Source organism: Desulfovibrio sp. TomC (assembly GCF_000801335.2).
Taxonomy (GTDB): Bacteria; Desulfobacterota; Desulfovibrionia; order Desulfovibrionales; family Desulfovibrionaceae; genus Solidesulfovibrio.
Genome location: NZ_JSEH01000030.1, coordinates 1 through 54,681, shown reverse-complemented (window position 1 = coordinate 54,681; position 54,681 = coordinate 1). Strand labels below are relative to the sequence as shown.

The window sequence follows — 54,681 nt, the reverse complement described above, 5'->3', positions numbered from 1 at the left end:
CGGCCTGGGCAGTTTCCAGGCAACCGGGCAATCCGGCAGCCAGGGAGAGGGCCAAGGCAATGAGGCAGACTGTGGCCAGGGCAGGACGAAAAAGCGGGCCTCCCGACCGAGGGAAACCCGCTTGGCTGGCCATGTGGCGCGGCGCGCACGAAGCGACGCTAGAAGACCCGGCGGCCTCCGGCATAATGCGTTCTCCAGTAATCTTCTTCGAGGTGCGAGATGGTCACGTTCTTGCCGTAGGTCGCGCTGTGGATGAACTTGCCGTTTTCCAGATAAATACCGACGTGATTAACGCCCCGTTTGGAGCGGAAAAAGACGAGGTCACCTTTGCGCAGGCTGTTTTTCGCCACTTCCTTGCCCACCTGGTACTGTTCGCGGGAGGAGCGGGGCAGATTGACGCCGTAACGGTTAAACACCCAGGTGGTAAATCCCGAGCAGTCAAACCCGGAGTTGGGATCGCAGCCGCCCGAGCGGTAGCGGGTGCCGAGCTGGGTGGAGGCGGTGCGCAACAGGCGGTCGTAAACGCCACCCTTGCGCTGCACCGCAGCCAGCTCGAAAAGATTGTCGCTGATGAGCTTGTCAGGCGAAGCAGCCGTCTGCTTGGGGGCCGATGGGTGGCCCTGGTCGAAAAGATTGCCTGAAATGAGATTGTTTTCAGCGGAGGCGATGAGTTTCGCCTCAGGAACATTGCCGCTGATGAAGTCGTTGCGGGCGTTAAAGCCTTGATAATCTTCGAATTGGTAGGAGTAGGTCTTGGGTTTTGAAGTACATCCGGCCAGGGCCAAGGCCAGGATTGTCACAAAGGCGAACGGTTTGAGCTTGCGTAGGGTGCTGGCGTGTGCGCGCGCGTCGGTCAAAACTATTCCTCCTTGCTGGAGTTGCCGGCCGGGGCCGCATCCACGTATCCGTCCAATCCTTTTCGATACCGTGGGGGCATTCATCGCCTGCGGACGCGATGAACCGTGCTGTGCATGCCGGATACATTTCTTCAAAAGTTAGGATTTCGTTTAAAAGCTTCAAAAATTCCCGTCAAGGTTATTTTGAGAATTTAATAATCTGAAATGTTCTCCGGGGCAGGCCGCGACCCTTGTCCAGGGAGCGAAAATGGGGAACAATCAGTGGAAATGGCGATCATTTTTTCCGTTACAACCCCTGAGAGGGAAGGCCTCGTGCCGGCTGTTTCCGGCGACACCCTGGCCCGGGCGCTTTTCCGGGCCGGATTTTTCGTCGGCGTGCCGCTGTGCGCCGGTCTTGGTCGTTGCGGCCGGTGCCGGGTCCGTTTTTTGCGGGACGCCCCCCTGCCTTTGCCGGCTGAATACCGCCGCTTATCCGATGAAGCCGTGACGGCCGGCTGGCGGCTGGCCTGCCTGCATCCGGCCCGGGGCGGCGAAGCCCTCGCCCTGGCCGACATCGGCCCGGCCCCGGCTTACGACCGGCAGGTCGTCAGCCGGGCTGTCGCCGTGGCCGGGCCGGTGGGATTGGCGGTTGATTGCGGCACCACCGGGCTGGCGTGGCGGGTGGTGTCCCTGACCGACGGCATGGTTGCGGCCGAGGGGCGCGGAGTCAACCCCCAACTCGGGGCCGGGACAGAGGTGATCTCCCGTCTGGCCTTTGCCCTGGAGCCGGGCGGCGGGGCCTATCTGCGCCGGCTTATCATTGACGAACTGTTCCGTCTTGCCGCCCTGGCCGGACCGCAGCTGGCCGCTTTGTGTGTGGCCGGCAACCCGGCCATGGTGTCGATTTTATGTGACAAGCCCCTGACCGGTCTGGCCCGCGCGCCCTATGGCCTGGCCTGGCGGGCCGGGGAGACCGTCGATCTGGGCGGCGGTCTGCCACCGGCCTATGTGCCGCCGCTTTTCGGCCCGTTTGTCGGGGCCGACATTGCCGCCGGACTGGCCGTACTGACCCGCCAGGACCCGGCCTATCCGTTCATGCTCGTTGATCTCGGCACCAACGCCGAAATGGTCCTGGCCCTGGGGCCGGACCGTTTCCTGGCCGCCAGCGCCCCGCTTGGCCCGGCCCTGGAGGGCGTGGGGCTGTCCCAGGGGGCCATGGCCGGACCGGGGGTGGTGGTGGCCTTTGACCTCACTCCCGGGGGGCTCGTCCCGGTTTTCTTCGACGATGGACCGGTCCCGGCCGCACCCAGAGGTATTGCCGGGCCGGGCTATCTGTCCCTGGCCGCCCGGTTGCGGGAGCAGGGAGTCCTTGACGTGGACGGCCGATTCGCTACAACCCCGGCCGCGACCCCGCTTGGCCGGCGGCTGGCGGCCGGGATCGGCAGTCAGTACGGTGAACCGGTTTTCGAGACCGCCGGGTGCCTGCTGCCAGCTTCGGATGTCGAGGAACTGCTCAAGGTCAAGGCCGCCTGTAATCTGGCCTTTTCGACCCTGCTTGCCGCCGGCGGACTGACAACGGCCCACCTCGCCGCAGTCCATCTGGCCGGGGCGTTCGGCACGGCCGTCTCCCCGGGCGATCTGGAAACCCTTGGTTTTTTCCCGCCGGGTCTGGCCGGCAGAACCCATGTTGCCGGCAATCTTGCCCTGGAAGGGGCCGCACTTTTTCTCACCGATCCGGCCAGCCGCGAGCAGGTCGCAGCCCTGGCCGCCAAGACCGACGTGGTCCCCCTGGCCGCTGCCGACGATGCCGGCTACGCCTTCATCCAAAGGATGGTTTTTTCCTATGTCCCGTGATGCCGACGATTTATTGCCCCGCTCCGGCCCGATTGGAGCCGCGCGCCACCTGTTTGCGGCCATCCCCCCGGAGGTCTCAGCCCGGCTTTCGGCTTACCCGGAGATGCTGCGCCGGGTGCTGCCGCTGCGTCCGGCCATGATTCGGGAGTTGCCGCGTCTGGTGCGCGAGCTGTCCATGTCACTGACGGCCGAGCGCGAGGGCGGCCCGCGGCCCGGCTATTTAAGCGAACCCCGCACTCTCTCGGCCTATGCCTGGTATTATCTGCCCTGGAACCTCATGCGCCTGTCGCGCCTGCTGCCGGGCCTTGACCTCAATCTCCCGGACGGCGGGCTGGTGTGCGATCTGGGCAGCGGCCCCTTGACCTTTGTCCAGGCCTTGTGGCTGTCGCGGCCGGATCTGCGCCGCAAAAAGCTGCGCATTTCCTGCCTGGACCGCTCCAAACGAGCCCTGGACCTGGGGCTTGGGCTTTTTACCGAACTGGCCGGCTTCGATCCGACCGCCCCGGACGCGCCATGGAGCATCCGGGTGACCAGGGGCGAATACTGGCAGGGCCTGACCGGGGGGGCGGACCTGATCGCCATGGTCAATGTGGCCAACGAACTGGCCGGCACCAGTCGCGACCCCCTGGATTCACGCATGGAGCGGGTGGCGGCCCAGCTGACCGACGCCCTGGCCCCGGGCGGCCGGGCCTTGATCGTTGAACCCGGGACCCGGCTTGGCTGGCGCTGCCTGCTCGGGATGCGCGAGGCCTTTATCGAACTGGATATGGACATCTCCGCGCCGTGTCCCCACCGGGAGGAGTGTGTGCTGGTCGGGGGCCGCACCCGGGCTTGGTGCCATTTCAACATGTCGTCCAAGGGCGCGCCCAAATGGCTGACAACGTTCTCCGATCGGGCCAACCTGGGCAAAGAGCGGCTCAGCCTGTCCTTTCTGCTGGCCCGGAAGACCCGGCCGACCGTGGATCCCAAGGCGGTCCGGATCGTGTCCGGGGCCTTTGCCCTGGCCGATGTCCCAGGCAGCGCCGTTTACGGCTGCAGCGAGAGTGGTTTGACCGTGCTGGTGGCTCCGGACCGCCGACCGCCGTTTCCCGGCGACCTCCTGGCCGTGGCCATCCCGCCCAATGCCCCGCTTGACGCCAAAAGCGGCGCGCCCCGGGTTACGCTGCCGGTCGATCCGGATGCGCCGGCTCCGGCCAGACCCCAGTCGGAGCGTTCAGAGCAAGCAGGCGCGCCGGCCAAACCGCGCCCGTCGGCCCGGCCCCGGGGAGCAGGAAAGCCCGGGCGGGTGGGAGGGGACGCTGCCGGCCGCGACCGGAACGAAGGAAAATCCCGACCAGGCGGGACTGGGACAAAACCGACCTTTCGGGCTCGCAACAAATCCAAAATCAAAGCCAAACGGCAGCCTCGTCGGACGGGATAACAGGGCGGGCAAAGACCGGGGGACGCCGAGGCAACGCCATTTGCCTGGATTGTGTCACGACAAGCCGTCCGGCAACGACACACAGCTGTAGTGTTGCGGCGGCACAGAGTCTGCCGGCCAGGAGAGTTGTTGTCCAAAGGCGTGAAATATGTTAATGAGTGCGGCATCCGGCTGCACGGACGAATCAGTCAGCAATGAAGCAAAAGGAGGTCCCGCGTGGAGGTGTCGCAAACCGACATCCCGGGGCTTGTCGTCGTCAAACCCAAGGTTTTCGGCGATCATCGGGGTTTTTTTCTGGAGACGTACAGTCGTGAGGCCTATGCCCGGGCTGGGTTGGGCTATGATTTTGTCCAGGACAACCACGCCCGTTCCGGCCCCAAAGGGGTGTTGCGCGGGCTGCATTTCCAGTTGCCGCCGGCCACCCAGGCCAAACTTGTCTGGGTGACGCGGGGCGCTGTTTTCGATGCGGTGGTCGACTTGCGGGTGGGATCGCCAACATACAAAAAATGGTACGGCATTGAGTTGTCGGCGGACAATTTCTTGCGGCTCATGGTTCCCCGGGGCTTCGCCCATGGGTACGTCACCCTGACGGAAGATGCGGAATTCATGTACAAGGTGGATGCTCCCTACACCCCGGCCCAGGATGCCGGCATTGCCTGGAACGATCCAGAAATCGGCATATCCTGGCCGGTGACGACCCCCATCTTGTCTGAAAAAGATGCCGTCCAACCCCGACTGGCCGACGTCGGTTCTCCCTTCACCTATGCTCCCTGACCGCAGTCTGGACAAGGAGGCGGCATGACCTGCAACGATTCCGTAGCTACGGACACGACCCGCCATGCTTTGATTCTGGCCGGCGGTTCCGGCACCCGACTTTGGCCCTTGTCCCGGACTTTGCTGCCCAAACAGCTCCTGGCCCTTGGCGGCGACGAGACCTTGCTGCAGACCACGGTCCATCGGGTGGCCCAGGCCTTTTCCCCGGTCCAGATTGCCGTGGTGACCAACGAGGAGCATGTGTTCGAGGTCCGCGCCCAGTTGCGCGGCCTGCTCCCCGACGTGGCCGGGGCAGTTCTGGCCGAACCGGTGGGCAGAAATACGCTGCCCGCCATACTGCTTGGCCTTGAACGCATTGTCGCTGCCGATTCCCAGGCCGTGGTCGGGGTGTTTCCGGCGGACCACCGCATCGATGATGCCGCGTCATGGGTCCGGGCTATGGATCAGGCAACCGAACTGGCCCGCCAGGGCTGGTTTGTCACCTTTGGCATCCCCCCCCAGGCCCCGGAGACCGGCTACGGTTATATCCACCGTGGCAATGTCCTGGGAACAGGCAGCTACGCCGTGCTCGGCTTTACCGAAAAGCCTGACCGGGAAACGGCCGAGCAGTTGCTGTCCAGTGGGCACTATTTCTGGAACAGCGGCATGTTCGTGTTTCGGGCCGACATGTTTCTCGAGGCCGTGGCCGCCCATGCCCCGGCCCTGTACGACTGGTGGCAGTCGCGGGCCGAGCGTCCTCTGGCTGCAGGCTATGCCGGTATTCCGGACGTATCCGTGGACTACGGCGTGGTGGAAAAGCTCGACCGCATTGCCATGGTCGAGGCGGGCTTTGACTGGGACGACCTGGGCAGCTGGGAGGCTCTTTATCGCTTGGGCAAGCGGGACGCCAACGGCTGCGTGATCAAGGGCGACGTGCTGGCCCTGGATTGCTCGAACTCGCTCTTTTTTTCACAAGGAAGCACCCTGGCCGCAGCCGGGGTCAAAGACCTTATTGTCATCCAGACCCGCGACGCCACCCTGGTGTGCCCGGTGTCCGAAGCCCAGCGGGTCAAGGACGTGGTTGGGGCGCTCAAATCCCAGGGCAGCAAGCTGGTGGAAGCCCACGTGACGGTGCGTCGCCCCTGGGGCAGTTATACCGTCCTTGAGGACGGGCCGGGGTTTAAAATCAAGCGTATTGTCGTGCTGCCCGGAGCGCGGCTGTCGCTGCAGATGCACCACCATCGGGCCGAGCACTGGGTTGTGGTGTCCGGCACGGCCCTGGTGCAGGTTGGGGAAAAAGAAATTCTTCTTTCCGACAACCAGTCCGTGGACATTCCGAAGACCAGTCTGCACCGGTTGTCCAACCCTGGAAAAGTGCCGGTGGAAATCATAGAAATCCAGTCTGGGCCGTATCTTGAAGAAGATGATATCGTGCGGTTCGATGACATCTACGGCCGCGAGGGCAAGGCGCCGGGCCAGAGTCAGCCAGAGGCTGGGGATTCGTGAAAATTTTCATAAGGCCTTGACACGACAGTTGTCGCTTCGATAAAAAGTGCGGTGCGATAATCTGCGCCGGGGTGAGGGGACAAACCCCCGGAGGGATTTGCGACGTGGAGACACGTCATTACCTTATCCGTCTTTTCCACGGGGAGAAGCGGCCGCCGTGTGCCATCGCGCGCGGTGGAAAACCAGCAACGGCATGGGCAGGGGAAGTATGGAGGAGAAGAGATCGACTTCGGCCGGCGGCGTGGGCGGCATGGTGCTTTGCACCTTGATCGGCTTCGTCGGCGCCCTCGTGGTGGGATGGGTCATCTTTCCGAAGATCCTATTTAGTGAAAAAACACAACCCATTCGTTTCAGTCACACTGTCCACGCACAGCTTGGCATTGACTGTGAGCAATGCCACCATCTGGGTCCGGACGGCCGATTTGCCGGCCTGCCCACGACCGAGTCCTGTGCCGAATGTCATGGCGAAGAAACCGGCGATACCTCGGCCAATGGCAAGGAAATCGACAAGTTCGTCAAAGATTACGTCAAGACTGGCGTTCAGGTCCCCTGGCTCGTGTACCAGTACCAGCCCGACAACGTGTTCTTCTCGCACGCCGCCCACCGTGGCTTCGAGTGCACCAAGTGCCATCTCGACGTCGCCAAGATGGAGAATCCGCCGGCGTACTACCAGAATCGTCTGAGCGGCTACAGCAAAGACACGATGAAGATGTGGGAATGCGAACGCTGCCATGCCTCTATGGGCACCAGCAACGCCTGCTACGTCTGTCATAAATAAGGGGGGAGAAATGGGACTTGATCGCAGAGCTTTCCTCGGCCTCGTGGCGGGTGGCGCCGTGGGCACCATGTTCACCCCCATTCCGTGGAAATTAATTGATGACGCTGCCATCTGGACACAGAACTGGTCTTGGATTCCCAAGGTTCCCAAGGGCCAGATCGATTACGTGGCCACGACCAGCAAGTTGTGTCCGGCCAGTGAAGGCCTTAAAATCATGCGCGTGGCTGGCAATCCTGTCAGTGCAGCCGGCAATCCGGACCATCCGTTGTCCCGTGGCGGCGTGTCCGCCCTGGCCCGGTCCGAAGTGTACATGCTCTACAGTCCGGCCCGCATCAAATCGCCGATGAAGCGCAACGGCAAAACCTTTGCCCCCATCACCTGGGAGCAGGCGCTTATCGAGATGTCTGAAAAGCTTGGTGCGGCCAAAGGCTCGGTGGCCAGCATCTCCGGCGACGCCACCGGCACTGTCAACGAGGTGCTCACCGCCCTCGTCGGCAAGCTCGGCAGCGCCGGCGCCTTCATGATGCCCGGCGAAGCCACCTCGGCCGCCAAGGCGCTCAAACTCATGGGCGCGCAGGGCCAGGCCGGCTACGACTTCGAAAATGCCGATACCGTGCTCGTGCTTGGCGCCGACATCTTCGAAACCTGGGGCACGTCCACCAGAAACCGCAAGGCCTTTGGCGCGACCCGTCCCGCCGGGGCCAAACCCGCTTCCAATTACATCTACGTCGGACCGACCCGCAACAATACTGCGGCCGTGTGCGACCAGTGGATTCCCGCTGCCGCCGCCGAACTTGGCGTGGTGGCCATGGGCATTGCCTGGCACCTGCTCAAGGCTGGCGCGACCAGCAACGCCCCCGGCTTTGACACCTTCAAGGCCGTGGTCAACGGCGGCTTCGGTCCCGAAGACGTCAAGCGCGCCACCGGCATCGGCGGCGACGTCCTGGCCGGCATTGCCAAGTCCCTGATGGCTTCCAAGGCCGCCCTGGTGGTCACCGGTTCCCCGTTTGGCCAGGGCATGGGCGCTGCGCCGGTTATCGCCGGCATGTCGCTTAATATGCTCCTTGGCCGCATCAACAAACCCGGCGGCGTGTACATGTTGCCGGAACTGGCTTCGGTGGTCCCGGGCGCGTTGTCCCGGGCGGCCATGCTCGACGGCGATCTGCCGGCCTTCCTCAAGGGCGTTGCGTCCGACAAGACTCCGGCTCCCAAGGCCCTGCTTGTGTACGATGCCAACCCGGCCTACGGCCTGCCCGAAGCGGCGACTATGGCCAAGGCTCTGGAAAAGATCCCGTTTAAGGTCAGCTTCTCCTCCTTCATGGACGAGACTGCGGCCCTGTGTGATCTGGTTCTGCCCAACTCGTTGCCTCTTGAGCGCTACGACGACGTGGCCACGCCTTACGGTTCCGGCTTTTGCGTTTACAGTCTGGTGCGGCCCATCCAGAAGCCCATCTACGACACCAAAACCTCGGCCGATGTCCTGTTGGCCCTGGCCCGCAAGCTGAGTATCGATCTCAAGTTCGATAATTTCCAGCAGGTGCTCAAGGAAAAAGTCGCCAGCCTGTCCAAGGCCAGCGGCGGATTTGTGGCCAAGGACGTCATGCCCTGGCAGGTGGCGGCCGGAAAGCCCGCCCCCGCCCTGGTCGGCGGCGATCTCTGGAAGGCCCTGGAAGCAGGCTATGCCTGGACCATGGTCGGACAGGTGGCCCAGACCGGCATGGGCTTTGCCGCTGAAGTGGTGGCCAAGGCCGCCAAGGCCGGCAAGCCTGCGGCCGGCGCCACGCTGGCTCCCTACGCCCAGCTGCGCACCGGCACCCCGGCCACGGGCATTCCCTGTCAGGATCTGACCACCGTGCCTGATACCGAGCTGCTCGGCGAGAACACCCTGGTGCGCCTCAACAGCGAAACCGCCAAAACCCTCGGCCTCAAAAAAGGGCAGATGGTCAAGCTCTCCGCTGCCGGCGTCGACTGCCAGGCCAAGGTCCACATCTTCGAAAGCGTCATGACCGGCATGGTCTCGGCCCCGCTGGGCTTTGGCCATACAGCCTTCGACTACTTCAGCCAGGGCAAGGGAGCCAACTACCTCTCCCTCATGGCCGTGGCCGAGGAGCCGGGCTCCGGCATGTCCATGTGGATCGCTTCGGAAGTCAAAATCGCCTAACGCAAGGTAAAGGGAAGCCGTCATGTCCGGACAGAAAAAGGAATTCCCGATCACCTGGGGCATGGTGATCGACATTGACAAATGCACCGGCTGCGGGGCCTGCATGGCCTCCTGCCAGACGGAAAATAACGTCGAACCGCAACGCGACGCCTCCAACAAACTCCGTTCCACCTCGTGGATGACCGTCTACGAGCTGACCAACGGCAAGTCCTACCCGGACCACGACATTGCCTATCTGCCCCGGCCCTGCCAGCAGTGCGGCAACCCGCCCTGCGTGTCCGTGTGCCCGGTCATTGCCACGGAAAAAAACGAGAACGGCGGGATCGTCAGCCAGGTCTACCCCCGTTGCATCGGATGCCGGTACTGTGTGGCCGCCTGCCCCTACCACGTCCGGTACTTCGGCTGGTTTGACCCGGTATGGCCCGAAGGCATGGAAAAGACCCTGTCGCCGTTGACTTCGGTACGGCCGCGCGGCGTCGTCGAAAAGTGCTCGTTTTGCCACCACCGTTGGACCCTGGCCAAGGACGCTGCCCGCGCCGCCGGCAAGGATCCCGAGGATCTCGCTGATGGGGCCTACGTCACCTCGTGCGTGCAGAATTGCCCTTCCGGGGCCCTCGCTTTCGGGGACCTGAAAAACCCCAAGCATAAGGTGCATGAGCTGATCAAAAGCCCCTACGCCTACCGCCTGCTCGAACGCCTGGGCACCGACACCCAGGTCTATTACATCAGCCGGCGGGAATGGGTGCGCAAGCTCGGCGACAACTACCTTAAAAGCGAGTAATCGGGGGGGATGCAATGAGCTTTAGTGAAATAGAAAAAAACTGGTATCCCGAAGGAGTCGAGCGTTGCTCCCTTGGGAAATTCATGAAGTGGTTGGCCGTGCTGGGCGTCGTCGCTCTCTACGGCTTCTTCGCCATGCTCGTGTGCTTCACCTACGGCCTTGGCGTCACGGGTCTGGACAACTACTTCGGGTTCGGCCTGTGGATCACCTTTGACCTCGCCGTCATTGCGCTGGGCGCCGGAGCCTTTTTTACCGGGCTTTTGCGCTACATCATCCGCATTGACGAACTGAAAAACATCATCAACCTGACCGTCATCAAGGGCTTTATCTGCTACTCCGGGGCCATGCTCATCCTGTCCCTGGACGTCGGTCAGCCCATCCGGTCGTGGTTCGGGTACTGGCACCCCAACGTCCACTCGATGCTGACAGAAGTTATCTTCTGCATCACCTGCTACTTGATGGTGCTCATCATTGAGTACGTGCCGCTGATCCTTGAGCAGAAGCAGATCAACAAGATCCCGTTCCTGCACAATCTGGCCCACCAGATGCATGTGGTCATGCCGCTGTTTGCCGGTATCGGCGCCTTCCTGTCGACTTTCCACCAGGGATCGCTCGGCGGCATGTACGGCGTCATGTTCGCCCGCCCGTACGCCTTCCGCGACGGGTTCTTCATCTGGCCCTGGACGTTCTTCCTGTTCGTCCTGTCGGCCATCTCTACCGGCCCGTGCATGACGGTGCTGATTTGCGGCTTCATGGAAAAAGTGACCGGCCGCAAGCTCACCACCTACCGCATCAAGTCGCTCATGTGCAAAATCGGCGGCACCATGCTGCTGATCTACATGGTCTTTAAGTACCTCGACACCTGGGCCTGGATTAACGACATCCTGCCCCGGGCCGGCCTGACCTTTGACCAGATGTTCTACGGTCTGGTCTACGGCCGCTGGCTGTTCTTCACCGAACTGGTCATCTGCCTGCTCGTGCCGGTGATCTTCCTGCTGACTCCCCTGCGCAAGAAGCCGTTTTTCATGTACTCGGGAGCCATTCTGGCCTGCGCCGGCGTGGTGATCAACCGCTACGTCTTCACCGTCCAGGCTCTGGCCCAACCGGTGCTGCCGTTTACCAAGTGGGAGATCTACAGTCCCAACTGGGCGGAGTGGGCCACTTCGCTCATGGTCATCGCCTACGGTTTCATCATCATGAGCCTGTCCTACCGCTACCTGCCGATCTTCCCCCAGGAAGTCGGCCTCAACAAGAAGTAGGACCGTTTCCCCCGAAACGACCAAGCCCGGTTGCGCAAGCAGCCGGGCTTTTTTATTTTAATCGCCGAGGGTTGGCCACTCTCCGGAGGCTGGCCTGGCAGTGCACTGCGCTTGGTCGGACCGCGTTTTTGTTTGGCCGAATGGTCTGACCGGTATGCGGCGCGCGTCTGCAGGTGTCGTGGTGGCTAGTCGTGCGGTGGGTCATCCGGCGCATCGGTCACGACCGTTGCGGCAACCGAAAAACGCCGGGAAGCGTCCTTGGTACGGACGATCCCGGCGTGTTGTGACCGAATGGCCAGGAGGTCCCTTGGACCACGCTAGCTGGAGCAGGAGGCGATACGCCTGACCACCCAGGTTTTAACGATCTGGGCCAGACACATGTAGCAGAAAATGACCAGGGCAATGAGGCCCCAATAGCTCGCGGGCGGGACCACCAGGCCGAAATAGTCGGCCAGGGGGGAAAACGGCAACCACACGCCCACAGCGCAGATGGCCACGGTGGTAAAGCCGAGCATGAAACTGGAGCGGCTTTGCAGGAAGGGTATCTTGTCCGTGCGAATGACGTGGACAATAAGGGTCTGGGACAGCAAGGACTCAATGAACCAGCCGGTCTGAAACAAAGCGGCATTGTCCCAGGCCCCGAAGACATGGAGCAGGATAAAGAAGGTGACGTAGTCAAACAGCGAACTGACCGGGCCAAGATACAGGATGTAGCGCCGAATGTCGTCGATGCGCCAGCGCTTGGGCTGCTTGGCTATTTCGGCGTCCACGTTGTCGGTGGGGATGGCCGTCTGGGAGAAGTCGTACATGAGATTGTTCACCAGGATCTGGATGGGCAGCATCGGGAGATAGGGCAGGAAGGCGCTGGCCCCAAGCACGCTGAACATGTTGCCGAAATTCGAGCTGGCGCCCATGCGGATGTACTTGGTGATGTTGAAAAAGATCTTGCGCCCCTCGGCCACGCCGTGCTCAAGGACGGCCAGACTCTTTTCCAGCAGGATGATGTCGGCCGATTCCTTGGCCACGTCCACCGCCGAATCCACGGAAATGCCGATGTCGGCCGCCCGCAGGGCCGGGGCGTCGTTGATGCCGTCGCCCATAAATCCCACCACATGGCCGCGCGCCCGCAGCGCCTTGACGATGGCCTCCTTCTGCATGGGGTCGAGCTTGGCAAACACATGGCAGATTTCCACGGCCTCGGCCAGTTCGGCCTCGGTCATGGCGGCCACGGCCTCGCCGGTGATGAGATGGTCGCCGGCGTCGAAGCGGACTTCACGGCAGATTTTGGCGGTAATGACGGCGTTGTCGCCGGTAAGGATCTTGGGCTGGATACCCAGGGCCAGCATGGCGGCCAGGGCGTCGGCCGCCGTGTCCTTGGGCGGATCGAGGAAGGCGAGGTAGCCCATGAGCGTCAGGTTGCACTCGTCGGCCACGGCAAAGTCATGGCGCGAGCCGTCAACCTCCGCAAAGGCCAGGGCCACCACCCGGAAGCCGTCGTCATTGAGTTCGTGGACCAGCTCCTGCATGGTTTCCCGATGCACGTCGTCGAGCGGGGATATGACCCCGTCGTGCAGGCAGTCGCGGCATTGGGCGAAGACTTCTTCGGCTGCGCCCTTGCAGATGAGGATCGCCCTGCCGGTTTGGGTGTCCCGGACGATGACGCTCAGGCGGCGGCGCATGAAGTCAAAGGGGATTTCATCCAGCAGCTCGTAGCGGGAAGGGTCGATGTGGGCTCCGACCTGGTCGCCGGAAGAGATGACCGCCATGTCCAGGGCATTTCGCAGGCCGGTTTGCAGCTTGCTGTTGACGTAGGCGTATTCCAGCACCGAATTGTCCTCTTCGCCGGTGACGTCGAGGTATTTTTCCAGGATGATCTTGTCCTGGGTGAGGGTGCCGGTCTTGTCGGTGCAAAGGATGTCGATGGCCCCGAAGTTCTGGATGGCGTCCAAGCGTTTGACGATAACCTTGTGCTTGGCCATGGCCAGCGCGCCCTTGGACAGGCACACCGTCACCACCATGGGCAACATTTCCGGGGTCAGCCCCACGGCCACGGCCAGGGCGAACATGAACGCGCCCATCCAGTCGCCGGTGGTAGCCCCGTTTATGACAAACACAAAGGGCACCATGACCATCATGAACCGCAGCATGAGCATGGTAAACTTCTTGATGCCCTTGTCGAAATCCGTCTCAGGCCGCTTTTCCGAGAGCTTGGCCGCGATGCCGCCGAAATAGGTCCGCGTCCCGGTGGCCATGACCAGGGCCGTGGCCGAACCCGAGACCACGTTGGTGCCCATGAAACACATGGCCAGATCGCCCAGGCCGGTCTCCCCCTCGATCGGGGGTTGGCCAGGGGCGCGGGCGACTTTTTCCACCGGCAGAGCCTCGCCGGTCAGCATGGCCTGGTTGACGTGGAGGTCCTTGGCCCGCACCAGCTGGACATCGGCCGGGACCATGTCGCCGGCCGACAACAGGACCATGTCGCCAGGGACCACCTCGGTCATGGGGATTTCCTGCTGCTCGCCGTCACGCAGGACGGTGGCCGTGGTGTGGACCATCTTTTTAAGCTGCTCGGCAGCCGTGTCGGCCTTGGCCTCCTGGATGACTTTGAGCGTCACGCCGAGCACGGCCATGCCGATGATGACTACGGCCGAACGCACGTCATTGGTCGCATAGGAGATGCCGCCCAGGACAAAGAGCAGGAGCACCAGGGGATTTTTTACGGCATCGACAATGCGGCTGGACAGGGTGATGCGTTTGGACGTTCCGGCCTGATTGAGCCCATACTGGCGCAGGCGTTCCCGGGCCTGGGCCGAGGTCAGGCCGGCCACAGCCGGCTTTCCCATGGGGACCGGCTCCGTCAGACGGGCTCCGGTGCGCTCGACCTCGGCCCAAAGGGCGTGGAGATGGGTAAACGCCTCGTAGGGCGCGATCTTGTTCTTGGCCGCCAGCGTGGCGAAGACGTTGGCTTTCTGGGAAAAATGTTCGAGGTGCTTGAGGAATTCCTCCTCCGGAGCGAGGCTTTGGACCTCGACCTCCGGGGAGACGGTCGGATGCCGGGCCGCCTCAAGGGCGGCCTGTTGCGTCGGATCAGTCATGAAGACTCCATCACTGTTGGACTGTCGGTCCAAAGCATCCGGTCGCCGCTGCCGTTAGCGGCGCACAGATTCCAGAAAGGTGAGACATTCCCGGGCCGCCTTAGGGAAATCCACGCCGCCGTCGATTTCCAAGACCGGCAGATCGCCAAGCAGCTCGAGGTAGGCCTTCTGGCTGGCCATGGACGGCTCGGACGGGTCTTCGAATTCGTAAAAAAGCCCCACGTCCTTCATGAAGGCCGGCATCAGATCGCGGCGCTGGTTTAAGTCAACGCGGGCGGTGGTCAGCGGCGAGGCGTCGCGCTTCCAGCGCAGGATGACCAGTCCGGCCATGGGGCAGGCCAGTTTGAATCGGCCCGGGCCGAAGCATGTATCGATGAAGGCGTCGTACTTGTGTTCGAGATCCCACAATTCGGACTGGGGCAGGGCGGCAAAGCGGGCGCGGTCTTCGGCGTTCATGACCGAGGCCAGCGCCGGGTTGTTGAGCACCGTGCCGGGGTTGACCCGGGGCATCTTGGCCACCCCGGCCATGGTCAGGGAGTTCCCCTCCCGGGACACCATGACCCGGTCGTTGCTGATGAAATCCGTGCCATGGCGCATGATTTCAAGGGCCAGGGTGGATTTGCCGGCTCCGGAAAACCCGGCGATGACCAGCCCTGCGCCGGCCTGGGCAACGCCGGCGGCGTGGAAGAGCAGGGCGCCGTGCTTGAGACGCCATTCAATGAAGCGGTTGTTGATGAAGTTGACGATCTGGTTGTCGTTTTCGATGCACGGGCCGACGGCGTAGTTTTTGCCCTGACCAAACAGAAAGACCAGCCCGGTGGTGAGTTTTCGCACCACACGCCCGTCGGGCAGGTCGACGGAGGCTTCCTTGAGCTTGGTCTTGCCGGGCTCCCGGGCATGGACGGCCAGCGGCAGGTCGAAGGCCGGCGGTCCGGCCTCAATGGCTGTCATCTCGATGGTGGTGGTCCCGCCGCTGCCGAGGAAGTCGCGGAAATAGTCGCCAAGCTTGTTGGTCAGCGCCTGGGAATTGGTGGAGAGAACGACGGTGACGTCGGCAAAGGTCACCTCCAGGCGGTGGGCAAGAGGGGCCTCGGCCAGAATCGGGGCCATGAGTCCGGCTATGGTGGGCGTGCTCATCGGATATGCTCCAGGACGTAATCGGCATAGACGGCAGCGGCGTCAATGCCGCAGGCATCAAGCAGGCCACGGAAGCCGCCAAAGGCCGAGACTTCGTAGATGGCCGCCCCGGAGGGTGTTTCCACGACGTCGACGCAGGTAAAGGCCATGCCCGGAAAGAGGCTTTGGGCCTTGTGGGCCAGAGCGATGATTTCCGTGGACGGGGTATGGGGCACATAGCGTCCGCCGGTGCGGGTGGTGGTGTCCCAGGAGTTGCCGCTGCCTTGCCGGGCATAGGTTGCCAGATATTCGCCGCCGAGAAACGAGACACCCAGATCATGATGTCCACCGGCATGGGAGACCATCTTCTGGATGTACATGACCCGGTTGCCGGCCGCCTGATAGTCGGCGATTTCCTCATGGATTTCCGGGCCGTCCTCGATAACGGTCATGCCCCGGGCCTTGGAACTGTAAAGTGGCTTGAACACGGCCCGGCCGAAACGGGTTACCACGGCCGCGGCCTCGTCGATGTCCTCGGTGATTTCCGTCGGCGGCATGGGGATGCCGCCCCGACGAAGGACGGCTGTGCCGCTTAACCGGTCAATCAGGCGAAACATGCTGTCGGGATCGGAAAAGACCGGCAGCCCGCCGGAACGCAGGAACCGCAGGATTTCCATGCGGTCCAGGGCGTCGGGGGTGTAGGACGGGGCTATTTTCTTGACGATGAGCCCATCGAGGCTGGTCAGGTCCGTGCCCTGGTAAAAGGCTTTGCCCGTTTCCAGATCAAGGCGCACTTCGGCCATGTCGATGCACAGGCGATAGCCAGTGCGGGATTCCAGGGCGTCCAAGAGCCGCAAGGTGGACCAGCCGCCGGGGATGCCCACCACGCCAATTTTTTTCATTCTATCCTCCATGGTGCGTTGCGCAGATGTCTCGTGTGGCGTTCACAAAAAAACAGTTATGCTTTTTTGCGAATAAAAATAATGATTACTGCCTATTGCTGCGTCGAAAAGTGTCACGACATTTCCCGAACGCTGCACTAGTAGCACAGGGCGGCAAGCGGCAGCCGGAACGTCGCCGGATCGCCGGTATGGCCGATCACGCGTTCGAGCAGAAAGATGCCGCGATGAAACATCAGTTTGGAAAAGCGCTCACTGAGTTCAAAGCGCGTTGAGGTGATAAGCGACCGCCCAAGGCCGAGCGCCAGACGGATATCGAAGGTCGTATCATTTTTGCTTGCGGCAAAAGCCGCGGCAAAGCGGTAAAAATCCAGGATAACGGCGGTGAGCACCCGTCGTCGGGCCTTGTCGAAGACCGGCAGGCGGAAGTTGGAAACCATGTAGACCGACACATCCTGGACCAGATCCGTATCGGTCGAGCGGTGCAGGTCGATGTAGTGGATACGGTCTTCGGTCTGGTCGTAGAGGATGTTGTTGGTGTTGTAGTCGCCGTGGATGAGCACCGAGTAGGGCGCGGCCAGGTTGGTCTCGACGGCTTCGGCCGCGTCGAGGAGCGCGTCCAGAGACGGCAGGACAAACGAGCCGATGGCCCGGCGCTTGAGACGGAAGCCGGGATGGACGGTGAGGATTTCGGGCAGGCGGGCCCGCAATTGTTTGACGCAGCCGGCGGCCACCGGGGTCGCGGTCAGGGTTTTTTCCCACAGGGTCCTGGCCGTGCGGCATTGGGCGGCCAGCGCCCGGCCCAGGAGATCGAGGTCGCTTGACAGGGCCAGGTCCTGGATGGTCTGGCCGGGCAGCAGTTCGATCAGCATGGAACTGGTCTTTTTGCCCTCCCGAAAGGCCTCCAGTCGCGGGGCCAGGCCGGGCATGAGGGCTTCCCAGCGGGCAAAGTTGGCTGCTTCCTGGCGCAGCTTGGCGCTGTCGCCGTCTTTGAAGATCACTTCCTTGTGGCAGTCATCCTCGCCGCCGCGCTCCAGCACCCGGCCGATGCGGCAGCCCGAGCGCGTCCCCCAGATGGACTCGAATTCCAGGTCGGACAGCGGGTTTTCATGGCCGGACTCGGCCAGGATGTCGCTTAGGGCCGTGAACTGGCGAATTTTGAACTTGTCGCCGGTGATGCCGAAGATGGCGGCCTCGCCGACATTTAACAGGGCATCGCCCATGCGTTCCAGGTAGCGGAAGATAAAAAGCGTGGTCAGCAGATCGCCGGTGCCGAATCCCGAACGCAGTTCATCGCGGATGCGGTCGAACTCCTGCTTGTACAGGCGGTCGAGATGCAGCTCGCAGCGGCAGATTTTGAGGGCCGTCGCCATGTCCCGCTCAAGCACCGCCTTTGGCATCCAGGCCAGGGCATTCTGGATTTCCTGGAAAAACGGCTTGTAAGCATAGCGTTTGACGCATTCCGGGTCGTCGTAGTGCCGGGTCTGGCGCACCACGTTGACGGCATGGTCGCCCACCCGCTCAAGGTTGCTGCCGATGATGTGAAAGGCCCGGATGCGGGCGACTTCCGGCGCGCTTGGCCGGGTCTCGCCGTGCAGCGTGGCAAAGCAGGCGTTTTCGATGACGCTTTTCAGGTTGTCGATATAGTCGTCGCGGGCCTCGATCTTGGCGATGGCCTTCTCGTCACGGTGTTCCAAAACGGCAATCGTGCCTTCGATCTGACGTTCGATCTCGACAAGCAGGAATTTGAAATTGCGCTCGATCTCATGCATCGCCGTCGTCCCGGGCCGTGATGAGGAGCGGGGCATTACATTCCTGCTCGCGTTCCTTCCAGCGAAAGGTCAGCTTGAGCTTGCGGTCCTCGCCCTTGAGTTTGCCCTCGACGGTGACGGCCACCAGCCCCTTGGGAGCCAGGGTCAGCACGTCCTCGCCCTGGGTCAGGGTGATCTCGCCGGAGGCAAAACCGTCGCGCACCGCCTCGAGATAGGCGGCGATGGTATCGGGCTGTTGTAAGCCGTCATATTTGAAAAGCTTGTTCACGCGCATCCTCCTTGGGCTGGCCCGGGCGCACTATCCGGGACAGCGACAAAGCCTCTAGCATCCGAATATGAAGAAAAGGTGAAGCTTGGGCTGTTATTTTTGACACCGTTTGACACACTCGTCCAGGCGTGGCCGGCATCACCGGTTCGTCATACGGCAATGACGCAAATTTCACAGGCGAACCCTGTACCGGGCCAGGGCGATGGGCTAGGGTCGCTCTATGGAGGATCCTATGAGCCAGGAAGCGATTGATCGTTTTCTTTTGTGGTTGCAGGCCGACAAAGACCGGCTGCTCTTGGTCGGCGGAATGCCGGTCAAGGAACTGGTGGCCCATGCCGCGGCCCAGGGGTTTGTGTTCACCGTTGAGGAACTCAAGGCCCGGCAGGCTTTGGTGCATTTGGTTGAAGGGACCTAAATTGAATGTTTCTCTATGACAGTATTGCGACAATGGTTACGATTTTTTTGGGAGAAGGGGCGCTGGTATAGCATGATTCAACTATTCTCGAGTATTGATGGTCATACGCTGCTGCTGTTGGCCGTGTCCCTGGGAATCGCCCTGACCTTTGAATTCGTCAATGGCTTTCACGATACGGCCAATGCCGTGGCCACCGTTATTTACACAAAATCCTTAAGCGCCCGCACGGCCGTGGTTCTCTCCGGTATCTGCAATTTCTTCGGCGTGTCGCTTGGCGGCATCGCCGTGGCCTATGCCATCGTCCATCTCCTTCCGGTTGATCTGCTTGTTTCGGTCAACACCAACCTCGGTCTGGCCATGGTCTTCTCCCTGCTCGTTTCGGCCATCCTGTGGAATTTTGGCACCTGGTACCTGGGACTGCCGGCCTCAAGCTCCCATACGCTCATCGGCTCCATCCTGGGCGTCGGGGTGGCCAATGCCGTGCGCGAGGGATTGCCGGCCGGGTCCGGCGTCAACTGGCACATGGCCGTCGAGGTCGGCCTGTCCCTGCTTATTTCCCCGGTTATCGGCTTCCTCCTGGCCGGCGGGCTGCTGCTTCTCCTGCACCGGCTGCTCAAAAATCCGGCCCTGCACCAGCCGCCGGTGGGCGACGCGCCGCCGCCTTTTGGCATGCGTCTGGCCCTCATCCTGTCCGGCCTGGGCGTGAGTCTGGCCCATGGTTCCAACGACGGGCAGAAGGGCGTTGGTCTGATCATGCTCATTTTGATCGGCATTCTGCCCGGTATCTATGCCCTTGATGTGGACACCCCGGCCGAGGAAATGGCTGCGGTGCGCCGCGCTGCGGCCACGTTCACCGATTATTTCGACGCTCATCGCCTGGAGATCGCCACGGCCTACCAGACAGGCCAGATCGTTGCCTTGCCCCAGAAGTCCTCGGCCGTCTCCTGTGATGTCCGTCGGGCCGTGGCCGCCTCGGAAGCCATCCAGCAGCGTCTGGCTCTGTACGATTCCATTGCGGCCGTACCCCCGGCCGAACGCTGGACGCTGCGCACCGACATCCTGTGCCTCGACGATGCGGCCCGCATCATGGAAGGGCTGCCGGGCAACAAAACCGAGCAGCCCAATATCGGTGAATTGCGCAAAACCCTGCGCCGGCCCACGGAATACGCCCCGGACTGGGTGATTCTGGCTGTGTCCCTGGCCCTTGGCCTGGGCACCATGGTCGGCTGGAAGCGCATTGTGGTGACCATTGGCGAAAAAATCGGCAAAACCCGGCTGAGCTACGCCCAGGGGGCCTCGGCCCAGATTGTGGCCATGGTCACCATCGGTCTGGCCGACGGCCTGGGGCTGCCGGTGTCCACCACCCATGTCCTGGCCTCCGGGGTGGCCGGCACCATGGCGGCCCACAAAAGCGGACTCCAGATGCGCACCCTGCGCTCCATTGCCATGGCCTGGGTGTTCACGCTGCCGGCGGCCATGCTGCTTGGGGCCGGACTCTTTTTTCTCTTCTCCCGGCTGGCCTGAGGCGGGGTAGTACGCCCGAGCGCCGTGGCCCCGGGCTTGCCGGGGGCGGCGTTTGGGCCTAAAGACCGTTGTCGGCCATCAGGCCGGCAACGATCCCAACGTCCGGTCATCCCATGCTGCTCTATATTCACGTGCCCTTTTGCCGGAGCAAATGCCGGTATTGCGCTTTCGTCTCCAGGCCCCTCGACATGGCTGAGGTGGAGGTCTATGCCACGTCCCTGCCGCTGGAAATCCGCGCTTTCGGCAAGAAACTCGGCCGCCCCAAGGTCGAGACCATCTATTTCGGCGGCGGCACCCCAAGCCTGCTGCCGCCCTGGGCGTTAAGCCGCATTATCCCGGAACTCGTCAAGCACTTCGATATCCATCCGGCCGTGGAGTGGACTTTTGAGGCCAATCCCGATTCGGCCCTGGATGTGGACTATCTGCGCGCCCTGATCGGCTACGGGGTCAATCGCCTGAGTCTTGGGGTGCAAAGCTTTGCCGACGCCGACCTGCAGTTTCTCGGCCGTCCCCACAAGGCCAAGGCCGCCATGGCCGCGTTTGGCGCCGCCCGGCAGGCAGGCTTTGCCAATATCAGCCTGGATTTTATCTGGGGCCTGCCCGGTCAGCGCGAAGCCACCTGGCTGGAAAATCTCAAGACCGCAGTCCGCCTGCGTCCGGAACACCTGTCCTGCTACGGCCTGACCGTCGAACCGGAGACGCCGCTGGCCGCCCTGGCCGCGGCCGGGGAGCTGGAATTGCCTCTGGAAATCGAGCAGGGCCGCATGTACGTGCACGGGGCCGAATATCTGGAGGAGCAGGGCTACCTGCAATACGAGATTTCAAGCTTTGCCCGCATGGGCTTTCAAAGCCGCCACAACAGCGGCTATTGGGAAGGCCGGGATTATCTCGGGCTTGGACCGGGAGCGGTGTCGACGCTTGGCGGCGTGCGCCATGAAAATCCCCGCGACGTGCGCGAGTGGGCTGCCTTGGCCAAGACCGGGCGGTGCGGGATCGGGGGCGTGGCGCTGACCCGGGAGGAACGGGTGCGCGAATTTGTCATGCTCGCCCTGCGAACGGCCAAGGGGCTTCGTCTGTCGCTCTACCGGCGGTTGACGGGAATTGATTTTCTCAAGGAAAACGAAGGGCTCATTACCGCTTTGCGGCAAAACGAGCTGATTCGCATCAGCGCCGGCCATCTGCGGTTGACCAAGAACGGCTTTCTGGTCAGCAACCTCATCCTCGAACGTCTGCGCTATTGATTCCTGGCCGGGGCGGCCGGGGGCAGGTTGTCGGCCAGGGCGGTCGGCGGCTTGTGCCCGTCAAGAACGGCGGCCAGGATCAGGATATCCTCACGCAACTCCGCCAGCCGGGCGGGCGGCAGGGCCTCGGCCATGGCTTCGTTGTCAGCCAGGGTGTTGACCGGCCGGCCATTGGCATACATCCGAAAATCCAGATGCGGTCCTGTGGCGTAACCGGTTTCGCCGACATAGCCGATGACCTGTCCCTGAACCACCCTGGCCCCGGGGGCAAGGCCTTTGGCGAAGCGGCTTAAATGGTTATAGCGGGTGACGTAGGTCTTGCCGTGGCGCACGGTGACGTAGTTGCCGGCGGCGGGGTTGCGGCCGCGTTCAATGACCTCGCCGTCGCCAACGGTCCAGACCGGAGTGCCGGTCGGAGCGGCGTAGTCCACGCCGTAGTGCGCTTTTCGTACCTTGAGGATGGGGTGCAGCCGGGAACCGGTGAAGCCTGAGGTGACGCGCAGAAACGACAGAGGCGCCCGCAAAAACGCCTTGCGAAGGGGCTGGCCCCCGGCATCGTAATAGTCGAGCTTTCCCTTGTCGCCAAGGAGGCCAAAGCCCTCCAGTGTCCGCCCCTCGCCCACGTAGCGGGCCGCCAGGACCCGGCCGAGTCCGGCAAACTTGTTTTCCACGTAGCGTTCTTCCACCACGGCCTCGAAGGCGTCTCCAGGCTGGAGATCCCGGCTGCAATCGAGATCCGATGCAAAGACATCGGCCAGGGCCAGGGCTGTGGAAATATCGCCCCCGGCTTTGGTGACAGCCTCGGACAGATTGGTGCTGATGGTGGCTCGCAACAGTATCGGGCGCACTTCGCACTGGCGGGTTTCCACCCGGGCCGCCAGCTCGCCATCGGTCTCATCAATGACCAGCAATTCACTCGGGCTGATATCGTATTCAAAAGAAACCAGTTCCCGGTCACGAAGAGTCAGACGATAGGGCTGGCCCGAGCGCAGTTCGGAGAAGGAAAAGTCTTCAGGGTCGTTAAGCGATGCCAGTTTGTCCGCTGCGAGATGCCGGCCCAGGAGGGCGCTTAAGGTCTGGCCGGGCCGGACCTGGCCGGTGAGGGTTTCCTTGTCCGTGTCCTGGCCGTTTTGTGAGACTTCGGGTTTTCGCGTAAACAGGTTGTCTGTGGGATCGAATTGTTCGGCCGGCAGAGTCGGGGCGAGAGCCAGAGGGTTGGGCGGCCCCACGAGGACGGTCTGGGAGGGGAGGTCTCGGAGCAAGGTCACGACTGCCGCTGCTGCGGCGGCCAGGAAGAGCAGCACCAGGGCGGCCCGCCAGGGACGGCGTCTGGGTTTGAAAAACAGCGGACGGCCTGGGTTTCGCAGCGGCGGATAGGGCATAGGCAACATTTCCTATTTGCTCGCGGTGGCGGTTTGGCAGCGGCGTGGCTTGCCGGTGAGATGTCGTAACCCGGCCGCGTCTACTGGCAGCTTGGGAGTTGGGCAACGCTGCTCTTGCATCCTGTGACGGGCTTGGTGGTAAACAGATAATGAAAATTAATTCATGCAGCACTGTGGCCGTGAAAAAAAATGGTTCGTTTCGTCGCTTGTTTCGAGAGGGTAGCAGTTTTATCGAAGCGGTCAAGTGCGATTATTTGCTTGTCTTTTGTGTATAGTTTGTTGACAATTCTATGCAGTTGTCTAGTGATAGATTGAGAATATTTGTTTAAACTGTATAGTATTTAATTTAGTATCTGATTATACAGCCTTGAGATTCTATGTCGGCATCCTGTTCGGACTGTTATTTTCCCACAATCTTTGCAAGAATGCCGCGACGGCCATGCAGAGGCGTTTGAGCGGACTGTTCTGCCGTCAGGAAGCCCTGCTGCCCAGGAGACCGACATGACAGCTCAGAATCTCTTCGGTGCGAGGCCAAGCCCGGGTTCAGTCGCCGCCAACAGCCTCAGGCGGCGGTCGGGATGGGTGGTTGCCGGTGTCGTCTGCTTTCTGACTGTGGGCTGGCTGGCCCTGGCCGCCTGCTCCAGGGTGCCCGAACTGCCACAGCGGTATTTCGGATTGGCTTTTGGCGATGCCCCCCCCGCCGATCTGCTGCGCCAATCCGTCCCGTTACCGGAGGCCGTGTCCAAAAAACTCGTTTATTTCACTGCTCCGGACCGGCCGGCCACCCTCTGGGACACTGTCCTGGTCGAACCGGTCCTGGCCTTTTATGAGGGGCGCTTTTTCTCAGTCGATGCCGCCCTCAGCGACGCGACCGGGGTTTCGGGACTGGAAACGCGGCTGACCCGGGATTTCGGGCCGCCGCATTGCCGGGAGAGCACCGGGCAAAAGACCTGCCTGTGGCAGGCCGGTGCGGTCGAGATGGTTTTGGAAGGCCGCCCAGGCGGTGCGGCCCGGCTGATGGTCCGCCATGGGCCGACTACGGCCGCCGTGGCTGCGGCCCTGCCCCGGGAGGCCGGCAACGGGCCGGGCGAGGGTTCCCCCGGCCCGGCCGACGCTGAAGACGTCCGGTGATTGGCCCGGGCCCGGGGGGAGCCGGAGCAACGATGATTCCCGTCAAGCACAAGCACCTACAGGCACGATCCCCTCGCCGCTTTTCCTGCGCAACAGCCACTCGCCGGCTCGGCAACGCCCCCAGTCAAAGCAAACTCCCCCCCGGAGGGGATTCCAAAGGGACTCAGTCCCTTTGGCCGCCGGAGGCATTCCCCTCGCTTCTCTCACTCCCCCGGCCGCCGGAGGCTCTCGTTATTGACGGCTTAGAAACGCTTCGCGGGCGGCCACGGCGGTATCCGGGAAATCGGAGAAGACCCCGTCCACGCCGAGCGTAAAAAACTGCACGTATTCCTTGACGGGATCGCCGGCATAGTCCGGGGCCAGATACCGGGTTTCGTTGCGGAAGGTGTAGGGGTGGACGGTGAGTCCGGCGGCGTGGGCATCGGCCACAACCGAGTTTGGGGCCGCCAAGGTCTTGTCCGGGTTTTCCTTGAGGATAAGCCGCTTCCAGGGACCGATGCCCTGGGCGAACCCGGCGATTTCAGCCAGGGCCGTGGGGGCAAGCAGATCGGCGTAGGTGCGCTTGTCATTGGCCGCGACGAAATCATAGGGCCGCATGTCCGGTTCGTCGTACAGAAAGACCAGACGGACCTTGGTCATCTGGTGCAGATCCTTGAGGTTTTGTATCTCGAAGGACTGGATGAAAACCGGTGAGTCAGCCTTGTCGTAGCCGTTTTTATCGAGAATTTCCACCAGCCGACCTTCCAGGGGCAGACCAATGCCGCGAAAGTAGGTGGGGTGCTTGGTCTCGGGATAGAGGCCGATGACCCGGCCGGTTGCAGCTTCCTTGCGTTTGACCAGGGCGATGATTTCTTCGAAGGTGGGGATGGTGAATTGGCCGTCGTAGCTGTGGTCCCGAAAATCAAGCCGTTCCTTGGCCCGCAGGGTCTTGATCTCGGCCAGGGTGAAGTCTTCGGTGAAAAATCCTTCGATTTCCCTGCCATCAATGGACTTTTGGGTTTTGCGATCCGGAAATTTTGTGGCCACGTCCGTGGTGCCGGAAATGTCGTTTTCATGGCGGGCGATCAGGATGCCGTCTTTGGTGGCCACCAGGTCCGGTTCGATGAAGTCGGCTCCCAGGTCGATACCCAGCTCGTAGGAGGCCAACGTGTGTTCGGGCCGATGGCCGCAGGCTCCCCGGTGGCCGATAATGATGGGGACGACAGCACGGGACTGGGCCAGGGCCTCCCCGACCAGAACGCCAAAAACGGTCAGGATCAGGGCGGCGGCCACAACAAGCCGGGGCAGCGTGACAGGCATGGCGATCTCCTTTGGAAGCGGGTTGGCGCAGCGTCGGGAATACGACCCAGGTCCCGGGCAACAGCATAACCGATCAACGACGTTTGGGCGACGATTGTCGAGCCAATCTCCCGGCCGGGTTTGACAGCTGCCGGGAGCGGTCCTACAAGGCCCGAATGCAGGTATCCACAGTCCCCGCACCAGATCCCGGACCCGCCGGCCCCCTTGATCTGGCGGCCCGGCTTTGCCCCAATTCCACCATGCTTTCCGAGCCGGGTCTGGTCACGTTGATCGAAACCGCCTACCGGGCCAGCCTCAAGCGGGAGGAGGGACGCTATCCGTCGTTTCAGCTGTTTTCCCCCCTGGCCGGCGGCCCGGAACCGGTGCTCGACCTGCGCTTTTCCCCGCCCCAGCCCTATTGCCTCAATACCCTGCACCGCCTAAGCCCCGGCATCCCCCCCGGCCCCTACGCCTTTGTGGTCAAGGAAGGGCCGGAGGGACTTCGCACCGAGGGCGTGGCCCGGGTGGAATATTCCGGCTTTGGCGCGCTTCGCGGACGCATCGACTACCACGGCGGCACGCTGTTTCCTGGGTTGTCCCTGTATGTTTGCGCGCCGGCCCGGATGCGGGCGGTGCTGTTGTCCAAGGACAATCCGGCGGTCTACCTGGAACTGCGGGAAGGCCAGCTGACAAGTTGCCACGATAACGCTTTTTCCCCTGTCTTTTTGCCCCTTTGCCGTCAAGCCGCCATGGTTTTGGCCAACGGCCAGGACGATCCCGGGGCTTTGCCGAGTCTGGTCAAGGCCACCTTGGCCCGGGTTTTTTCCCTGGCCGTGGCTGCCGGGCACGGCGGCATGTTCGTCTTTCTGCCGCCCGGCCACCAAGGCGCCTGCCTCACAGACGGGCTGCTCTCCCCCGGCGTGGGGGTTGCCTGGCCCAACCTTGGCCGGGTGGCCCAGAATCTGGCCGCAGCCGGGGGCAATCAGGCCGTGCATCTGGAGCAGTGGGACACGGCCACCCGGGTGACGGCCCACGCCTCCTGCGTGGACGGAGCGGTGATTCTGGATGCGGCTTTGTCCGTGCTTGGTTTTCGCATCGAGTTGTTGGCCCGTGACGAGGACGCCCTGCCGGTGTGCGTCTCCCTGTCGCCGGAGTCCTGCGAACCTGCGGTAACGGGTGCGGTGGACATGGCCGTTTTCGGGACGCGGCATCGTTCGGCGGCCCGATTCTGCGCCCGGTTGCCGGGAGCCGTGGCCGTGGTGGTGTCCCAGGACGGCGAGATGCGGGAGTTTGTCCGACTTCCCGACGGCCGGGTGGGGGTGTGCGGGCCGCTCGTCCCCATGTCCGTTTCCGCTCCCGTGGCCTGACGATTTTTTGTCGCTTTATAAATGTCCGGGATGCGGCTATAGCAGATACGTTGACCAGGTATTGATGACGATGCCGGACAGGAACTCCTGTCTCGACGAAGTGAGGAATGGCATGGGAGCAGAAAAACGTCGTCGCAGCCGGGTGTGCGCCCAGTTCGACGCTTATGTGTATATCGACGGTGAGAAAATTCCGGTCAGTACCCAGAATATCAGCCTCAAGGGCGCGCTTTTCTGTCCCGAACCGCGTCTTGCCGCCGGTCGGGATTGTACGCTGGTGTTCGGGTTGGCCAAGGACATCAAGGTGCGCCTCAAGGCCACCATTGTCCGCTCCAGCGATGAAGGCGTGGCCATTGATTTCGAGAGTATGGACGAGAGCGCTTTTTTCCATCTGCGCAACATGGTGCGCTATTCCTCCGAGGATGCGGACCTTATCGACAAGGAATTGGAAGTGCCGGCCTTTGATCTGGATACCGAAGGGGGCGCGTCTTGAGGGGCCTTCGCTTTTTGGCCTGTCGTCTGGCCGGGCTTGCGGTCATGGCGGCTCTGTGCGGCGCTGTCGGTCCAGGCCCCGCAACCGCCGGCGGCCTGGATCAGGCCAAGGCCGCCCTTACGGCCCTTTCTGCCGAGGATTACCACGAGGCCGTGGCCCAGTTGACCGAGGCCATGGATTCCAATGAGTTGCCCGGCGAACAGGTGCACCTGTTTCTGGTCGCCCGGGGCTACGCCAAGGCTGCGCTTGGCGAATATAACGCAGCCATTGAAGACTATTCCAAGGCCTTGGACCAAAAAAAGGGCTATGTCGCAGCCCTTTACAATCGGGGCAATGCCTATTTTGCGCTCCATCATTACGATCTGGCGATAAACGACTACACCAAGGCCCTTGAGTTCGATGTCAAAGACGCCCGGGTTCTGAACAATCGCGGGGCCGCGTGGTTTAAAAAAGGCAATCTGCAAAGCTCCATGGCCAACTATTCCATGGCCATCGAAGCGGCTCCGGATGACCCCGACCTGTTTCTCAATCGCGGCAAGGTCTATGAGGCCCTGGGCGAGGCGGACAAGGCCCGGGAGGATTTTTTGCAGGTGAAAAAGCTCGACCCGTCGGCCAAAACCCCTCTCGATTGATTCCCTGCTGCCGTGTCCCCAAAGACAGGGCAGGCAGCCCTTGGCTAGGGGATCGGATCATGCACGCGCCCCAGTCCGGAAAAACCTTCTTGACTGGGGTGCGTGTGCATGCTTCTGTGTAGAGGTGGAAAAACCGATTCCAGGAGGAGGTCTCCTATGCGTTTTGAAAAATTATGGTTCAGTGCCTTGGCTCTGGGCTCGTTGCTGGCCTGCTCCGTCTGGCTGGCCGGGCCGGCAGTGGCTGCCGGTGAGAATACTTGGCAGGTGGCTCAGTACCAACAAGGCGGCCAGATGCAGGGCGGGCAGATGCAGGGCGGGCAGAAACAGGGTGGACAGAAACAGGGCGGCCAGCAGCAGCAACAGCAGGGCGGAATGCCGCAAGGGCAGCAGGGCGGCAACAATTCCTGCGTCCAGAGCTATCAGCGTTGCGTCATGATGTGTGCCGGCGTTGGAAACTGCGTCAACAACTGTAATATCGGGTATGCCGTGTGCCAGCAGCAACAGGGCGGCGGCAGCTAGACAGCTCACCGTATCGCATAAAAAAGGGCCGCAAACGCGGCCCTTTTTTATGGGTAGGGACGGCCTTGGTGGTTAGTCCACCCGGTAGTGGCAGCCGAGTGAACGCCGGTTCTGCATGGCTGCGATGGTGATGGTATAGGCGGCCTGGCAGCCGTGGAAGAGATCCACGATGGCTTTGCTCAAGGGCGTTTCGCGGTAAAAGTCATGGATGTGCTTGTTAAGCTCCCGCAAATCCTCGAAGGCGCGTTTGAGCCGCGAACTTGACCGGTTGATGCCCACATAGTTCCACATGGTATTACGGATGGTGGCCCAGTCCTGGGCAATGAGGGCCGGGTCTTCGTTGCGATTGGACCCGGGGCTGACCCAGTCCGGGATGCTGTCGAGCAACCGCCGTCCGATGGCCGTCTTGGACCCGGCCCGCTTGCCGATGTCCTGGCCGGCGCTCCAGCCCCAGACCAGACATTCGAGCAGCGAGGTGCTGGCCAGACGGTTGGCCCCGTGCAGACCCGTGCAGGCGCATTCGCCGGCAGCATACAGGCGCTCAAGCGTGGTGCGGCCGGTGTTGTCGGTCAATACGCCGCCGCAGAAATAGTGGGCGGCCGGCACGACCGGGATGGACTGCTTGGTGACGTCGATGCCAAGCTGCAAACAGCCCGTATAGACGGTCGGGAAGTGTTTCTCCAGGTCTTTGACGTAGGTGGCGACGTCGAGATAGACGCAGTCCTGGTCGGTCTTGAGCATCTCGGCCAGGATGGCCCGGGTGACGATGTCGCGTGGGGCCAGATCGGCCCGGGGATCGTAGCGTTGCATGAAGGGTTCGCCGGAGGCGTTGACCAGGCGCGCTCCTTCGCCGCGAAGGGCCTCGGTGACCAGCAAGCGGCGCTCGGCCCGGTGAAAAAGGGTCGTTGGGTGGAACTGGACGTATTCCACATTCATGACTTTGGCAAAGGCGCGCGAGGCCATGGCCAGGGCCGAACCAATGGCCGAGCGGGTATTGGAGGTGTGCAGGAACAGCCGGCCGCATCCGCCCGTGGCCAGGACGGTGAAGTCGGCCAGAATCGTTTCCACCTGTCCCGACACTTCGTTTAAGACATACGCCCCCAGGCATTGGCCCTGGAGCTGGTATTTGAATTCCAGGAGCGTGGCGTGGTGGTTGGAGGTCAGCAGATCGACGGCCGTGCGGCGGGTGAGCACCTTGATGTTGGGATTGGCTTTGACCGCGGCCATGAGCCCTTCCATGATGGCCCGGCCGGTCCGGTCGGCCATGTGGAGGATGCGGGCCACGCTATGGCCGCCTTCCTTGCCGAGGTGGTAGTCGTCGCTGGTGCCTTTGTGGTCAAAGGGCAGCTCCAGCCGGTCGATAAGCACGTCCTTGACCACCTGCGGGCCGCGCCGGGCCAGATACTTGACGGCCCGCACGGAATTGTGCCGCCAGCCGCAGGTCAAAATGTCGCGTTCGAGGAGCTGGGGCGAGTCGTCCGGGCCGCGATAGACGATGCCCCCCTGGGCCAGGGCGCTGTTGCCGTCGTCGAGCTCCTCGCCCGAGGTCAGCACGATCACTTCAAGGCCGGCGTCGGCCATGGACAGGGCGGCGGTCAGACCGGCCAGCCCGGAACCGATGACCAGGGCATTGGCGTGCATACGGTAGACCATGATGTTCTCCCTCTTTGTCGCCGGCCACGGCCCCCGGCGGCGCAGCGCAAGCGAAATGGCCCGGCCGCAGCGGTCAGGCGGAAACTTCGAGCATGCGCACCACGGCGGCGGTGGCCGGGGCGCGCACATCCTCGGGCACGGTCACCGGCTCGGCCGTGTCCAGGGCCTCCAGAGCGGCGAGCAGGTTGGCCTCGGTGCCCTTGGCCATGTTGGAACAGGCGCTTTGGCACAGCGGCCGGATGGTCTTTTGGCCCTGGTACTGGGTCGCCAGCCGGTTGACCAGATTGATTTCCGTGCCGATGACGATATCCGCCCCGGCCGGGGCCTCGGCCACGTATTTGATGATAAACGAAGTGGACCCGGCGGCGTCGGCCGCGGCCACGGTCTCGGGCGAGCATTCGGGATGGACCACCACCCGCACCCCTGGAGCCTTGGCCCGAAGGGCGGCGATGTCGGCCGCCTTGAACCGGGCATGGATGACGCACTGGCCGGGCCAGAAAAGCACTTCGGCCTTTTGGGCGGCGCCCAGGTTCAGGCGCGTGCCGCCGGCCCGGATGTCCAGGATGTGGCGGGCGGAGGCAGGGACGCCAAGCGTGTTGCAGGTGTTTTGCCCGAGCATCTTATCCGGCAGGAACAGCACGCCGCGCCCCTGGTCCATGGCCCAGCGCAGCATTTTGGGCGCGTTGGCCGAGGTGCAGACCGCTCCGCCACAGGCCCCGACCACGGCTTTGATGGCCGCCGAGGAATTGACGTAGGTCAGCGGCAACACGTCGCGGCCGGCTTCCCGCAGCCGGGCCAGCACCGTGGTCAGGAGCGGAGCCGGGGCCATCTCGGACATGACGCAGGCGGCCTCGCGCACCGGAATGTGGATGCGTTGGCCGGGCGCGGCCAGCATGGCCGCCGTCTCGGCCATGAAAAACACGCCGCAGAACATGATGTCCTTGGCGTCAAGGGCGGCGATTTTGCGCGACAGCTCCAGGGAATCACCCAGGATGTCGGCATGGCCGACCACGTCGTCGCACTGGTAGTGGTGGGCCAGGATGGCCAGATTGCGGCCGCGTTCCTGGCGTATGGCCGTGATCTTTTTTGATAAAGTAGGGTTCATGAGGCCACCGTCTCCTTGAGCAGCATGCTGAAGTCGGCGCTTTTGGCGGAATGGGTGATGCGCCCGACAGACACGAAATCCGGGCCGAGCGCGCCGATGCCGGCCAGAGCGTCCAGGTCCACGCCCCCGCTGACTTCCGTCTCGATGCCGGCCGGCACCAGGGCCAGGGCCTGGGCCATGGTTTCCCGGTCCATGTTGTCGAGCATGAGACGCTTGGGCGACTCGGCAACAGCCTGGGCTACTTCGGCCAGGGTACGGCATTCGATTTCAACGGGCGGCATGGTTTTCATACGGCCATGGTATGCTTTGCGCAAGGCGGCCATGGCCTGGGGAATGCCGCCGGCCCGGTCGATGTGGTTGTCCTTGAACATGAGCATCTCGGCCAGATCGATGCGGTGGTTGACGCCGCCGCCGCACAGGACCGCGTATTTTTCCGGGTAGCGCAGGCCGGGCAACGTCTTTCGGGTGTCGAGCAGCCGGGTTTTGGTGCCGGCCAAAGCGGCCACGGCCCGGGCGACCATGGTGGCGATGCCCGAGAGGTGGCACAGGAAATTGAGGATGACGCGCTCGGCCTTGAGCAGTGTCACGGCCGGACCGATCAGGGTGGCCACTACCATGCGGTCGGGGATGCGGTCGCCGTCGGCGGCGTGGAAGGTCAGGTCGCAGACGCCGGTCTGGCCCATACGGTCGATGACCAGATTGGCGATGGGCAGCCCGGCCGCCACAATGCCCTCTTCCTTGGCCACGATGGAGGCGGTCAGCCGGTCGGTCGGAGCGAAGATCGCCATGGAGGTGAGATCCGGGCCATCCTCTTCCAAGGCCAGATCAATGGCCCGGATGAGAAAGTCCCGGGCCTTGCCGGTAAAGAAGCGTTCGAAGCGTGGATCGGGCATGGACCACCGTCTCCGTCGGTAGGGGCCGGGCCGGCGGGGGCCGCTGGCTTGGCCGGGTGGGGGAAGGGCCGGCGTTGCGCCTGGGCGCTGTCGGCCTTTCCGGGAGCGTTGGCCGGTTGTTCAACCGTGCCGCCGCGAAAACAATAGTTTTTTTTGGCAATCGGGACAAGCGCGGGCAGTGGTGACTTTTGACCTGTCAGGGGGGCTTTTGTGTCCCACATGTTCCCTTTGCCGGGCAATCCGGCCGATTTGGGGGCAGTTCCCCGGACAGGGGTCAGGACTGGCGTCGTCGCAGCCGGGCCAGCCGGGCGGCCAAACGGGGTTCCAGGCCCTGGTCCTTGGCCGTGTAGAACTGACGGCCGGCCAGCTCTTCGGGCAGATAGTCCTGTTCCACCCAGGCGTCGGGATAGGCGTGGGGATACTTGTACCCTTTGCCGAACCCCCATTCCTTCTGCATCCGGGTGGAGGGGTTGCGCAGATGGAGCGGCACCGGCTTGACTCCGGACTGCATGATGTCTTTTTTGGCGGCCAGATAGGCGGCGTAGGTGGAATTGCTTTTGGGAGCCAGGGCCAGATAGACCACGGTCTGGGCCAGGGGAATAAAGCCCTCGGGCATCCCGATGCGCTCCACGGCCTCGGCCGCCGAGACGGCCAGGGGCAGGGCCATGGGATCGGCCAGGCCAATATCCTCCGAGGCCGAGATCATCAGCCGGCGACAGCAAAAGCGCGGGTCCTCGCCGGATTCCAGCATACAGGCCAGATAGTAGAGCGCCGCATCCGGGTCGCTGCCCCGGATGGATTTGATCATGGCCGATGCCAGCTCATAGTGGGAATCGCCGTCGCGGTCGCCCCGGGCCATGGCCTCGGGCAGGTGCTTGCGCAGTTCGTCCGGGGCGCGCTTGTCCTCGGGCAGGGCGGCGGTGAATTCCACCAGATTTAAGAGCGTGCGCCCGTCCCCGGACGACAGCATGGCTATGGATTCCAGGCTCTCCCGGGGCAACTCCATGCCGGCCTCTCTGGCCCCGCGCTCGGCCAGGACCATGAGCTGGGGATGGGTGAGCGGTCCCAGGCGCAGGACGTGGAGCCGGGACAGGAGCTGGCGGGTGATGGAAAAGGACGGATTTTCCGTGGTGGTGGCGAGCAGCACGATCTCGCCAGTCTCAAGGATTGGCAGAAAAAAGTCCTGCTGCGCTTTGGAAAACCGGTGCAGTTCGTCCAGGATAAGGATTTCCTTGCCCTTTATCAGTTCACGCAGGGCAGCCAGCCCGGCTTCCGGGGCGCTCACCCGCACGTACGGCCGGCCCTTGGTCCGGGCCAGGATAAGGGCGAGCGTGGACTTGCCGCAGCCCGGCGGGCCAAAAAGGAGCAGGCTCGGCAGCCGGGGGCCGGCCAGCATGGTGTTGAGGCGCGAGATGACGTGGGCTTGGCCCACGAACTCATCAAGGGTGGCCGGGCGGATGCGCTCGGCCAGGGGGCGTTTTTCGTTTCCGAGCAAATCCATGGAACCTGCCTGTGCAGTTTTCGCCGGGGAGAAGCCTCCGGCGGCCAAAAGGGGTGATGACCCTCTGGAATTTTGATCTAATTTCGGAAGATCGGCCTCAATCCTGAGGTTGGTCGTCACAGGAGTGCATTCTTGGCAACGCCCGTTTCAGTCCCTGAGAAGACCTTGCGTGACCGTCAGCCACGGTCAGGGCGGGCGACCAAGCCAATGGCCAAAACGGCCAGGGCGGCGGTCTCCCAGCGCAGCACGCGGCTTCCAAGGGTTGCCGGCACAAAGCCGGCGTTTACAAACAGGCTGGCCTCGGCATCGGTCAGGCCGCCTTCGGGACCAACTACGCACAGGGTGTCGCCCGGTTCGGCCAGATCAGCCGGGAGCAGGGGGCGCGACACGGCCGGGTCTTCCCACAACAGGAAGCGCCGAACCCAGGCTGGTTCCGGGGCGACGGCCAGGGCGGCGGCTCCGCCTGGGAAAAGGGCTATGCCGGGCAGCCGGGCTGCGCCGCACTGCTTGGCGGCGGCAATGAGCGTGGCGGTCCAGGCCTCCTTGGGGGCGTCCGGCATTTTGCCCTGGGAGTGTTCGGCCTGCCAGAAGACAATGCCGGCGGCCCCCAGTTCCACGGCCTTTTCCAGGAAAAAGTCGCGCCGGGCCGAGCGGGAAAAGCCGGCAGCCAGATGCAGGCGACGCTCTGGCCGCGGGGTTTCGTCAATGGAAATGGGCTCAAGATCGACGCAGCTGCGGGAGATGGCCGTGATGGTGAAAAGCCCGTCGCGTCCCAGGCCGTCAAAGGCGCGCACTACCTCGCCGGGCCGCTTGCGCAGCACCTTGGCGCAGTGGTTGGCCTCGCCGCCGGTCAGGGCAAAAGGCGCGGCAAAGGCCTCGGGCGGGAGGAAAAAGGCGTCGGGTCGGCCCATGATCGAATGGTCCTTGGCTTGGTGCAGCGGTTGGCGGTGTGCGCCGGGAGCAGGGAAAAAGCCGGGAGGATATGCCGTCCCCCCGGCCGTGTGATCGCTGCGCGGCGTTTAGACCACAGCCTTTCTGGCCGTGCCGTTTTTGTAAAAGGGCAGGGGGCGCTTGCTGGCCGGCAGTTCGGTGCGGGCGGCCTTGACCACAAAGTCCTTGGCCTCGGCTGCGGCGGCGTCCACATAGGCCAGGGCCACGGCATGGCCCAGGCTCGGGGCGAAGGATGCGCTGGTCACCACGCCGACGGTCTTGCCGGCCTTGTCCAGGACCACGTCGCCATGCCGGGCGCTGCGCCGGCCGGGAATCTCCAGGCCGATCAGCTTCTGGCGAAGGCCGGCCGCCTTGCCCTTGCCGACGTACTCGGCCGGTGAGGTGAGCAGCCAACCGTAGCCGGCCTCGGCCGGGGTGTGCTCCTCGTCGAGGTCCTGGCCATAGAGGGGATAGCCCATCTCCAGGCGGATGGTGTCGCGCGCGCCAAGGCCAGCCGGGGCCACGCGCGGATCGGCGGCCAACGCCTCCCACAGGGCCACGGCCTGCTCGGCCGGCAGGAACAGTTCATAGCCAAGCTCGCCGGTATAGCCGGTGCGGCTGACCATGAGCTTTGCCCCCTGGAACTCCGTCCAGATGAAGTTGAAATATTTGAGTCCGGCAAAGTCGCCCGGCACCCGGTCGCGCAGCACCTCAAAGGCGAGAGGGCCCTGCAGGTCGATCTTCGCGGTCTGGGGCGAGATGTCCTTGAAATCCGATCCGGCCGGCAGGCGGCTTTTGATCGTCTCAAAATCAATGGCGATGCGCGAGCCGTTGACCACCAGCATGTACTCATCCACGCCCAGGCAATAGATGATGAGATCGTCGATGACCCCGCCGGCTTCGTTTAACAGGAAGCCGTAGCGGCATTTCCCCGGGGCCAGGGTGGCCAGATCATGGGTCACCGCCTTGCCCAGCGCCTCGGCTGCGCCGGCTCCGGCCAGAAGGAATTCGCCCATGTGGCAGATGTCGAAAATGGCGGCCTTGGCGCGGGTCTGTTCGTGCTCGGCCAGGATGGAGACATATTGCACCGGCATGTCAAAGCCGGCGAAGGGAACCATTTTGGCTCCGTGGCTGCGGTTCCAATCGGTGAGGGGAGTGGGGGTGGGGTTTTCCACGGTCACATGCTCCGGGTAGTCGGAAGCGGGCTTCCGATGTCAGGGGTGGTACGGCGGCGATACACCCGGCCGTCAGGTCAGCTTTGCGCCACCAGCGGCAGGACGATGCCCTGTTCCTTTTTAGCCTTGCGGATGGACCGGAACTCGTCGAGCAGGGCCACGAGCCGGCTGTAGGTTTTTTTCACGGACAAACCGTAGGGGGACAGATCCAGATCCTTTTTGCGGATGTAATGGCGAAGCAGATAGCTGTCGTTTAAAATCATGTCGCCAAGGGACAGGACGCGTTCCACCAGGGCGTCAAAGTAGTTGACGATCTCGAATTTGAGGTCGTTTAATATCTCGGTAAAAAGCGTCAGCATCCGGAGGTAGGACAGCCGTTCGCCCTTGTAGTTGCGATCCTGGAGGTCTTCGAGCAGCTTCACCTTGCGGGCCTGCTGGATGTAACTGTATTTACTCCAGACTTCCTGATAGATGTCGCGCATATTGCTGAAGTCGTCGTAGTGGTCTGCGGAAAGCAGGTAGTTGTCGAGCACCTTGACGACATTGGAATAGAACTCGTCGGAATAGCCGATGATGCGGCGTTGATGCTTGGACAGCCAGGCGTAGAGAAATTTGAGCTTTTTCTCGTGGGTGTCGGTATTTTCCACGATCTCGTTGCGTTTGTAGACGATGCGGCCGGAATATTCGCCGCGCACGATGTCGTTTAAGCGCAAGAAGAGGCTGTAGGTGTCCTTGACCAGATTGAGCCTGTAATAGCTTTTGCCGGTCACGGGGTGGATGACTTCCTGGGAGGCCACGGACAAGGCCCGGTCCTGGCGCACGTTGTTGGGGTCGAACTTGTGCTGGCGGTAGACCACCCGGGTGATGGCCACCCGGCGGTCGGGGTCAATGAAAAAGCCGGCTTCGTGCAGGGCCTTGACCGCTTCGGTCTGGGTCTTGTCCACGGCGACCAGGGCGATTTTCTCGACCCGGGGATAAAAGCGTGCCTCGGGATGGGAATACAGTGTGGTGATGGTGCGATCGGTCTGGCCGAGCACCCGCACCATGAACTTCTCGCCCATGCGGAAAAGCCGCCGTGCGAAAAGGGCCGAGGAGGTGCGCCGTTCGGACACGATGGGGAAGCCGTAGAGCTCCATCAGAAACTGATAGACAAAACTCCGGTGGCGCTCGTAGCGGCGGTCGTCGCCCACCACGAATTTCTTGATATTCAGGCCAAACCGCTTGAGTTCGGTGTCGAGGTAGGACGGGAACGAGCAGTAGACGCCGGAGAGATAGAAGTCGCTCTGGCTGTCCATGGACAGGACATGGGCCCGGTCCATCTGGAGGATGGTGGGCAGGAGCGCGGCGTAGTTTTCCAGACTCGTCACGTCGGTCTCGGAAAATTCGTGCCTGAAGGCGTCCTGGCTGGATTTGGCCAGGCGGGCGCAAAACGTGCGCATGTTTTGGCCGAAAATGGAACTCTCAAGCGGGCACTGATCGCGGTAGGTCTCGTCGGTGTAGTCGAGCAGGCAGTGCAGGATGTCGTACTGGAAAATTTCCTGGAAGTATTTCAGCGGCCTGGCCACGGCCACCATGGAAAATCCAGGGAGTTCCTTGTATTCGTATGCATCGGCTTCAAAAGACGGCAACAGTTCGCGGAAATCCACGACCGGATAGTTGGCATGTTCAAAATAGGGTTTGAGCAGGCATTGCTTGATATGGACCCAGTCGAGAAAACGGCGCAGATCGGGCAGGGTCTGGACGCGCAGAATCTCGCCTTCCCGGGGGCGGTGTTCGCCCTGAAGGAATGCAGTCTCGGGAACCTGGGAAAAGGCGGTCGTCCAGTCAAACGTCATGGCCGCTCCATGGGCGGGTTGCAGGGGGCGGGCGGCAACTTCCACCGCCGAAAACCACTCTATAGCCTAATATCAATTTATGATAAAGTCCTTCCGGGTCTTCCCGCCCAGAGGCCTTTCCCCTCTGCTCGGCCCCCTGTCCGGTCCGGTTTGACGGCAGAGGCCTTGCCTCGTAAGATGGACAGCAGTTTTAAAGCCGTTGCCGAGAGAGGGAGTATGATCATGGACCATGCCTGTCCGACAGGCCCCCTTGCGGGGGAGCGCGTCGTCCTGCCCCCGGTCCATGTGGCCGTGACCGGAGATTGGAGCAGCGTTGTCGTCGACGCCACCCTGGGCCGGATATGTTGACCCAGATGCCGGATACTCCCTTTTACGAGCAGTTGCTGGCCATTGTCGGCAATGTTTTCGATGCCTATTCCGCTGTCCTTTTCCTGCCCGAGGCCGATTCTGAAGTCTGCCGGGCGGCGGCAGCCTTCAGCCTGGGCGAAGCGCTTAACCGCGAGGCCGCCATCGCTCCGGGCCAGGGGCTGGTGGGCTGGATCATTCGGGAGAAAAAACCGCTACTCATCAGCAACTTTGACCAGCACCGCGGCGTCCTTGGCTATTACCGGGGCGGCGAAGAGGAACGCATCCGGGCCTTTATGGGCTTTCCCGTGGCGGCAACCGGGGGGGCGCTTTGCCTGGACAGCCGCAAGACCTATACCTTCGGGGAAAAGGACCTTAAAATCCTGTCCCAGTTCGCCGAACTGGCCGGGAACCATCTGGCCCGATCCCGGGAAGTGGCCCAAAGCCTAGTCGAACACGGATTCTATCAGGCCCAGCGCCGCATCGCCACTCTGCACAAGACCTATCCCAAATGGTCGGCCTTCCGTTCGGGTTTGTTGGCGATGTTGTCCGAAGCCACCGGGTTTCGTCACGCCATCCTGACCGTGCGCGACGAATCGGGCCGTTCCTATTTTCTGGAAGGAGCCAACGAAAGCCCGTTTAACGGCAGCCGCGAGGTTCCGACACGGTTTTCCGTCGGCCAGGGTCTGGTGGGCTGGGTGTTTAAAAACCAGACGCCGGTCTATACCGGGGAGAAGGACGAGGCCAGCCGGCTGCCGCTTTTCGGGCTCGACGTGCCCACCATTGATTGCAAAAGTGTCATCTGCCTGCCCATCCATTTTTCCAAAAAGACCCGGGGCGTGCTCACCCTGGCCGACCCCAGGCCCCTGCCCATCACCGAGGAACTGAAGTCCTTTGTCGGCATGGTGTCGGAAAGCTTGGCGCTTTTTCTGGAAAACCTGCATCTGCGCACTCGTCTTGGCAGCCCTTCGGCGTAGACTTTTTCGTCGCAGCCATCTACGATGGCCCAATTGTCGGGAAGTGGGCCATTATCCTGGGTTTCGAACGCCAACGCGAGTGTGGGCATGCTTTTCAAGAATTTCTTTCGTTTTCTCGGCAAAGACCTGGCCATGGACCTCGGTACGGCCAATACCTTGCTGTACACCTCGGCCGACGGCATTGTCCTGGCCGAACCGTCGGTGGTGGCCATCGACACCCGCAGCGGCGAACTGATTGCCGTCGGCGCCGAAGCCAAGGAATACCTTGGCCGCACCCCGGAACGCATCCGGGCCATCCGGCCTATGAAAGACGGCGTCATTGCCGACTTCGACGTCACCCGGGCCATGATCGCCTTTTTCGTGCGCAAGGTCCTGGCCGGCTTCCGGTTTGCCAAGCCCAAGATGGTCATCTGTGTGCCCACCGGCATCACCCAGGTGGAAAAACGCGCCGTTATCGAGTCGGCCCAGCTGGCTGGGGCGCGCGACGTCAAGCTCGTGGAGGAACCCATGGCCGCGGCCATCGGGGCCGGGCTGCCCATCGACCGGCCTTCGGGAAACATGGTCGTGGACATCGGCGGCGGCACCACCGAAGTGGCCGTCATCTCCCTCTCGGCCATTGCCTATGCCGAATCCGTGCGGGTGGCCGGCGACGAACTCAACGAAACCATCCAGCGTTTTGTGCAGGATGAATTTCAGGTGCTCATCGGCGAGAACATGGCCGAAGAGATCAAGATCCGCATCGGCTCGGCCATGCCCCTGCCTGAACCGCGCTCCATGGAAGTTGCCGGCAAGTCGCTGATCGACGGCACGCCGACCACCGTCACCGTCACCGACGCCCTCGTGCGCGAGGCCATCCGCGAACCGGTCAACATCATTGTCAGCGCCGTCAGGAAGGCTCTGGAAAAGACGCCGCCCGAGCTTGTGGCCGACATCGCCCGAAACGGCCTGCTGCTGGCCGGCGGCGGGGCGCTTTTGGCCGGCCTTGACGAGCGCATCAGCCAGGACACCAACCTGTCCGTGCTCCTGGATGACGATCCCCTGACGACGGTCGTGCGCGGCACCGGCCGGGCCATGAGCGACCGAGTGCGCTTCAAAGACGTTTTTATCAACTGATCGGCGCGCACGAGGGAGCCATGACCCAGGCGACACAGGAACTTTTGGACCGGACCCGGGCCGCCGTCGCCCTGGCCGGAGAGCGCATCCGGGCCGATTTCGGTATGCCCCGGGACGTGCGCCGCAAGGGGCGCATCGATCTGGTCACGGCCACGGATCTGGCTGTGGAAGACATGCTCAAGGAGTCGCTTGCCCGCCTTGTGCCCGAAGCGGCTTTCCTGGCCGAGGAAACTGCCGCCGGTACTGTCCTGTCCGGCCTCACCTGGATTATCGATCCCCTGGACGGCACCACCAACTTCGCCCACGGCTTTCCCTTTGTCTGCACCTCGGTGGCTCTCTATGACGGACAAACCCCGCTTGTCGGCTGCGTCAACGCCCCGATGCTTGGCCAGTGCTTCACGGCCGGCCAGGGACTTGGGGCTTATTTAAACGATGCCCCCATCCATGTTTCCGCCACGGACAGCCTTGAGGCGGCCCTGGTGGCCACGGGGTTTCCGTATGCCATTCGTGAAAATCTCGATGAGATCATGGCCGATATGCGGGGGGTGCTGGACGCAACCCAGGGCTTCCGGCGGCCTGGTTCGGCGGCCCTGGATCTGGCCTATGTGGCGGCCGGGGGCTTTGAGGCTTTCTACGAGGTGGCGCTCAATCCCTGGGATGTGGCCGCCGGAGTGTTGCTGGTGACCGAGGCCGGCGGCCGGGTGGGGAGCTATCGGCCGGCTGGCCCCTACGCCCTGGGGGATTTCCGCATCCTGGCCAGCAATGGGGTTTTGCACGAGGCCATGCTGGCCCTATTCGACTGATCTTTTCCCTTTGCGCCCGGGGTTTCTCCGCCCGCCAGAGTCCTGCCAACAGGCTGGCGTTTCCCAGCCAGCGAAGAACGCGCTTTTCTTGCCAGGGGACCGTGGGAACCATCGCCTCGCACATCGGGGCAACCTTGATCCCCGGCAACCGCCCGTTGCGACTGTAGATCCAGGCCCATCTTTTCGTGCGCAACTTCCGCCCATCGACTTGGCAACGCCCCCCGGTCATAACAAACGAACCCCAGGTGGGATTCCAAAGGGGTCACCCCTTTGGCCGCCGGAGGCCTCTTCCTCCTTTCTCTGTGGCTACAAAGCGTGTGGAAACAACGTCCGTTTCTCGTAGAAATGCACCACGGCCGGCGTCAGCCAATCGCGGTAGTCCCGCACCAGGGCGGCCAGCTCGGCTGTGTCCACGAACATGCCGCCGGCCACCTCGTCGGGGTTGGGGCGGGGTTGTTCGCTGGTGCGCCCGGCGTTGTAGAGCGTGACGAATTCATAAGCCGTCTCCCGGCTGGCCGGGGCGGCGTCGAGGAGGGTCAGGGAGGACGCGGCCAGTCCCAGCTCCTCGGCCAATTCCCGGGCGGCGGCCTCGGTTCGGGCTTCGCCGGCCCGGACATGGCCGGTGGCCGAGAGGTCGAAGCGTCCCGGATAGAGACTCTTGTTTGCTCCACGCTTTTGCAGGTAGAGCCGTCCCTCGGGATCAAAGACCAGCACCATGACCGAGCGGTGGAAAAGTCCTTGGCGATGGACCTCGGTTAAGGGCATGACCATGAGCGGGCGGTCGTTTTGGTCAACGACGTCCACGTACTCGACCTGAGGCGCTGTCTGTGTCTTTTTCACCATCTGCCGCCACCTCCTGCAGGCGGCCATATTGCCAGGGGATCGAGGAAATGCAACCGCAGCCGCCTTTTTCCGATCCGGTGCGCCTTGGGCCGGCTGACGCCGCTCTCCTGGCCGGACTCGAAGCCCGCGCCTTTCCCGATGCCTGGGACGAGGCCGCCTTTGTCGCCGCCCTGGCCCGCCCGGTCTTTGCTGCCTTCGGCATCCGCCAGGAGAACGGTCTTGCCGCCTACGCCACCTTTCATTTTCTGGGTGAGGAATTTGAAGTCGTCAATATCGCTACCGATCCCGGGCTGCGCGGGCGGGGAATGGCTTCACGTCTCCTCGGCCATGTCTTGCAACATACCGATAAAGCAGGCATGAATCAGGGGTATCTGGAAGTGCGCGCCGGCAATGTCCCGGCCAAAAAATTGTACCTTCGCCACGGCTTTGCCGTGGTCGGCGTGCGAAAACGCTATTATGCCGACAACGGGGAGGATGCCCTGATCATGGTCCGGTTCGCCGGGCAGGAACAGGCCGTCAGTTCGCCAACCCATTACTGAAAGCGCCAAGGAGCACCCATGGCCCTTACCCGCATCGATACGATCGACATCGCTGGCAAAAAATTGCTGATCCGCGTGGATTACAACGTGCCGCTGCAGGGCGACGTCATCACCGACGATCTGCGCATCCGGGCGAGCCTGCCGACCATCGAATATGCCCTGTCCAAGGGTTGCTCGCTTATTTTGTGCTCCCACCTCGGCAAGGCCAAGGGCGCGCCTGATCCCAAGTACTCCCTGGCCCCGACGGCCAAGCGCCTTTCGGAACTCCTTGAGCGTAAGGTGGGCATGGCCCCGGATTGCCTGGGCGAGGCCACCCGGGCCATGGCCGCCGCGCTCAAGCCCGGCGAGATCCTCATGCTTGAGAATCTGCGCTTCCATCCGGGGGAGACCGCCGGTGACATGGACTTTGCCAAGGAAGTCATGTCCATGGCCGAAATCTACGTCTGCGACGCCTTTGGCACGGCCCACCGGCCCCATGCCTCCATGGTGGCCTTTGCCCAGGTGGCTTCCAAATGTTGCGCCGGGTTCCTGCTCATGAAGGAATGGCAGTTCCTGGGCGAGGCCGTGGAATCCCCGACGCGCCCCTTTGTGGCCGTTTCCGGCGGGGCCAAGGTGTCGTCCAAACTCGGGGTGCTCAAGAATCTCTTGTCCAAGGTCGACGCCATGTGCATCGGCGGGGCCATGGCCAACACCTTCCTGGCGGCCATGGGCTACGGCGTGGGCAAGTCCCTGGTTGAGCCGGAGCTCTACGGCGCGGCCCTGGAAATCATGGACGAGGCCAAAAAACGCGGTGTGGGCTTCTATCTGCCCGTGGACTTCATTATTTCCAAGGACGCCGGCAAGCCCATCAATGAGATGCAGCCGGCCGGGCAGGTCCCCTTTGCCGCCATTCCCGAGGACGCCGTGGTCCTGGACATCGGCCCGGTAACGGCCGGCCTGTTTGCCCTGGTCCTGGACCCGGCCAAGACTGTGGTTTGGAATGGCCCCATGGGTGCGTTTGAAAATCCCGCCTTTGCCCAGGGTTCCTATACCGTGGCCCACATCGTGGCCGGGGTGCGGGGCCTTTCCATCGTCGGCGGCGGCGATACCGACGTGGTGGTACACCAGGCCGGGCTGGCGGATAAGATGGCCTTTATATCCACTGGCGGCGGCGCGTCCCTGGAATTTCTCGAAGGCAAGGAACTCCCTGCCTTTAAAGCCCTCAAGGAGTGCCAATCATGAAAAAGCTGATGGCAGCCAACTGGAAGATGTACAAGCTTCAGGGGGAGGCCGCGACCACGGCTGCCGATCTGGCGGCGCGTCTGGCCGGCAAGCTTCCGGCGGATCGCGAGGTGCTGCTCATCCCGCCTTATACCGCGCTTTGCGGTGTGGCTGGGGTCATTGCCCAAGCGGCAGGCTTTGCGCTTGGGGCGCAGAACTTCTATCCGTCGAAGCAGGGGGCCTTTACCGGCGAGATCGCGCCGGAAATGCTTACTGACGCCGGCTGTCGCTATGCCCTGGCCGGGCACAGCGAGCGGCGTCATATTCTGGGTGAAGACGACGCCATGGTTGGGCGCAAGGTCGCCTTCGGGCTGACCTCGGGCTTGTCCATGATTCTGTGTGTCGGCGAAAAGGTTGAGGAACGCCAGGCCGGGGAGCTTGAAGCGGTGCTGGAGCGCCAGCTGACGGCCGGACTGGCCGAGGTGCCGGACGATGTTGCGCCCGAGGCCCTGGCTGTCGCCTATGAGCCGGTGTGGGCCATTGGCACGGGTCTTACGGCCGGGCCTGAAGAAGTAGCTGGCGCGCACGCGGCGGTGCGAGGTTTTCTGGTCCGACGCTTCGGGGTGGTGGGGGAGAAAATCCGCATTCTGTATGGCGGCAGCGTGAAGCCGGGCAATGCCGGTCAGATTTTAGGGATTGACAATGTCGACGGAGTGCTGGTAGGTGGCGCAAGCCTTGACGCTGAGAGCTTTGCGGCGATTGTGACAGCTTAAAGAACTCGCGGCCATGTCCGTGAAAATAACGGGAAAAAACAGTTGACAACTCTCATCATTACTGTACATGTACTCGCCTGCGTGGCGGTCATCATCCTGGTCCTGCTTCAGTCTGGCAAGGAAGGCATGGGGGTGATCTTCGGCGGCGGCAGCCAATCCGTCTTCGGCAGCACAGGTGCCGGCGGGTTGCTGGTCAAGTTGACCGCGCTTTTTGGAGCGATCTTTATTATTACTTCGCTTGTCTTTAACGTCCATTCCAGTTCGCACCGCCGTCAGGCCAAATCGGTCATGATGGATGCGAGCGGCGCGCCGGTACAGATTCCGGCGGCTGTGGATGGCGCAGGCAAGGATGCGGAACCCAAGAAGGGCGTCACCTTCGAAGAGGTTCCCGCGCCGGGAGCGAATGCTCCGGCCGGTGGGGCAGCGAAGCAGTAAGTCCATATTTGCCGAAGTGGTGGAACTGGTAGACACGCCATCTTGAGGGGGTGGTGGGCTATGCTCGTGGGGGTTCGAGTCCCCCCTTCGGCACCATTTTGAGGGGGTTGCAGCTAACCGGCTGCAACCCCTTCTTTTTTTGTCCTACAGGTTGTGGCTAGGCTTCAAAAAGCTCTGTGTTTTCCCCCTGTTCACCAAAAGGGGTCAAAGCGCGGGGTCAAACATGCCGCATAGCGGCGTGGGCCGCAGCCATGTCACAAGCCAGCGCATCACTTCAGAGCCGAAGGGAAGCACTCTCACCCCCACGGCCAGCTTCACGAGCATCCCGCGCCGATTCCCTGCCGGAAGGGCGATCCATCCGACGTTCATCGCCGACCTACCTTTACCTCAAAGGAAATCTTTACTATTTTCGATATGCTTTTCCAAAGGCATGTCGTGATCTGCTGGGTCATGCTGAAATTCGCATCAGCTTGCAGACGGGGTATGTCCGGGAGGCTCGGCATCGAGCTTCTGGCTTATATGCCATGTTGCTAAAGCTCATTGGGGGTGGAGTGTTGGACTATCAAGAACTTCGAGCGCAGCTTGCACAATGGTTGGCAGAATTGCTGGACGAACCTGATAAGAAGCCAATTTCTCAAAAGGTAATTCGAGAAAGACTGAATGGCTATCTTCGGGCTCTGCTTGAGAAAGATGATATCCAAATTCATCCTCGGAAAGGTGTGAGTGGGCCTGGGATTAACTTGACGAGCGGACAACTCTCGGCTTGTTATGCTAATATGCTGACTCGTCTCGTTGATAACCCAGAGTCATTGGTTGATAGTGCGGTGGATTGCATCCCGCATCTGATAGATGAAGGAGTTTTTAAGCCAGAGGAAATTTCTGCTGAAAATATTTTGCAAATATCCAAAGCACATATGAAAATTCAAGTTACGAATCATAAGGTGCAGGCGGCGCGAGCCAATGGAGACTACCTCACGGAGCAAGCAATTTTTGCTGCGCCTTATGAGCCGTATCCTCCCGTTGTTGATGAAGCAGTTGTTCAGAAGGACCAGTCTGATATCGTTAGGAAGGAATTATTGTCTGAATTTATTGAAAAGTACATTCAAACAAAACTTTCTGATGGAGCCTGGAAAGATCACGGTGTTGCAGATCATAGGGGGAGGCTCGTTAACTTGGTAGAAATCCTGGGGGACAAGGTTGTCTCTGATGTTTCACGAGATGATATGCGCCATTTTCGGGATGTCTTGCGTAAGTTGCCCCCGAATAGGACAAAGCTAAAGGAATATAAGGGCAAAACAATCAACGATATTCTGGAAATGAACCCGACACGCGCACTCAGTGTCAAGACAGTGAATGTGATCGTTGAAACAGCGTCCAGCATGTTTGATTGGGGTGTGAGGGAAAGTCTTTTGTCCCAGAATCCAGCGAAAGGGCTTTCCATTAAAGATGATAGGCAAGAAATTGGTCTGCGTGATGCTTTTTCACCAGAGGATCTTCAAAAGATTTTTGCAAGCGACAATTATGTGAAGGGAAATTTTAAGCACCCTTCATTTTTTTGGGCTCCGCTTATAGGTGTCTACACGGGTATGCGTCTTGAAGAGGTGTGCCAACTTGAGTGCGACGACATATATGAGTCCGAGACAGCAGGGGTCTGGGTCATAGATATCAATGTCAAACCATCTCGTGATGAAAAAGTTCATAAATTGTTGAAGAATAAGAATTCAGCGCGCATCATTCCTGTTCATCAAGACTTGATTCAGATTGGGCTACTTGAATACCGAGGCAATCTCAAGAAGCGCGGAGATGAAAGATTGTTTTCGGAATTGCAAAAGACAGAGTCGTCACCGAAGTATGGAAAGCAACCCGGAAAGTCATTTGGGAAATTGGTCAGGTCATTGGCGCTTGGTGGGAACAAGACCTTCCATTCGCTAAGGCATTCCTTCAGTGATTTCTTTAAAGTGAAAGGGCTGCATAATGATATCTTTCGACAGATATTCGGGCACGAAATACCGGGTCTGGCCGGAAGGCAGTATGGTTCAAAATTTGATGCCTTGACGTGTTATAGCGAAATTGTGTCAAAAATAGACTACGGCATTGACATCTCTGAGGTTAATTCCAAGCCATATTTAAAAGGTTCTGTCTAGCGTGATTTTTTTTGTTATCATGCGTATATCTGTTGATTGATGTGTGTCGTTCAAATTGTTTTAAATATATATTATTGATTTGAAGGATGCATTTTTATCCGAGCAAACGCTCATTTAAGCCAACATAGAGAACTTTTAAGCCCATAGGTGCTCAATGGAAAGCTATCAATCAACAGAAATTTCAGAATTGGCCAAGGCCCTCATTAATGTGCAACGAACAATTCAGCCTGCGATCAAGGATGCTACCAATCCTTTTGTTCACAATCGGTACGCGACACTCAACAGTGTTATGGATTCCTGCCGCGAAGCGCTTCTGGGCAACAGCATTTGGATGACGCAATTCCCGGTCCCGGCCGAACCTGGGTATCTGGGGTTGGTCACGAAGCTGACCCACGCCGAATCCGGCCAATGGCAATCTTCGTTGGCGGTGGTTCCATTACCCAAGGCAGATCCGCAAGGCATGGGCAGTGCCATGACGTATGCTCGGCGGTACGCGCTAAGCGCCATGTTAGGCATCGTCACGGACGATGATGATGGCGAAGATGCAAAAATGTCCACGAAAACGGCCAGTCCTTCCAGAAGCCCGCAAAATGCCCCTCTGGCGCACAAAGGCACACCTTCCGATGTTCGCCCTGGCCAGGTCGATAAAAACGCCTCAAAACCGAAGCACGCCGTTTCGACCCCATTGCCGAACGCTGAGCTGACCCTGCCCCGGATCGATGGCATCACCTACCAGACCGTGTCTGCCCAGGATGGCCGGCCCTGCGTCGTGGCTACGGGCAATACGGCTGCCAAAAAAGAACTCCTTTCCGGGGCTGGTTTCAAGTGGAACCCGCAACGCAAAATGTGGTGGATGTATGCCGATGTATCCTGATTTCGCACTGCAAATCCGTACTTAAGAGGGCTGCCCCAAAAGGGTAGCCCTCTTCATTTGTGGAGGCTACCCCATGTCCCAAACCGCATCACTTAGTCCGGACCCAGCCACGGCCTTGTTGTCCGTCCTCGCCCAAGGCTTGCAGCGACACGCCAAGAGCGCCACGGCGGCGACACTCGGTGACCGCAGTCGCTACATTGGCCTCAGCGACATCGGCCGTGGCCTGGATTGCCTCAGGGCCACCGTGGCGGGCAAACTCCCTGCCGCCAATTCTCCTTTCCCACAGTCGAACCTTGCCCAGGCTGCCACCCTTTCCCGGCAACTGACCCTGCAACGGGGACATTGCTTTGAAAGCCTGGTCGGCCAAGCCCTGGCGGCGCACCGGCTCAATACGCTCCACCAACTCGAAATTGACGTTGTGCACCAGGGCACACCCATCAAAGCCCATCTCGATTTTGTCCTGGTGAGCGATGCCCCTGTGCCCACAGTGCGCATCCTGGAATGCAAAAGCACCAAACGGCTGCCGGAAACGCTCTATGCTTACTACGAATCCCAAGTCTATGGCCAGGTCGGCTTACTCAAGGCGGCCTGGAATACCCCGGCGTTTCATCTGCGGGATCCGACCGGCACGGTCCTCCACGCTGGGTTAACCTTCCCGGAATTGTGCCAGGCGCAATTCGGCATCACCCTGCCGACCAACTCCAATCAGGTCGACCTGAAAGCCTGGGTGCTGTGCCTGTCCATGACAGACGCCAAGGTCTTTGGCCCCTACCGACCCCACCAAGCCATGCTGAGCCTCTGCCTCAAGACGGCAGGCACGATCTGGCAGCAGCTTCAGGATTGCCTGACAGGCAAGAGCGTCATCGACAGCCTGCCGACAGCCACCGGTTGCCATCCGCTCTGTGCCTTTTGTGACTGGAATGCCGATTGCCCGAAATTCGACGGCCCTGATCAACCTGGCTGGGAGGTGGATCTTCAAGAACTGGTTTCACTCAAGGCCAGCCGAAGCACCCTGGAGGAAGCCATTCAGGAAAAGGAAGCGGCCATCAAGGCTGCTTACGCTCGCACACCGACCAAGGGGGGCTGGATCCATGCCGGGACCTATCGCTTTAAAGTCGCCCAACAAGCCGGACGCCGCACCTTGGATAAGGACAAGCTCCGGCTGGAACTCATCGGCCTCACCGGTTCGCATGACGACGCGGACCAACTGCTCGCTCGGTGCGAATCACAGGGCCAGCCCTTTGACCGCCTAACTATCAGTCCGATCAACCAAAAACGCACGGCCACCCCGCAACGGGTGGCCGCTTCGTTTCAAACCCCGAAATGATGGAGACAGCCCATGCACGATAGCCTGTCTGAACTGAGCCTCCTTGCGCCAACCGAGCTGGACGCCGGCCAGGTGTTTAGCGGTACGCCGTCCGGTAAACCCGTCCAGGGATTTGCCGCGCCGTGCGCCTACACGCCCACACCGTCCCCGGACTACATCTTTCACGAATCCAGCCGGGACATCATTGTCTGGTTTTTGGAACGCAGCGACCCGCTCTACGTGTTTGGCCCAACCGGTTCCGGCAAGACCTCGCTGATTAAGGAACTGGCAGCCCGGCTCAATTATCCAGTCTTCGAGGTGACCGGCCACGGGCGGTTGGAGTTTGCCGATTTGGCCGGCCATTTGGCAGTGCGCCAGGGCAACATGGAATACGCCTATGGTCCCCTGACCCTAGCCATGCGTCATGGCGGGCTTTTTCTGCTCAACGAAATCGACCTGGTCAGTCCGGACGTGGCGGCCGGCTGCAACGGCATCCTGGATGGCCAGCCTTTGTGCCTGGCTGAGAACAGCGGGGAACTCATTACGCCGCATCCGCTCTTTCGGTTCGTGGCCACGGCCAATACCAACGGCTCGTTTGACGAAACCGGTCTCTACCAGGGAACCCTCCAGCAGAACCTGGCCTTCATGGACCGTTTCTGGCTGTGCGAAGTCGGCTACCCCGATTCCCAAGCGGAATTGACCCTGCTTGAAGGCAGGGCAGCTATTCTGCCGGGTGATGTCCGAACCCGCATGGTGAACTTTGCCAATGAAGTCCGCCGGCTTTTCGTGGGCGAGGCGGCCGGCGAAATCACCAAGACCATTGAAGTGACCTTCTCCACCCGCACCTTGCTGCGCTGGGCCGATCTGACCGTGCGCTTCCAGCCCCTGGCCAACCAAGGCATCCAGCCGGTGACCTATGCCCTGGATCGAGCCCTCGGCTACCGGGCCAGCCGGGAAACCCGGGCCTTGCTGCACGAACTGGCTCAGCGAATCTTTCCGCTGACTGTATAAATTCAAACAACCAATGGGAGATAGCGATGGATACTCCGATTCTCTCCGACATCCGGGTGCTGGACAACCTCTTGGCCGTCAACCTCAACATCACCCTGTGGTCTGCCCGCAAAAAGCTGACGCTCGAAGACTTCGGCCACGTGGATTTGCCGCCGGAAGACCTGGCGACCCTTGGCAGCAAGCGCATCGCGCCGCCGGAAAGCCTGCGCATCTTCGGCACGCTCAAGGCCAGGGCTTTCAATTTCCTGGACCGGCATGGCATCCGTTTTCTGGGGGGCTGGGCCATCCCCGAAGACAAGGCCACGGACATCATCCAAGAACTTTGTGCCCTGCGCGATGAATTCGCTGCCCAAAAGGAAGCGTTCCTCGCGGAGTACGATGCGCTTATTCAGGCCTGGATCGCCAAGCACGCGGATTGGGCCAATCTGATCGCCAATTCCACGGTGGGGAGCGACTATGTCCGCGCCCGCCTGGGGTTTTCCTGGCAGCTGTACAAGGTGGCTCCGCTCATGGCTCATCCCGATGCCGAGACCATGGTCGAGTCCGGTTTATATGAGGAAGTGGAGGGATTAGCCGGTACGCTTTTCACCGAGATCGCCAAGTTTGCCGATGAGACTTGGCGCAAAGTGTACGCGGGCAAGACCGAAGTGACCCACAAGGCGCTGTCGCCGCTTCGCACCATGTACCACAAGCTCATGGGCCTGACCTTTGTCGAGCCCCACGTGGCTCCGGTGACGGAGATCCTCCAAATGGCGCTTTCGCGTCTGCCCAAGAAGGGCACCATCGTGGGGACCGACCTCCTCATGCTCCAAGGCTTGGTCTGCCTCCTGCGGGATCCTGATGCCCTGATTGAGCACAGCCAGCAGGTGATCGAGGGCTACGGCCCGGCCACGGTGCTCGATTCGATCCTGCGTGCGCCCATGGCTCCTACGTTTGCTGAACACGGTCCGGTCGAGATCACCGGGCTCCTGGACGTGGACGAGGGTGATGATCCGGAACTGGCGGAGATTACGGATCCCACGGCGCGTCCGTGCCCTGGGCCGCGCGTGCAGATCCCCAGCATGGGGCTGTGGTGAGCGCCATGCTGCCCATCCGCCATGTCATGCGGTCTCTGCCGCTTTTGGCCGCTGTGCTCGGTGATGCGTATGGCGTCGAAGTCGTCATCGGCGGCGATTCGGCCCACACCGATGGGAAAACCATCCATCTGCCGGCCCTGCCTCTGGAGGGTGACGCGACAGCGCTGGCCTTGGCCCGGGGGCTTCTGGATCACGAGGCCGCCCACATTCGGGAGACGGATTTCGAGGCCTTGCGCCATTGGCGTTCGACGCCGTTTGCCCATCACATCTGGAATTCGCTGGAGGATTGGCGGGTGGAAAAACGACTGGCCGATCTCTTCCCAGGGTGTCGCCAGAATTTCAGGTGGCTCATCGAACATTACTTCACAGGGACAGCAGCCAGGGCCGGGGACACAAACCCGGCCCTATCCATTTTAAACGCCATCCTGCTCACGGTACGCGCTTGGGACGGCCCTGGCGTCCAGGCCAACCGGGACGCGGAAATCAAGGAGGTCGACCGTGCCTTTCCAGGGCTTTGGCCGCGCATCCAGGCCGTCCTGGAAAAGGCTGGGGCTGAGTGCCGCAGCACCCAGGATGCCATCCGGTTGGCGGAGGCAATCGTCACCCTGGTGGAGCAAGAAAGGACCCGGCAACAGGGGACCGGTTGCCGTGAGGAGGAGGGGAGGTGTGATCCATCGTGCGAATCAGAAGGCCAACCCGAATTGGCAGCGGAGGAGGAACAAAGAGCATCCCAAGCGGAAGCGGACCAGACCGATAAGCAAGGGCAATCAGGGCAGCAGGAAGGTGGAGTCGAGTCTGACAGTGCGTCTGCGCGCAATGCGACTGAGTGTGTGACGGCAGCGGCTAGGGATTCGCTGACAGAGTTGCTGGAGGCTTCTGTACCGACGGATTGGCCACAGCACCTGGGGGAGCGGTTGTCGCAATCGCTTCGTGAGCATCCGACCGTGCCAGCGGACCACGGTCTGACCGTGGCTCGTCTTGGCCACAAGCCAGCACGAGCGTTAGGGGCAGCGGAGCGAAAGATATGTGGTGAGGCGTCGGTTGCCCTGCGCACGCGCTTGTATCGGTTGCTCCAGTCCAGTCAGCTGGTGCGCAGTCAGCTAGGCCGGCGCGGCAGGTTGGATACCAAGCGATTGCACGGTCTGGCGGTGGGCGATGCACGGGTGTTTCTCAAGCTCAGCCAGAAAACGGCCATCAGCACAGTTGTGCATATTCTCGTCGATAGCAGCGGGTCCATGTCCGGAGCGCCGATCAGACTGGCATCACAGGCCTGCTACGCCGTAGCGACGGCCTTGGAACGGATCAAAGGGGTCAATGTGGCAGTCTCAGCCTTTCCAGCCGGGACAGCGCATGATGGCGTCACCGTGGCCCCGCTCATTGAGCATGGGCAGCGGGTTAACGGCAATCTCGATATCCAGGCCGAAGGGTATACGCCATTGGCGCAGGCGCTGTGGTGGGTGCTTCAACGCATGGTCCTCTTGCCGGAGAGGCGAAAGATCATCCTGCTCCTGACTGACGGTGAACCGGATTCCGTTCCTGCCGCACAAAACGTCCTGAAAACCGCCCAGGATCAAAGTTTTGAAATCTACGCGGTGGGCATCCAGTCAACGGCCATCGCCTCCTTGTTGCCGACATCAAGTAAGACCATCAGCACGTTGGGCGAGTTGGCTCCGGTCATGTTTGATCTGTTGCAACAGGCTTTGATCAGTAAAGGCTAAAGGAGAGGAGTATGAACCATCGGCTAGCCTGTCATGGATGTGTGTATATGAGATGTAATGGTAGTTTTGTGGTGCCATGTTGGTTTGTAAGAAGCTGTAGGTGGAGTCGTGATTCAATTCTGAAATGAGCTGTTCCGTTCGTTGCGGAATAAACCTTCAGTTTTGTTATTAAGTAAAGGAGGTTGAATATGAATTATTTGCCGTGGCTGCCTGTCGTCATTGCGTTGCTTGAAATTGTCAAAAATCAAATGGAGGATTAGGGGTGCACCGAGATCGTGTGTGGAAAGGCTAAGGCGGGAAGTTCGGCTTGCTTTTAAACCTGGAAGGAGAGAAAGATGAGCAAAATAGGATACTTTACTGTGGGCTGGTTGGCTGGGGCGGCAACGGTGGTCACGGCCGCTCTCATTGCGGATGCAATGGAACAGTCTGACACATTTTTGGGGGAAGATGAAGGCAATAGGGAGGTTGAGATAGAAGATCATTCGAACTAGGAGAAAAGATCTCTATGTAGTGGAGGGCGGGAGTTCTAAGCAAAGCTCCCGCCGAGGGAATAGGTTTTAGTTTTGGAGGACGTGGATGATTAAGAATCTTGAAAATGCGTCTAAGGCTGCAACTCAAAAACAGTTTTGGATGGCTGAATATTGCAAGAGGAAGTTTTTCAAAGAAAATGCGCATCGAATAGAAAGCATCCAGTCAGATGTTGACGGCATACTTGATGAGTTGGATTCTTTTTTTTGTAAATATCCTGAGGGTAAGAAGATAGTTTGGGATAGGTCCTTGCAGTATTTCCAGACGTGTTTTTGCATGGAGTATTTTGGTGATACAGGTACTCCATTGTTCATTAACACATTGAACGTTCGAGATTTGTTTTGTGTAGAAAATTTCTCGAAGTCAGTTTCGGCCAAAATGAAAGAGATCATGTATATATCGATGGAGTATGGTTATTTTGTCGAAGACCTTTTGTCCTGTTGGGATATGACAAAGATTATAGAAAAAATAAGAGATGGAGTTGAACTTCCAGATCCTCCTCTTTTTCATGTAAACAAGAATTATCACTGCGAACTGGACGAGAAGGCTTTGACATTATTAAGAGCCAATCCGAATTCAAACAATAAAAAAATTTTCATACAAGAAAATCTTTGGCTTCAATGCCATAAAGAACAAAACAAATATTACGAACATGGGCATTTTGCAAAAATTTGTGGAATGACATTGTATCCTGATTTTATAATATCTGGACAAGCTCTATCTGAAAATTTTGATTTTGAAATTGCTGTCAAAGAAATAAAAGATCATATCGCTTGGGTAATTTATGAAGAAAAAACTAAAAAAAACATAAAGTTGACCGACGCAGAAGAAAAAGCTGTGGTTGACATGTATGAGCGGATGGCCTTGGGCGAATATGGCGTCACGTATGCCAGCGCAAGAGCAATCGGCTTGTGGGTTTATGACTATGTGATCAAACATGTTTGTTCTGGCTCGAAAGCAATTGATAAACTTAAAAAACTTGGATTAGACATCGAACATACATCTAGTCAAAAGAGGACATTGGAACGAATTTTTAAAAATGCAAAGGAATGCATAGCTAAAGGACAGGTGTTGGCGTTGAATCCAAAATTTAAATCATAGATTGCGGTGAACTGGGATTGGGGTCGATTGTCTGAGCAATCTGCTCCCGCTCCGCCGTGTGTGCCTCGTCAATCGTCAGTGAACTGAGCTTTTTCTTCGCCCCATCTGAGAGGTTTTCGGCTTAAAAAGTATTAAATATTAAGGTCTTATATTTTTTATGAAGCCTGTGATGATACTGCGACACGCTTTGTGCCTAAAAGGTGTCGTAGTCAATCGATCTTAGGGCATGCAATTAGGGAGCGTCCTGAGGGGTGCTCCCTTTTCTTTGGGGGGGGAACTCCAGTTTTAGTTCGGCTGCGCTGTTTGAGAGGTTTAACATCAGAGAT

48 protein-coding genes and 1 tRNA gene are annotated in these 54,681 nt (G+C 60.9%); 33 read left to right on the top strand and 16 right to left on the bottom strand.

Annotation, left to right across the window (positions count from 1 at the left end):
* Positions 1-158: 158 nt before the first annotated feature.
* Complete coding sequence (locus tag NY78_RS19910; protein ID WP_043640086.1) at positions 159-857, bottom strand: C40 family peptidase; 699 nt, start codon at positions 855-857, stop codon at positions 159-161.
* 312 nt (positions 858-1,169) lie between these two features.
* Here NY78_RS19910 and NY78_RS19905 point away from each other — a divergent pair, with 312 nt between their 5' ends.
* The 8 genes from NY78_RS19905 (at position 1,170) to qrcD (ending at position 11,348) form a co-directional block, all read left to right on the top strand.
* Positions 1,170-2,690, top strand: a complete 1,521-nt coding sequence (locus NY78_RS19905) for an ASKHA domain-containing protein (protein WP_231584052.1) — start codon at positions 1,170-1,172, stop codon at positions 2,688-2,690.
* Positions 2,680-4,110, top strand: a complete 1,431-nt coding sequence (locus NY78_RS19900) for a small ribosomal subunit Rsm22 family protein (protein WP_082140118.1) — start codon at positions 2,680-2,682, stop codon at positions 4,108-4,110. Before NY78_RS19905 ends, NY78_RS19900 begins: the two co-directional genes overlap by 11 nt.
* A gap of 216 nt (positions 4,111-4,326) precedes the next feature.
* Positions 4,327-4,884: a dTDP-4-dehydrorhamnose 3,5-epimerase gene (gene rfbC / locus NY78_RS19895; protein ID WP_043640080.1), complete on the top strand. Its 558-nt coding sequence runs from the start codon at positions 4,327-4,329 to the stop codon at positions 4,882-4,884.
* 24 nt (positions 4,885-4,908) lie between these two features.
* On the top strand, positions 4,909-6,369 hold the full coding sequence (locus NY78_RS19890; RefSeq protein ID WP_043640078.1) for a mannose-1-phosphate guanylyltransferase/mannose-6-phosphate isomerase: 1,461 nt from the start codon (positions 4,909-4,911) through the stop codon (positions 6,367-6,369).
* 208 nt (positions 6,370-6,577) lie between these two features.
* A complete protein-coding gene (gene qrcA, locus NY78_RS19885; RefSeq protein ID WP_043640073.1) occupies positions 6,578-7,147 on the top strand; it encodes a menaquinone reductase multiheme cytochrome c subunit QrcA in 570 nt (189 codons plus the stop codon).
* Between the two features lie 10 nt (positions 7,148-7,157).
* Entirely contained in the window at positions 7,158-9,308 is a 2,151-nt protein-coding gene (qrcB, locus tag NY78_RS19880; protein ID WP_043640072.1) for a menaquinone reductase molybdopterin-binding-like subunit QrcB, read from the top strand.
* A 22-nt stretch (positions 9,309-9,330) separates the two neighbouring features.
* The gene (gene qrcC, locus NY78_RS19875) at positions 9,331-10,089 is read left to right on the top strand and encodes a menaquinone reductase iron-sulfur cluster-binding subunit QrcC (RefSeq protein ID WP_043640070.1); all 759 of its coding nucleotides are present in this window, start codon (positions 9,331-9,333) and stop codon (positions 10,087-10,089) included.
* 14 nt (positions 10,090-10,103) lie between these two features.
* Positions 10,104-11,348 carry a menaquinone reductase integral membrane subunit QrcD gene (gene qrcD, locus NY78_RS19870; RefSeq protein WP_043640067.1) on the top strand — a complete coding sequence of 415 codons (1,245 nt, stop codon included), beginning with the start codon at positions 10,104-10,106 and terminating at the stop codon, positions 11,346-11,348.
* A gap of 317 nt (positions 11,349-11,665) precedes the next feature.
* Here qrcD and mgtA read toward each other — a convergent pair whose 3' ends face one another.
* The 5 genes from mgtA to NY78_RS19845 all read right to left on the bottom strand — a co-directional run bounded on the left by mgtA (position 11,666) and on the right by NY78_RS19845 (position 18,504).
* Entirely contained in the window at positions 11,666-14,443 is a 2,778-nt protein-coding gene (mgtA, locus tag NY78_RS19865) for a magnesium-translocating P-type ATPase (RefSeq protein ID WP_043640064.1), read from the bottom strand.
* Between the two features lie 54 nt (positions 14,444-14,497).
* Entirely contained in the window at positions 14,498-15,580 is a 1,083-nt protein-coding gene (locus NY78_RS19860) for an HprK-related kinase B (RefSeq protein ID WP_043640062.1), read from the bottom strand.
* The gene (locus tag NY78_RS19855; protein WP_043640059.1) at positions 15,577-16,461 is read right to left on the bottom strand and encodes a GAK system ATP-grasp enzyme; all 885 of its coding nucleotides are present in this window, start codon (positions 16,459-16,461) and stop codon (positions 15,577-15,579) included. Before NY78_RS19855 ends, NY78_RS19860 begins: the two co-directional genes overlap by 4 nt.
* Positions 16,462-16,598: 137 nt before the next feature.
* The gene (locus NY78_RS19850; protein WP_043640056.1) at positions 16,599-18,230 is read right to left on the bottom strand and encodes a PhoU domain-containing protein; all 1,632 of its coding nucleotides are present in this window, start codon (positions 18,228-18,230) and stop codon (positions 16,599-16,601) included.
* Positions 18,223-18,504 carry an amphi-Trp domain-containing protein gene (locus NY78_RS19845; RefSeq protein ID WP_043640052.1) on the bottom strand — a complete coding sequence of 94 codons (282 nt, stop codon included), beginning with the start codon at positions 18,502-18,504 and terminating at the stop codon, positions 18,223-18,225. Before NY78_RS19845 ends, NY78_RS19850 begins: the two co-directional genes overlap by 8 nt.
* Positions 18,505-18,730: 226 nt before the next feature.
* On the opposite strand from NY78_RS19845, the gene NY78_RS19840 reads away from it, so the two are divergent.
* From NY78_RS19840 to hemW, 3 genes are all read left to right on the top strand, one after another.
* Positions 18,731-18,913, top strand: coding sequence for a hypothetical protein (locus NY78_RS19840; protein WP_043640051.1), 183 nt, complete (start codon positions 18,731-18,733; stop codon positions 18,911-18,913).
* 72 nt (positions 18,914-18,985) lie between these two features.
* Positions 18,986-20,437, top strand: a complete 1,452-nt coding sequence (locus tag NY78_RS19835; RefSeq protein ID WP_043640050.1) for an inorganic phosphate transporter — start codon at positions 18,986-18,988, stop codon at positions 20,435-20,437.
* Positions 20,438-20,550: 113 nt separating this feature from the next.
* The gene (gene hemW / locus NY78_RS19830) at positions 20,551-21,678 is read left to right on the top strand and encodes a radical SAM family heme chaperone HemW (protein ID WP_043640048.1); all 1,128 of its coding nucleotides are present in this window, start codon (positions 20,551-20,553) and stop codon (positions 21,676-21,678) included.
* Here the strand turns inward: hemW and NY78_RS19825 are convergent.
* Complete coding sequence (locus tag NY78_RS19825; RefSeq protein ID WP_043640047.1) at positions 21,672-23,060, bottom strand: M23 family metallopeptidase; 1,389 nt, start codon at positions 23,058-23,060, stop codon at positions 21,672-21,674. The two genes, hemW and NY78_RS19825, sit on opposite strands and share 7 nt — an antisense overlap.
* A gap of 501 nt (positions 23,061-23,561) precedes the next feature.
* Between NY78_RS19825 and NY78_RS19820 the strand changes: the two genes are divergently transcribed.
* Positions 23,562-24,191 (top strand): hypothetical protein, encoded by a 630-nt coding sequence (locus NY78_RS19820; protein WP_156181018.1) that lies wholly within the window; start codon positions 23,562-23,564, stop codon positions 24,189-24,191.
* 231 nt (positions 24,192-24,422) lie between these two features.
* On the opposite strand, the gene NY78_RS19815 is transcribed toward NY78_RS19820, so the two are convergent.
* Positions 24,423-25,490, bottom strand: coding sequence for a glycerophosphodiester phosphodiesterase (locus tag NY78_RS19815; RefSeq protein ID WP_043640045.1), 1,068 nt, complete (start codon positions 25,488-25,490; stop codon positions 24,423-24,425).
* 155 nt (positions 25,491-25,645) lie between these two features.
* Here NY78_RS19815 and NY78_RS19810 point away from each other — a divergent pair, with 155 nt between their 5' ends.
* The 4 genes from NY78_RS19810 (at position 25,646) to NY78_RS19795 (ending at position 28,477) form a co-directional block, all read left to right on the top strand.
* Complete coding sequence (locus tag NY78_RS19810; protein WP_043640108.1) at positions 25,646-26,836, top strand: putative sensor domain DACNV-containing protein; 1,191 nt, start codon at positions 25,646-25,648, stop codon at positions 26,834-26,836.
* A gap of 112 nt (positions 26,837-26,948) precedes the next feature.
* On the top strand, positions 26,949-27,326 hold the full coding sequence (locus NY78_RS19805; protein ID WP_043640043.1) for a PilZ domain-containing protein: 378 nt from the start codon (positions 26,949-26,951) through the stop codon (positions 27,324-27,326).
* The gene (locus NY78_RS19800) at positions 27,323-27,958 is read left to right on the top strand and encodes a tetratricopeptide repeat protein (protein ID WP_231584051.1); all 636 of its coding nucleotides are present in this window, start codon (positions 27,323-27,325) and stop codon (positions 27,956-27,958) included. The genes NY78_RS19805 and NY78_RS19800 overlap by 4 nt, the downstream gene beginning before the upstream one ends.
* 156 nt (positions 27,959-28,114) lie before the next feature.
* Positions 28,115-28,477: a hypothetical protein gene (locus NY78_RS19795; protein WP_082140117.1), complete on the top strand. Its 363-nt coding sequence runs from the start codon at positions 28,115-28,117 to the stop codon at positions 28,475-28,477.
* Between the two features lie 72 nt (positions 28,478-28,549).
* Here the strand turns inward: NY78_RS19795 and nadB are convergent, their stop codons facing one another.
* The 7 genes from nadB to NY78_RS19760 form a co-directional block, all read right to left on the bottom strand.
* Complete coding sequence (nadB, locus tag NY78_RS19790) at positions 28,550-30,130, bottom strand: L-aspartate oxidase (RefSeq protein ID WP_043640041.1); 1,581 nt, start codon at positions 30,128-30,130, stop codon at positions 28,550-28,552.
* Positions 30,131-30,203: 73 nt separating this feature from the next.
* Complete coding sequence (gene nadA / locus NY78_RS19785) at positions 30,204-31,235, bottom strand: quinolinate synthase NadA (RefSeq protein ID WP_043640039.1); 1,032 nt, start codon at positions 31,233-31,235, stop codon at positions 30,204-30,206.
* Positions 31,232-32,128 carry a carboxylating nicotinate-nucleotide diphosphorylase gene (gene nadC, locus NY78_RS19780; RefSeq protein ID WP_043640038.1) on the bottom strand — a complete coding sequence of 299 codons (897 nt, stop codon included), beginning with the start codon at positions 32,126-32,128 and terminating at the stop codon, positions 31,232-31,234. The genes nadA and nadC overlap by 4 nt, the downstream gene beginning before the upstream one ends.
* Positions 32,129-32,402: 274 nt before the next feature.
* Positions 32,403-33,629, bottom strand: a complete 1,227-nt coding sequence (locus tag NY78_RS19775) for a replication-associated recombination protein A (protein WP_043640036.1) — start codon at positions 33,627-33,629, stop codon at positions 32,403-32,405.
* Between the two features lie 176 nt (positions 33,630-33,805).
* Positions 33,806-34,540: a 16S rRNA (uracil(1498)-N(3))-methyltransferase gene (locus NY78_RS19770; RefSeq protein ID WP_043640034.1), complete on the bottom strand. Its 735-nt coding sequence runs from the start codon at positions 34,538-34,540 to the stop codon at positions 33,806-33,808.
* Between the two features lie 108 nt (positions 34,541-34,648).
* On the bottom strand, positions 34,649-35,734 hold the full coding sequence (gcvT, locus tag NY78_RS19765; protein ID WP_043640105.1) for a glycine cleavage system aminomethyltransferase GcvT: 1,086 nt from the start codon (positions 35,732-35,734) through the stop codon (positions 34,649-34,651).
* A gap of 77 nt (positions 35,735-35,811) precedes the next feature.
* A complete protein-coding gene (locus NY78_RS19760; protein ID WP_043640032.1) occupies positions 35,812-37,569 on the bottom strand; it encodes a hypothetical protein in 1,758 nt (585 codons plus the stop codon).
* Between the two features lie 222 nt (positions 37,570-37,791).
* Here NY78_RS19760 and NY78_RS25810 point away from each other — a divergent pair, with 222 nt between their 5' ends.
* The 4 genes from NY78_RS25810 (at position 37,792) to NY78_RS19745 (ending at position 40,807) form a co-directional block, all read left to right on the top strand.
* Positions 37,792-37,917, top strand: coding sequence for a hypothetical protein (locus NY78_RS25810; RefSeq protein ID WP_269430881.1), 126 nt, complete (start codon positions 37,792-37,794; stop codon positions 37,915-37,917).
* Positions 37,918-37,922: 5 nt separating this feature from the next.
* A complete protein-coding gene (locus NY78_RS19755) occupies positions 37,923-38,891 on the top strand; it encodes a GAF domain-containing protein (protein WP_043640101.1) in 969 nt (322 codons plus the stop codon).
* Between the two features lie 87 nt (positions 38,892-38,978).
* Positions 38,979-40,004, top strand: a complete 1,026-nt coding sequence (locus NY78_RS19750; RefSeq protein ID WP_043640030.1) for a rod shape-determining protein — start codon at positions 38,979-38,981, stop codon at positions 40,002-40,004.
* Positions 40,005-40,024: 20 nt separating this feature from the next.
* Positions 40,025-40,807, top strand: coding sequence for an inositol monophosphatase family protein (locus tag NY78_RS19745; RefSeq protein WP_043640029.1), 783 nt, complete (start codon positions 40,025-40,027; stop codon positions 40,805-40,807).
* Between the two features lie 306 nt (positions 40,808-41,113).
* On the opposite strand, the gene NY78_RS19740 is transcribed toward NY78_RS19745, so the two are convergent.
* Positions 41,114-41,650 carry an NUDIX hydrolase gene (locus NY78_RS19740; protein WP_043640026.1) on the bottom strand — a complete coding sequence of 179 codons (537 nt, stop codon included), beginning with the start codon at positions 41,648-41,650 and terminating at the stop codon, positions 41,114-41,116.
* 47 nt (positions 41,651-41,697) lie between these two features.
* Here NY78_RS19740 and rimI point away from each other — a divergent pair, with 47 nt between their 5' ends.
* The 13 genes from rimI (at position 41,698) to NY78_RS19680 (ending at position 54,355) form a co-directional block, all read left to right on the top strand.
* Positions 41,698-42,189 carry a ribosomal protein S18-alanine N-acetyltransferase gene (gene rimI, locus NY78_RS19735; RefSeq protein WP_043640024.1) on the top strand — a complete coding sequence of 164 codons (492 nt, stop codon included), beginning with the start codon at positions 41,698-41,700 and terminating at the stop codon, positions 42,187-42,189.
* A gap of 18 nt (positions 42,190-42,207) precedes the next feature.
* Positions 42,208-43,410, top strand: coding sequence for a phosphoglycerate kinase (locus NY78_RS19730; protein WP_043640022.1), 1,203 nt, complete (start codon positions 42,208-42,210; stop codon positions 43,408-43,410).
* Positions 43,407-44,162 carry a triose-phosphate isomerase gene (gene tpiA, locus NY78_RS19725; RefSeq protein ID WP_043640020.1) on the top strand — a complete coding sequence of 252 codons (756 nt, stop codon included), beginning with the start codon at positions 43,407-43,409 and terminating at the stop codon, positions 44,160-44,162. Before NY78_RS19730 ends, tpiA begins: the two co-directional genes overlap by 4 nt.
* A gap of 42 nt (positions 44,163-44,204) precedes the next feature.
* The gene (secG, locus tag NY78_RS19720) at positions 44,205-44,597 is read left to right on the top strand and encodes a preprotein translocase subunit SecG (protein WP_043640018.1); all 393 of its coding nucleotides are present in this window, start codon (positions 44,205-44,207) and stop codon (positions 44,595-44,597) included.
* A gap of 10 nt (positions 44,598-44,607) precedes the next feature.
* Positions 44,608-44,693 (top strand) — tRNA-Leu (locus tag NY78_RS19715).
* 155 nt (positions 44,694-44,848) lie between these two features.
* Entirely contained in the window at positions 44,849-46,741 is a 1,893-nt protein-coding gene (locus NY78_RS19710; RefSeq protein WP_082140116.1) for a site-specific integrase, read from the top strand.
* 154 nt (positions 46,742-46,895) lie between these two features.
* The gene (locus NY78_RS19705; protein WP_043640016.1) at positions 46,896-47,615 is read left to right on the top strand and encodes an ERF family protein; all 720 of its coding nucleotides are present in this window, start codon (positions 46,896-46,898) and stop codon (positions 47,613-47,615) included.
* 73 nt (positions 47,616-47,688) lie between these two features.
* Entirely contained in the window at positions 47,689-48,942 is a 1,254-nt protein-coding gene (locus NY78_RS19700; protein WP_047960305.1) for a hypothetical protein, read from the top strand.
* Between the two features lie 12 nt (positions 48,943-48,954).
* The gene (locus NY78_RS19695) at positions 48,955-49,932 is read left to right on the top strand and encodes an AAA family ATPase (protein WP_156181016.1); all 978 of its coding nucleotides are present in this window, start codon (positions 48,955-48,957) and stop codon (positions 49,930-49,932) included.
* A gap of 26 nt (positions 49,933-49,958) precedes the next feature.
* Complete coding sequence (locus NY78_RS19690; RefSeq protein WP_156181014.1) at positions 49,959-51,008, top strand: DUF3150 domain-containing protein; 1,050 nt, start codon at positions 49,959-49,961, stop codon at positions 51,006-51,008.
* A 5-nt stretch (positions 51,009-51,013) separates the two neighbouring features.
* Entirely contained in the window at positions 51,014-52,726 is a 1,713-nt protein-coding gene (locus NY78_RS19685; RefSeq protein ID WP_043640015.1) for a cobaltochelatase CobT-related protein, read from the top strand.
* A gap of 335 nt (positions 52,727-53,061) precedes the next feature.
* On the top strand, positions 53,062-53,217 hold the full coding sequence (locus NY78_RS24895; protein WP_156181010.1) for a hypothetical protein: 156 nt from the start codon (positions 53,062-53,064) through the stop codon (positions 53,215-53,217).
* Between the two features lie 85 nt (positions 53,218-53,302).
* The gene (locus NY78_RS19680; RefSeq protein WP_043640014.1) at positions 53,303-54,355 is read left to right on the top strand and encodes a hypothetical protein; all 1,053 of its coding nucleotides are present in this window, start codon (positions 53,303-53,305) and stop codon (positions 54,353-54,355) included.
* Positions 54,356-54,681: the final 326 nt, after the last annotated feature.

What these genes read in the sequence shown, in the direction of transcription:
- nadA (WP_043640039.1), bottom strand. Translation starts at nt 31,235, where the DNA reads ATGAACCCTACTTTATCAAAAAAGATCACGGCCATACGCCAGGAACGC.
- NY78_RS19775 (WP_043640036.1), bottom strand. Translation starts at nt 33,629, where the DNA reads ATGGATTTGCTCGGAAACGAAAAACGCCCCCTGGCCGAGCGCATCCGC.
- NY78_RS19730 (WP_043640022.1), top strand. Translation starts at nt 42,208, where the DNA reads ATGGCCCTTACCCGCATCGATACGATCGACATCGCTGGCAAAAAATTG.
- NY78_RS19855 (WP_043640059.1), bottom strand. Translation starts at nt 16,461, where the DNA reads ATGAAAAAAATTGGCGTGGTGGGCATCCCCGGCGGCTGGTCCACCTTG.
- NY78_RS19705 (WP_043640016.1), top strand. Translation starts at nt 46,896, where the DNA reads ATGGAAAGCTATCAATCAACAGAAATTTCAGAATTGGCCAAGGCCCTC.
- qrcB (WP_043640072.1), top strand. Translation starts at nt 7,158, where the DNA reads ATGGGACTTGATCGCAGAGCTTTCCTCGGCCTCGTGGCGGGTGGCGCC.
- NY78_RS24895 (WP_156181010.1), top strand. Translation starts at nt 53,062, where the DNA reads ATGAGCAAAATAGGATACTTTACTGTGGGCTGGTTGGCTGGGGCGGCA.
- NY78_RS19740 (WP_043640026.1), bottom strand. Translation starts at nt 41,650, where the DNA reads ATGGTGAAAAAGACACAGACAGCGCCTCAGGTCGAGTACGTGGACGTC.
- NY78_RS19860 (WP_043640062.1), bottom strand. Translation starts at nt 15,580, where the DNA reads ATGAGCACGCCCACCATAGCCGGACTCATGGCCCCGATTCTGGCCGAG.
- tpiA (WP_043640020.1), top strand. Translation starts at nt 43,407, where the DNA reads ATGAAAAAGCTGATGGCAGCCAACTGGAAGATGTACAAGCTTCAGGGG.
- NY78_RS19805 (WP_043640043.1), top strand. Translation starts at nt 26,949, where the DNA reads ATGGGAGCAGAAAAACGTCGTCGCAGCCGGGTGTGCGCCCAGTTCGAC.
- nadB (WP_043640041.1), bottom strand. Translation starts at nt 30,130, where the DNA reads ATGGTCTACCGTATGCACGCCAATGCCCTGGTCATCGGTTCCGGGCTG.
- NY78_RS19760 (WP_043640032.1), bottom strand. Translation starts at nt 37,569, where the DNA reads ATGACGTTTGACTGGACGACCGCCTTTTCCCAGGTTCCCGAGACTGCA.
- NY78_RS19685 (WP_043640015.1), top strand. Translation starts at nt 51,014, where the DNA reads ATGCTGCCCATCCGCCATGTCATGCGGTCTCTGCCGCTTTTGGCCGCT.
- NY78_RS19820 (WP_156181018.1), top strand. Translation starts at nt 23,562, where the DNA reads ATGACAGCTCAGAATCTCTTCGGTGCGAGGCCAAGCCCGGGTTCAGTC.
- NY78_RS19700 (WP_047960305.1), top strand. Translation starts at nt 47,689, where the DNA reads ATGTCCCAAACCGCATCACTTAGTCCGGACCCAGCCACGGCCTTGTTG.
- NY78_RS19690 (WP_156181014.1), top strand. Translation starts at nt 49,959, where the DNA reads ATGGATACTCCGATTCTCTCCGACATCCGGGTGCTGGACAACCTCTTG.
- NY78_RS19815 (WP_043640045.1), bottom strand. Translation starts at nt 25,490, where the DNA reads ATGCCTGTCACGCTGCCCCGGCTTGTTGTGGCCGCCGCCCTGATCCTG.
- NY78_RS19835 (WP_043640050.1), top strand. Translation starts at nt 18,986, where the DNA reads ATGATTCAACTATTCTCGAGTATTGATGGTCATACGCTGCTGCTGTTG.
- NY78_RS19810 (WP_043640108.1), top strand. Translation starts at nt 25,646, where the DNA reads ATGCAGGTATCCACAGTCCCCGCACCAGATCCCGGACCCGCCGGCCCC.
- mgtA (WP_043640064.1), bottom strand. Translation starts at nt 14,443, where the DNA reads ATGACTGATCCGACGCAACAGGCCGCCCTTGAGGCGGCCCGGCATCCG.
- NY78_RS19825 (WP_043640047.1), bottom strand. Translation starts at nt 23,060, where the DNA reads ATGCCCTATCCGCCGCTGCGAAACCCAGGCCGTCCGCTGTTTTTCAAA.
- NY78_RS19795 (WP_082140117.1), top strand. Translation starts at nt 28,115, where the DNA reads ATGCGTTTTGAAAAATTATGGTTCAGTGCCTTGGCTCTGGGCTCGTTG.
- qrcA (WP_043640073.1), top strand. Translation starts at nt 6,578, where the DNA reads ATGGAGGAGAAGAGATCGACTTCGGCCGGCGGCGTGGGCGGCATGGTG.
- NY78_RS19750 (WP_043640030.1), top strand. Translation starts at nt 38,979, where the DNA reads ATGCTTTTCAAGAATTTCTTTCGTTTTCTCGGCAAAGACCTGGCCATG.
- NY78_RS19680 (WP_043640014.1), top strand. Translation starts at nt 53,303, where the DNA reads ATGATTAAGAATCTTGAAAATGCGTCTAAGGCTGCAACTCAAAAACAG.
- NY78_RS19710 (WP_082140116.1), top strand. Translation starts at nt 44,849, where the DNA reads ATGTCACAAGCCAGCGCATCACTTCAGAGCCGAAGGGAAGCACTCTCA.
- NY78_RS19900 (WP_082140118.1), top strand. Translation starts at nt 2,680, where the DNA reads ATGTCCCGTGATGCCGACGATTTATTGCCCCGCTCCGGCCCGATTGGA.
- nadC (WP_043640038.1), bottom strand. Translation starts at nt 32,128, where the DNA reads ATGCCCGATCCACGCTTCGAACGCTTCTTTACCGGCAAGGCCCGGGAC.
- NY78_RS19755 (WP_043640101.1), top strand. Translation starts at nt 37,923, where the DNA reads ATGCCGGATACTCCCTTTTACGAGCAGTTGCTGGCCATTGTCGGCAAT.
- NY78_RS19840 (WP_043640051.1), top strand. Translation starts at nt 18,731, where the DNA reads ATGAGCCAGGAAGCGATTGATCGTTTTCTTTTGTGGTTGCAGGCCGAC.
- qrcC (WP_043640070.1), top strand. Translation starts at nt 9,331, where the DNA reads ATGTCCGGACAGAAAAAGGAATTCCCGATCACCTGGGGCATGGTGATC.
- NY78_RS19845 (WP_043640052.1), bottom strand. Translation starts at nt 18,504, where the DNA reads ATGCGCGTGAACAAGCTTTTCAAATATGACGGCTTACAACAGCCCGAT.
- NY78_RS19770 (WP_043640034.1), bottom strand. Translation starts at nt 34,540, where the DNA reads ATGGGCCGACCCGACGCCTTTTTCCTCCCGCCCGAGGCCTTTGCCGCG.
- NY78_RS19695 (WP_156181016.1), top strand. Translation starts at nt 48,955, where the DNA reads ATGCACGATAGCCTGTCTGAACTGAGCCTCCTTGCGCCAACCGAGCTG.
- rimI (WP_043640024.1), top strand. Translation starts at nt 41,698, where the DNA reads ATGCAACCGCAGCCGCCTTTTTCCGATCCGGTGCGCCTTGGGCCGGCT.
- NY78_RS19850 (WP_043640056.1), bottom strand. Translation starts at nt 18,230, where the DNA reads ATGCATGAGATCGAGCGCAATTTCAAATTCCTGCTTGTCGAGATCGAA.
- qrcD (WP_043640067.1), top strand. Translation starts at nt 10,104, where the DNA reads ATGAGCTTTAGTGAAATAGAAAAAAACTGGTATCCCGAAGGAGTCGAG.
- NY78_RS19745 (WP_043640029.1), top strand. Translation starts at nt 40,025, where the DNA reads ATGACCCAGGCGACACAGGAACTTTTGGACCGGACCCGGGCCGCCGTC.
- hemW (WP_043640048.1), top strand. Translation starts at nt 20,551, where the DNA reads ATGCTGCTCTATATTCACGTGCCCTTTTGCCGGAGCAAATGCCGGTAT.
- NY78_RS19890 (WP_043640078.1), top strand. Translation starts at nt 4,909, where the DNA reads ATGACCTGCAACGATTCCGTAGCTACGGACACGACCCGCCATGCTTTG.
- NY78_RS25810 (WP_269430881.1), top strand. Translation starts at nt 37,792, where the DNA reads ATGGACCATGCCTGTCCGACAGGCCCCCTTGCGGGGGAGCGCGTCGTC.